Below are 57,671 nucleotides of genomic sequence, written 5' to 3'. Positions count from 1 at the left end.
ATTAGGTGAGGTATAAAACATGATCTTATCCTTAGCCGCTAACGACATAACCCATTGGTTCGATTCTTCATGCCAAAATACTTTAGGATCGCGCCAATCTTGTAAAGGAGGGTCTGGCATTACGGGATTCCCTTTATACTTTTCCCAAGTTCTTCCTTTATCTAAGCTATACGCTATACTTTGGACTTGCTTATCCCCAGAATGCGTAAAGATGGCAACCATTGCTTCTTTTCCAAAGCCAGCTGTATTGTTCCAATCGATAACGGCACTCCCCGAGAAAATCTGGCCGTTTTCATCCGGCGATAAAGCAATCGGCAAATGCTCCCAATTAACAAGATCTTTACTGACAGCATGCCCCCAATGCATCGGTCCCCATGTCGTTCCATACGGATGATATTGATAAAACAAATGATATTCACCTTTATAAAAAACCATACCATTCGGATCATTCATCCAGTTAGCTTCAGGAGAAAAATGAAATTGATTACGGTATGGTTCATTATAATACCCAGGGTCTTCTGCATATGCACTATTAAATGGTAAACAAGTGACAGTTGAACATATTAGTAGAGTACTAATAATCCTCTTCACCTTTATTTCACATCCCTTTTTTTAAAATCTAAAATGACATGTGATCGTTATGCTGGACTATTTCCGCGCAATCGATCTAATAGGACGGCTGCTACAATGACTCCACCTTTTACAACTAACTGCCAATAATAGTTGACATCCATTAGAGTTAACCCATTACTGATTACCCCCATAATTAAAACCCCAATAATTGTTCCTATTATTTTCCCTTTTCCACCTGTTAAACTTGTTCCTCCTAGAATAACAGCAGCAATTGCGTCTAATTCATACATTTGACCAGCAGTTGGCTGTCCAGAAAACAACCTTCCCGCTAAAACGACTCCTCCTAAACCAGCTAGTAAACCACTAATCGAATACACATTGATTAAAGACTTTTCAACCTTAATTCCAGTTAACCGAGCTGCCTCTTCATTGCCACCAATCGCATAAATATGACGACCGAACATCGTATATTTAAGAACAAAAAACATCACAACATATACTAAAGACATGATATAAATAGGAGTGGGGATTCCGAAAATACTTCCACCACCGATGAATTTAAATGTTTCGTTTTGTAAAACAATTGGATAACCGCCACTAATGACATAAGCGAGTCCACGAACATATGTGAAGCTGCCTAGTGTAACAATAAATGCTGGTAACTTTGCTTTGGCTGTAAGAAACCCATTAATCAGTCCTACTGCATACCCTACTAGTACGCCTGATAACATCGCAATAATAGGATTAACTCCTGCAGAAGAGACCATGACTGAGATAACGCCAGATAGAGCAACTGTTGCACCAACTGATAAATCAATACCACCAGTTAAAATAACGATTGTCATCCCAGCAGCTAAAATAGCAATAATGGAAACTTGTTTTAATACATTCAATAAATTGGCTGTATCTAAAAAATTTGGTGCTGTAAATGAAAGTACTACACACAATAATAATAAAATCATGATCATGCCAAGCCTATTCCATAAAGAATAAAGGACATTTCCTATATTTAGGCGTTGTGAATGTGTAATAGTTTGCGTATTCCCTCTCATTTCTCTCTCCCCCCTTTGGTAGCTAAACGCATAATTGTTTCCTGTGTAGCTTCTTCCTTCGAAAGCTCGCCTGTTAACCTTCCTTCACTCATGACAAGTATTCGATCACTTACCCCCAATACTTCAGGAAGTTCGGATGATATCATTAAAACGGCCAACCCTTCGTCTGCAAGCTTTGAAACAATCTTGTGGATTTCAGTCTTGGCACCTATATCAACCCCTCGTGTTGGCTCATCAAGTAGTAATACCTTTGGTGCAATTGATAGCCACCTAGCGATCACTACCTTTTGTTGATTCCCACCACTTAAGTTTGATACTTGCTGTTCTGGGGAAGCTATTTTTATATTTAAGTCTTCAATATATTGGTTAGCGCTTTCATTTACTTGCTTCCAACTAACAATTCCTGCTTTAGCGTGTTTTTTCAATTCAGCCATTATGATGTTCTCTTTTACGGACATTGATAAAAATAACCCTTGTTCTTTCCTGCTTTCAGGTACATGTGCAATCCTATTAGCAATAGCATCTATTGATGATTTGATTCTAACAGATTGACCATCAACCAATATTTCGCCACTTTTCAACTCGGACAAACCGAAAATGGCCCTAACCAATTCTGTTCTGCCAGCACCAACAAGCCCCGCTAAACCAACAATTTCACCTGGGTAAATTTTTAAAGATACATTCTTTACAATTGTGTTATCAGAAACATTTTTCAATTCAAGTACAGGTGAAACTTCCTTTGGATTTTTTGTGCCAAAGGCTTTTGACCGATTAAACAAGTCCTTTAAATCCCGTCCTACCATCAGCTTTACGAGATGATCAGGATTTGTCTCTTCAATCGGCCCACTTGCAATCCATTCACCGTCACGTAATACAGTGAACCTATTAGAAATTTTAAAGATTTCTTCCATTCTGTGAGAGATATATACAATGGCAACTCCCTGCTTTTTCAAATCATCAATAATTTCAAACAGCTTTTTTATTTCTTTATCTGTTAAAGAGGCGGTTGGTTCATCCATTATGAGTACCTCTGCATTAAAGGATAATGCTCGGGCGATCTCGACCATTTGTTGTTGAGCAACACTTAAGGTCGAAACCAATTGGCGTGGATTTAGATTCGACCCCATTGAATCTAACACCTCTTGGGCACGTTCATGGACCTTATCCCATTTCACCATTCCTAAACCATTTCTAGGAAAGGTGGAACCCATTAAGATATTTTCACTTATTGTTAAATTAGGAGAAAGGTTTAACTCCTGATGAATAACACTAATTCCTTTGTTCCTTGCATCAGTAGGGTCCTTCCATAAAATTGGTTGACCTTTCAAGTAGATTTTCCCACCATTGTCATCAGGTGTATGAATGCCTGCGAGGATTTTCATGAAAGTTGACTTTCCAGCGCCATTCTCTCCCATTAATGCATGTACTTCACCTGGATAAAGTTCAATTCTCACATTGTTCAATACGGTTACACTCGAGAATGTCTTACCAATCCCTTCCATATTCAACACTGGCTTTTTTAGACTTTGTTGGCCTTTAAGGGACATTTCATTCACAGCCATACCTTTATCTCACCCCTTATATTGATTTGAATAGGCTGATTAAAGGAGGAATCCTTATCAGCCTATTTATTGAAAGATTCTTACCAACCTTGGTAAGAATCTAATGTATCTTGAGTCACAATCTCAACTGGAACTTTAATAAGCTCCTCAACTTTTTCATCATTTTTCACTTTCATTCCGATTTCAACAGCTTTTTTGATCATGTTACTAGGTGACTGAGCTGAAGTAGCAGCAATTGTACTTCCTTCCTTTGCCATTGCTTCTGTGGCTTCAGGAGCACCGTCCACTCCGACAATGAAAAATTCATCTTTACGATTCGCTTGCTCTTGAGCAATTTCAACACCAATTGCTTCTGGATCATTAATCGCAAATACAGCGTCAATAGAGCCTGATGAATTAGCTTGTAAAATACTTTCCATCACCGTTAATGCCTTTTCGCGATTCCCTTCTCCATTTTGCTTCGCGATAACTTTAATTTCGGAATCCTTTATTGCATCTTCAAATCCTTGAATACGATCAGATACAGCCGAAACAGGAGGTCCATCAATAATAACTATTTTTCCTTTTCCATCTAATTGTTCAATCACATATTCTCCGGCCAGTTTACCAGCTTGATAGTTGTCTGAAGTAACAGTGGCATCGACACCACCTTCAGCATTGGTATCTACAGCAACTACTGGAATATCAGCCGCTTTAGCCTGTTGAACAGCTGCCGCAATTCCTTTTGTATCAACAGCATTTAAAAGAATGATATCTACCTTTTTCGTAATAAAGTTTTCAATTTGAGCTGCTTGTTTGGCTAAATCATATTCAGCGCTTTCAACTAGAACTTCAGCACCTAATTCTTTTCCTGCTTCTTCAGCACCTTTAGCCATGGAGACGAAGAAAGGGTTTGCTAAACTACCCACCGCTACACCGATCGTTAATTGTTTGTTACCTTTTTGTCCTTCGTTACCGTCTGTTGATCCATTTGATGATTCACTAGCCCCACTACATGCCGTCATCGTGGCAATTACAAACGCCAAAACTAGCATTCCTATTACTTTTACATAATTCACCATATTAGTCCCCCCTAGTTTTTGAAGATGAAAATAATTAGCTACAGAACGAGAAATTGTTACCGCTCTCAATCTCTTAAACTAGATCACCTCCTTAAATGAATATTTTTGATTGAAACAATGGAAGTATGGTTGATTTTGATAGTTTTTTACATTGACTATTTATTGATAACGCTTTCATCTCTTGTAAAACAATAAGATTCCCCTTTACACATTAGAATTATAATTGATTGATTTTGATTGTTTTTGATTGATTTTGATTATATTAGAGCTGTTTGTAATTGTCAACAGTTCCAATTATTACAAAAAATATATTGATAACATAAAATATTAAACGTTCAAATGGAATGTTTAATACATGGAGCAGATTTTCCCTCTTTGTTAATTGGCCACATTACAATAAATCAAGCATTCTTTATTATAGTGATAAAACAAAGAGGAAAATTTCCAATAAAATAATTTCAGAATCTTCAAAAAAAGCTGGTATTCAAACTGTCTGAATCAGACAGTTTGAATACCAGCTTTCCTTCAACGATAGCAAATTTAGTTTTTAGTCCCTCACAATAATTATCTCTGTTTTCTCCTTATATTTTCCTAACGTTATTGTACCTTCTTCATTCGTAATAACTTTCGTCTGGTTTAAATCTGCAAACTTAGAAAATGATACTTCTCCAAATTTTGTATGATCTGCTAATACAAAGGCCTCACGTGACAAAAAGATGGCTCTTTCTTTTATTTGCGCCTCTTCTGGATCTGGGGTAGTCAATCCAAAATTATAATGAATAGCGTTCGTACCCATGAAACACTTATCAAATCTGTATTTTTTTATACTTTCGTATGCATAACGTCCAACTGTTGCTTTGGTAATCTTTTTAACAAACCCACCAATGAAATATGTACATATTTCATTTTCAAGTAATGCATCTAAATGATCAATTCCGTTTGTAATGACAACGATATCTTTTTGTCTTAAATGTTTGATCATCTGATACGTTGTTGTTCCAGCATCAAGATAAACACAGTCGCCGTCCAAAATTAGTTCTGCCGCATATTTTGCTATCTTAGCTTTTTCCTCAAGGTTCTGCGTTATTTTCTCAAACACACTTGGTTCGTCTCGTTTACTATGTAAAAGTGAAGCTCCACCATGTACACGTTTTAAGTAGTTCTGCTTTTCTAATTGATCTAGATCACGACGCAAAGTAGATTCTGAAGTATTTGTTAATTCTACTAGCTCATGAATTTTAACATTCTCCTTTTCTTTTAATAGCTTTAAAATTAATTGATGCCGTTCCGTAATAAGCATGATATGATCCTCCTTCGTATTACACTTCTATTTAAAGGTTCTTCGTGTATTCTAGTTTAATTAATTTTAGTATATAGAATTTTGCAGTGACATGTGAGAACTATAGGGTATCCCCATAAGAAAAAGGAGCTGTTGATCAGCTCCTGGTAATGAAGTACGCACCTGTTTGTTGAATAAACAATTTAAAATCCATTACCCTGGAATATTATTCTCATTAATTCAACAGCCATAAAGTAAACTAAACCAACAAATATATTAAGACCTAAAGCTAATTTTCTCCAAAGTCCTTTCTCACTAAGAAAAAGATATAATGATTCCACATATCATCACTACACGAAAAGTTGTTATTCCAGGGTCAATCACTTGTGCCATATTTCCAGAAAAGAAACAAATAACCAAGATAATTAAAGCACCCTTCTCCTCTAATTAATTTTACCAAATCTCGTTATATATGTATTTTTTTATTATCGGATTATCTTCCCACTTTACATGCATAAAGAAAAAGCTGCCTTAAAAACAGCTCCGATCTTCAGCTAACGCACCCGTTGGTTCTATAAGAATTATTTCAGAGTTGACACAAACTGTGAAATTAGGATTTTTCTAAAATAAACTAAGAAAACAAATAACAGAATAATCCCTTTATCCTTTTTTCTAGTTACAAATTTAGCAAAGATAAAAATAAGGATTATTCCATAGACAGCGAAAAAGACTATGATTGCAATTAATATACCAGTTAAGATTATGTGAATTGAAGAAAATAAAGTATCCAGTGTAGCACTCCTTTTACTACAGGTATTCTTATTGTGGGTATTTGAAAAGAAATTAATGCATAGTATGAATACACTACGCTTCTTAAACTAATCTATCCTTTTCCATATGAAAGGAGCTCCGGAAGCAACCCCTGTCCGTTAGTTGATACCGCACGCTCTAAAAAGAAAACGTTGCGAGAATGGACATATTTTCGAATAAAAAATGTCTATTCTTTTGGTAATATAGAGGCAGCTACTTATCATGAGGCATTTATAACATACGGAGATGATGAAAAAATGACAGGACCCGTTTTGATTTTGACCATTATTATGACGATATTTAAACTAGTTGTTACCTGCCTTCCAACCGATGTCGTCAATTGGCTTTTGAATAAATTTAAGATGCATCCAACACTTAGTGACGGGAATACCGTGATCACGATGGACGGAAAACGATTGGAAGGGGAAGAGAAGAACCAAGTAATTCAGGATGTTAACCATGCGATGGTTTTGAAGAAAAATCATATATTCCCCGGAAACGATTCCTTATTTTTACACCCAAAGAGTGGTGTGAAGCCATTGGTCATTGATACGAAAAAAGGCAAAAGGGATATTCAGTTATTGGTGTTCGTGTACGGCGACCATGTGGATGTTGTAAAACAGGACAAGAAGAAGCTCGTGGCATATAGCATGCGTTCCGAAAGTCTCCAAGAGCGTTCGATGATGAAGGAAATGGATGTAAAAGAAGCATAAAAGGAAGAAAATGAAAAACCACACCATGATGTGTGGTTTTTTGATAGGGAATTATTTATTTTCTGACACGACTTCTTCTTCTCTTATGAGGATGCCTTCATTTTTTGCTCGCTCATATAGATCGCGTTATTGATAATCAGTGACCATTTTCCAGTACGAAGCACACTTTAGCTGAATTAAAAAGCTCAACTCTCTTTATCCATATATATTAGGCAAATGATTGGTCCCGACTTTCTTGTTTAACTATCCTGCCCCTTTAGTTCCATAAGAAAAAGAGCTGCTGATCAGCTCTTGATAATGAAATAAAGCACCCGTTGGTTCAACAAGGGTTGGAAAGGGAAAACACTATTCCCATTCATAATCAGTCACCAGCTCAACCTTTTCCGGCATTATTTTTTGAAGAGAGTCTATTGTTGAAAAGTTTTCATCATTTGAGAATGCGGCTATATAATCGCCATCATGCCCTACCCAAAACATAGTGGAACTCTCATTTAACGTTGCTATCAGGGTATTGGCTATCCATTTTAGTTTAATAAGTCTTGTTCGGTTATTTTTAGTCCTTTTTACGGGATAAGGTGACTCATGTTCCCTTTCCTCCAGTCTGAAGACATCCTGTTTTAAGGACCATAATGATAGGTTCAACATGCTCCCATTCCCGTGTAAATAAGGATAATATTGTTTAAATTGCTGTGGGCTGCGGATATTTACCTTTACATAGAACGAGTCTTTACTACTCCCCTTCATATAATTGAACTCTATATTTTGCTTCTTAAACAGCTCTTCGTACTCTTCTAGTTGAAAATCATAGATTTCCGCAAGTGAATAAATAGGGTAATAATTTGGGCTCTCCAGCCAATTGCAAAAGAATTCTTCATGGGCTTCTGCATAATCCCCATCAATATAACAAGAAAACTCTACGATATATTTGAACTCACCGGTTATCTCAAAAGGATAAGTGGCTTCTGGGCCAGGCTTAGTTATTATTTCTTCTGGAGGGAAGTGGCTTATTTCTACCTTCATGTTATTCGCCTCTCTTAAAAGGTTCGGATAGTTACATTTTTATTATATACCACGTGAAAAAGTTGTTTTCACTGGCTTATTAAAGTATCAGTTGTTGAACTAACTTGCCCCTTTTGTTGCATAAAGAAAAAGCGCCCTTAATGACAGCTCCGATCTTCAGCTAACGCACCCTTTAGTTTAATTGCATTTATTCACAATCACTAAGACTTAATAAGGGCTTATAACTTTTCAAATTCTATGGACTTGCAGGAAGGACATTGAAAAGTAGACATATCGGTGTCATTATGAACCCATTTATCAGAACAAAGAGAGCAGTGTAAAACAGTATGCTTTTCTTTAAATTCCATTGATTCTTTTCGGTATCGTTCATAATCGTCGGGGAACATATCCGCTAATGTGCGATACACAAAATTGCCCGTACATTCCTTTCCGTTCCAGTATTCCTTTCCATTTAAGTATTCAATCATATTTTATCTCCCCTAACAATTTATAATTAATATATCATTTCAATCATTTACCTTACTGATGACATATAGCGATTATATAGGTTAGAACATTCCTTCATACAATCCAAGTATATATTTCTTATTTCCTCATTCGGAGATAATTTCAGATAACTTTCACTTTTCAATAAGGAAATAAGAGGTTTCATTTCGTAATAGTATTCGTAATTTTCCTTCTGTGTTAAAAGTTTTTTATAACCTTCTAATATTTTAAAATAATAGCTATCCATCAAACGATATTTACACTTCGATAACTCCAAATAATAAAACCTGTTTATTTCCCCTGACATATATTTAGCAAGATACATTTCGTTATCTCCTAAATAGGCAGGACTGGCTTGTGAGTAGTAACGATACTCACCATCACTATACAGTTTTTTGGAAATGAGAAATTTATGCCAGTTCATTACTTCCTCGTAACGAAATCCTAATGCGCAAGAGATACTTGAAACCATAACAGGTTTACGTTTCAATATGTAATCGATAATCGTAACAATCAAATCACTTTCATCAAGAATGGCAATCGAAGTCCAACAAATATAATTGTTGTCTAAACTGCCTATGATACACACTTCTTTATCAGGGCTAACATAAATATCAAAATATATTTCTTTATCATCTATTTTATAATTAGGTTTTTTACAATTATTTTGATTAACCAAATTATATTTTTCAATTTCCAATACAAAAACCTTCCTTCTATTGAATCAAATATCAATAATTATAAAGAATAACTTTTACTTATTATTATTCACCTTTAGCTCCATAAGAAAAAAGAGCTGCCAAAGCAAATTCCGCCTATACCATGTGGTTAGAAATCCTGCGAATAAGCAATTTTCCGAGCATTGCCCATTAAACTAGGGAAGTTCTATAAGAGGTATTTATAACGTTAAGGAAAATTCCGATATTAAAAAGCCAATTTCTCAGCATTAAAATTGAGAAATTGGCTTTTTTCGTTACTCTTAACGGAATAATTCTATTCGTCATTCAACAGTTTATAATCAACCTTCGTTGTAAACGGCTTGGTTTAACTTGAATGGCACCTTCTCAGCTCTTTGGAACTCCCTCACTGGGCTCCTGCTGATATCTCGACGGTCAAATAAATGCTATAACAATAAAGATTACTTACTTACTTTTAAAAGAAACTGATCGATACGTTCTTTTTGCCGAAAGTGGTGACGGAAGTGCATTTCGATTAGCTGAAAATATTCCTTTGCATTTAAATATCCCATTCTCCGGTGCTGAACTTTCTGGCTGGCCGGAATGTCAGAGAGCTTTCTCTCGATCTCTTGCATTTTCTCAACGATTTGAAGTAGTCCTTCCTTTACTTCTTCTTTTCCTGCAGGATTTGGCGGTGTGAAATCCGGTGTATCCGGACCTTTTAACCTGACTGGAGGAAACGTCCCTTCTTTGAAAATCGACTCGCCTATTTCTGTTTTTTCACCGCCATCGGAAGTAGTGCCATTAACACATTGCTCAATGGCTTTCAAATGGAGACTAAGGGTACTCTTTATTAAATGATTGTACATTTGTCCTAATGACCATTCATCCTCAGAAGGCTTCCTCGTAAACTCATCCAGCGAATATTTACTTAACTCTTCAATATAGTATGCAGACACCTGTTCGAATCGCTTCAATACCTCTTTTGTATCCAATAGATCTCCCACTTTCTTTATAATTTTTCTTTCTCCTTAATGTTATTAACTTCGACTAACTTACAAATAATCCCTTCTCGCCTATTCAAGAAAGTAGTGATTTCGGTTCATCATGTTTATAAACGATTAGACTTTATTTAGGTACTCTTCTTAAAACATATGAAGTTCACCTGACAAAATTGTTAGCATATCTCACAATATTGTTAGGTGAACTTTATTAACTTCCACATTATAATTTTTATAGATAATATTTACAAATACTTAAAGAGAGGAAATGTTATGAGAGCCCAAAAAGACAATCATCCCATAATTATGTTTGATGGTATTTGTAACTTGTGTAATCATTGGATCCAATTTGTGATAAAAAGGGATCCAAATGGCATATTTAAATTTTTGTCTCTTCAATCAGAGTTAGCACGCTCAATTATGGAAAGCCACAATCTAACTAATAAAGAGTTGGATTCTATTATCTTGATTGATAACGATCAAATATTCACTGAATCTACGGCTATCTTATACATTTTAAATAAACTTAAAGGACCTATAAAATGCCTCATTCCATTATGGATGATACCTAAATTGATTCGGGATAAAGGTTACCGTTTCATTGCAAAAAACCGTTATACCTGGTTTGGTAAAAAAAGTGCTTGTATGATACCGACACAAGATATAAAAAACAGATTTATTGAATAACTAAAATGGAAAGTAGGATAGATAAATAATGAATAAGAAAAGTTCCCTTAAGAAACTTAAAATGAGTACGATTACTGCGTTGAGATGGTATTTAGCTTTAACCTTTTTCATTTATGGGATGGCCAAGATATATCCAGGACAATTTTCCACCGGGGATTTTATATTTGATTCCACCAAGGACTCCGCTATGCAATTAGCTTGGCACTTCTTTGGTTACTCCCATACTTATAATTTATTTATAGCATTCGGAGAGTTAACAGCAGCCTTGTTATTATTAATTCCAAGAACAGCAACATTAGGGAATATTATTTACCTGCCTATCACAGTAAATATCACTATCCTTAATTACTGTTTTGGCATACCAGCGCTCGGCATTAGTTCTGTATTGACACTTATGAGTATTTCCCTTCTATTATTTGAATATAAAAAGCTTAGAATGATCTTTTTAGCAAATCCAGTTATCGGTAAAGAGTCGATACAACCTAAAAAAATTAAGAAACAGGTGAATATAAATTGACTATAGTAAATTTTCTTCTTTTACTTTTAATCTTTTCAATATCTTGTTTTTATTATTTTGTTGTAAAAAAAGATTCTTGATCCATAATATTGTTGGCATAATCACTCTTTAAAAAACCATCAAAAATAAAACCCCTTGGCGGCCAATGGGTTTTATTCGCCTATGCTGTAGGTTTGAAACCAAAAACCCACCCTTACATCCAATCCTTTCCATGTTCTCGAATGAAGTTAATATCGTTTTGATAATGTTCAAGATGCCCTTCCTCTATCATCTTTTGAAAAGTAATCTCCCCTTCACTGGCTTTTCTTGTAATTGTTTTACATAACCCTTCTAATCGCAGCAATACCATTTCCAAATAGTCTGCTTCTATTCCCTCACCGTAAGATTCAAGAAACAATCTGATTCTTTGTTTTATACGGGTACCATGCTGTAATGAATGGTAATAAACTTTCTCACCTGCTTCAGAAAGATGAAATCTGCTTAAGGGAACGCAAGTATAAAGTGTGTAAGCTATGTCCCAAAGTCTTGGACCGGGTCCAGCAACATCAAAATCAATAATACCCATTGGTTTTTTATGATTAAAAATAATGTTGTACATCGCAAAATCATTATGGCACAGCACCTCAGGTTGATGTGGGGTGTTATCAATCGGTTGCCAGCTATCATCAAATGAAAAATCACTGACAGAATCATGATAAAGACGGAGCATTTTCGCTATTTCCATTAAGACATCATCTGACCACATGTATGCCTTTAAAGGATAATTACCAGCTTCTCCTTCAATAAATGATAATATTTCTCTTCTTTTTTCATCAATACCTAAAAACTTTGGTGCATAACTGAAACCTTTATTCTCCAAATGCTTTAATAGCTTATGAATTTTGGGACTATCAGGCTTTAATTCCCGTCGAACAGTATCTCCTGAACGATAAACATCAGAAACATTCCCCCCTGTTAGCATTTCTTCATTATCAAGGTTTGACATCCATGGATCCCTCCCTAAGATGACTTTCTATAACACGTATAACAATTCCTGTTTGTTCAACTAAACTGTCTTAAAGTAAGTTCCGACCTTCAGCTTATGCACCCGTTTTTAAGGACATTCTTAACTCTTTACGACTTACGAAACATTACTTAGAAATATTCATGGACGGATACGATAAAGGCAGGGATTTTAGTAAATTTGTACAAGCATGTTTTGTTTTATCTCATATATATAGTAGAAAAAGGAGTGATATTTATGAATTTAAGTAATGATTTTTTATGCCGTCATAATCCATTCTGCGGTCATAGTTCATCCAGCCATGATAAATCATCCTGCTGTGATAAGTCATCCAGCCATGATAAATCATCCTGCTGTGATAAAACATCCTGCTGTGATAAAGCAAAGGACAAAGGGCATAAACAAAAAAGATTTTCGCCAATCGGACAAGCATGTCAGACCCGACAACAAATAAGTGAGTTTTTAAGAAATTCTACCATAGGTTCAATCATTGGATTCACTACAACCGCTGAACCATTTAAACCTATATTTGTAGAGTTACGCAGTTTTGATGCTGTTACTGGACAAGTAGTAGTTACTGACAGAGCAATGGGTAATTTCACTATTAGCCTTTCATCTATTTGTTCCGTTAAAACGATTTGCCCCGTTACAACGCAACCGATGTTTAATGCTTAAGACTTTATAGAGGATTGGGAAAATTAAAAACTCCCCTATGGGAGATGGGGGTCAGGAAGTTCTGAATGACTCCTTCATATTCTTCTCTATTCCAAGCAAGGTGAAAAAAGGCAATTAATTTATTAATTGTCTTTTTGCTGTTTTGTTAGTGTCATAAACGCACGCCCCCTACTTAGCCTGCTCCAGGGAATAAATAAGAAACATGATATGCAAAAAGAGAACATCAGGGGGATTGTAAATCTCCTTGATGTAAAGCTTGCCTCGGATGGTATGACTACACTTTTAATACTCTAATTACGTCTCTTGCTTTTTTAGCAAAATCTAGTGGTGATTCAAGGGATTTTTAGAATAATTAGATACATAGAATGCAGATGGAAATTTATAAAATAATTTTCAGCAAATAAAAGCACCCTGTAAATGATGCTAATATTTTACAAATCAACTCCCGAATTTTTCATTTTTTATAAAGAAGAACTCCTGTCGCTTTATTTCCCCAAACCGCAACTCCGCTTCCTCCTATTCCACAACACCCGATTCTAAAATTTCAACTTTAGCATTCACATTTATCGGGATAGAAGTATAAATTTCATCCCATTTTTTCTTATCCCAGCTTCTAGTCCTCGTTCGTACTTGTTCGCCAATCCCTAGGGGATCAACATGTAGTTTTTGAAAATTCCTCACTAAATTTTCCGAGCGTTCCTTCACATCTTTGGACATTTTATCTTCTATAATTTTAATCATTTTAGGAGTTACTTCATCACCGGTATATTCTCGCAATAGTGCCTTTATCTCGAGATCGATCGTTATAGGAGTATCTGTCATCGGCTTTGAAATCTTATAAGACCTTTTTGTTTTTATATTGTTGACGGAAGCAAATTCTCTCCCTTCAATTTTTGTAGAGAACCCTTCCTTGCTTGTTGTATTTTCATATAACATTTTGAAAATAACATTTTCTCGGCTCTTAGTCTGATACACGTATTCCCCTTTACTATTAAACATGGCATTTCCTTTAATATAAACTTTCCCATCCAATGCTTTTACGATAGGTAAGAATGGGTCCATTCCTTCAGAGTAATGAGCATACAAAAAAAGATGGAGGTTAGTTTTAGGCAACATACCCATTTTTATATTTTGTTCAATTGTATTAGATAAATAAATTCCTTTATCTATGTTGCCAAACTGCGGGCTTAACACACCCTTTGAACTCCCTTCGACAATGCCGAGTTTTAAAGTAGTTCCAATTGAAGGGTCTCTGATTAATGTATCAATTAGATAGAATATTCCTTGTTTCGCAAGCCTTTTTTCGTATAAGACCACCTCTAATTTCCCACTAAATATGGGTCTTTCAGATTGCTGATTCATCTCATCTCGCACGTCTTTACTAAGTGATGATTTCGAACTAAAGGTAATATTTTTAATGGTTTTATCAGGATAATAAAGAGGTGTTACAGCGATAGCTTCGAAATGAGTCTTATCGACATAATCATATCCGATGGCTGTTGCCAAATTTATTTCATCGAGAACTTTGCTTTCCACCCCCATGCAGCCTGAGAGAACACTAATTAAAAGAAGTATCAGGGCCAATTTCGCGAATAAAATTCTCATTTTTTATCTTCCTTTTTATTTGACATGACAGTAGATAAACAAACCAGAAATAAGACATAAGGAATTTCCAAAATCAATCCTAAATTTGAAATGTAATCCACAAATTGATTAATCATTCCCCTGCCTTTAATTAGATTTGTCATCACAACCAATAAAATTAATAGTAGAGCATAAATTGTTTTCTGCTTCATTTTAAAGTATTGTGAAATCCCCCTTGCCGAAACCCACATATAAAGACATACACTAGGTACTAAAACTAAGACCCATGTAGCGATTCCTATGTACTCAAACCGTTCAACAAAAGGCATTTGTACAATTCCCCAAAAGGACAAAGTTGCCCAAATATATCTACTGATTTGGCCTTCACTGTAATACCCTATTGTCAGGATCGTTAGGCATAAATAAAGGAAAACAGAAGTAAGATTTCCTAGTTGCGCCCACTTTTGTGAACTATTACGATGCTTAACCAATGGATAATACATCATTAAAGTGGAAACGCCTAAATAGCTATATGACATTTGCTTAGATGCAAGGGCCATGTCTTTAAGAGAATGATCCCATATGGGCAATAGGTTGCGAAAATGTGTAAATTCCAGCGGGAAATAAAAAGTTAGAATTAAATAAGAAGGGATACTGATCCCTAAAAAACAAAAACCGGCGACCACTCTAAACCCACCTAAAACCACATAATAAATTAATAAAGCAAATATGGAGGTCACCAACCATGTGTTAATTTGGGGGAATACCCATGATTGAACGATTTCAAGATAGGATCTTAAAACAGAAATACCCACCATCAGCCAATACAGTATCCAGATGATATTTAGTAAACCGCCAAGCCACTTTCCAAAAAGTCGTTTCTGTATGCCTATTAAGTCCATATCGTGCCGATTTAATAGCTTGTACATACCCCAAATACCCAATGAAAAGACTACACCACTTATAATGACCGCCATCCAAGCATCATGGCCAGCAGATTGAATAATTATCCTTTGAAATCCCAGGACCCCTACACCCACTTGAATTTTAACGATTAAAAAAAAGACTAGAAATGGCGAGATTTGATCACTTTTATCGTTCATGTAAGAAACCTCCACTCTCACTTACTCTTTAGAATCCTCCTTGGGTTCTAACCGAACAGTGTCTTCCGTCTGAACCTCAATTGGACGTTTAGCCTGAAGAAAAAATGGTAAACGTATCAAGGCATCCCGCATATCATAAATCCTTGGCGGATATAACGGTTCAAGAAATGGCCTCCCTAAGGAAGTTATCCTCAGTAAATGCACAAGCAAAAAACAAAAACTGATAGCTATACCCAATAATCCTAAAAAATAAGCCATGAGTAGGAGAGGAAATCGAATTAAGCGAATGGTATTACCCATTTGATAAACAGGTGTAGTAAAAGAACCAAGAGCCGACAATGCAACAAGAATTAATAATACGTTACTCGTCAGCCCTGCTTCAACAGATGCCGTCCCAATTACAATACCACCTACGATACCTATTGTTTGACCTACTTTAGTCGGCAGTCTAGCTCCTGCCTCCCTGAGAAGTTCGATGGCTAATTCCAAGATTAATGCTTCTAAAATCGGTGGAAATGGAATACCGCTACGAGAAATCACAAGCGTACTGACTAAATCCTTTGGGATCAACTCATAATGATAAGTGAGAACTGCGACATATATGGGGGTCATTAGGATGGAAAACAATACAGCAAAAAAACGAATAAGCCTAAAGAATGAGGCAATCGTCCAGTTGAGAAAATAATCTTCGAATGCCGCAAAGTATTCAAAGAATGTGGAGGGCCCAAGTAAGCCATGTGGAGCTCCATCCACCAAGATCACTACTTTGCCTTCTCCTAGTACCGCAGCCAATCGATCAGGTCGTTCCGTATCGATAAATTGAGGAAAAGGAGAATTTTTATTATCTTCAATCATTTGTGAAATATAGGAGCTATCAATTATTTGGTTGACCCTTAAATCAGATATGCGCTGTATGACGGTTTCTACATTCTCCTTATTTGCAATTCCTTCTATATGAAGCACAGCCACTCTTGTTTTGGATAACTTCCCAACAATAATTTCTTCAACAGCAAGTTCTGCAATTGGAAGCCGTTTTCGGATTAAATATAAATTCGTATCAAGTGATTCAACCAGTGCCTCTTTCGGACCGACAACACTGAACTCCACCTCTGGCAGTGTAACTTGCCTCGAAGTGTTATTTGCTGCTTTAACTAAAACTGCCTGATCAGATTTATTTAATGTTATGGCTATATAACCCATTAACAGCTGACTTTGTAGTTCAGCAGGATTTTTTGTGAAAACAAGCCCCTCTATTGGCAAGTTGTGTACAAGCTCCTCCAGAGTTGAAGAATTTGTATGTAAATAAGGAAGGAGGTCTCTATGCATTATATCTTTATCAATTAATGTATCGAAAAAAGATACACAGTATATTTCATTTTCAAAATTGAGAGTAAAGCTTGTGAAGTCCTTGGACTTTTGCAGATGTTCGAGTACATCAGTGAAGTCTGTAGATTTATGATTTTCTTGCTTTTTAAAGAATGAATATCTTTTCAACAGACTCCACTCCTTTGATTGTAAGATATGGATATTATTAACGAATGGTAGGATTTTATACGCACGAATACTTAGTTGAAATTACTGATTAAAATTAGCGGCCAACTGTAATTTTCAATAAATTTATTAGTGAGTTTTAATCGGTAAATGAAAAGGAATCATTAAAGGGAGTTGTATTGTCTACTACTCCCTCGTCCATTGAATATTTGTTCAGCCTATAACGAATAAAGATGAATCCACCCCAATACTCTAGCCATTCCCATAGATTTCTAGCATTCTTAAAAAACTTCATAATTAGGCTTGCAACAGAATGGATTCCCTGTTATATTACAATCAATTAAATATTTTCTTACTTCAAATTTTTTTGAAGTGAGGATAGAGGAGCAAAGACCATTAGTACACATTTTGAGGAGAATGAGATCCTATGACTATTGTGGAAAGGGGAATTTGCCGAAGCGGAAAGAATCTCATGTTCTTGAAGCTGGTTCTGCTATTGAATAAATACAGGACTGTCATATAGGAAACTATATGGAGGGCTATCTTATGCGCGGAAACATTTTTTGGTAAATATTGTTTCTAATGCAGCAGCGAATCCTCGTTGTTGCTTTTTTGCGTTTACTCCTGAATGGCCCTAACCACCTCTGAATATTTTTAAAAATTATACAAAAGGGTGTGAAGTTATGAATTTTGGCCAAGTTTTAACCGCAATGGTTACCCCATTCAATCATAATGAAGAGGTTGATTTTAATGCTACGAGAACTTTAGTAAACCATTTGATTGCTAATGGTTCTGATGGATTGGTAATAGCCGGTACAACTGGAGAGTCCCCTACATTAACTCAAGAAGAGAAAATAGATTTATTCAAATTTGTTGTAGAAGTTGTTGATGGAAGAGTTCCAGTCATAGCTGGAACCGGCTCAAATAACACGAGAGCTTCCATCAGCTTAACAAAGCAAGCAGAGGCAGCAGGAGTCGACGGAATCATGCTCGTCACCCCATACTATAACAAGCCGTCTCAAGAAGGATTATTTCAGCACTTTAGCGCTATAGCCCATTCAACATCATTACCGGTAATGCTTTATAATATTCCAGGACGAAGTGTTGTAAACATGTCAGTGGAGACGATTGTCAGCCTCTCAAAAATCAACAATATCGTGGCAGTAAAAGAAGCAAGCGGTGACTTAGATGCCATGGCACAAATCATAAGCAAAACAACTAGTGATTTTACTTTGTACAGCGGCGATGATGGGTTGACATTACCAGTTTTAGCCATCGGTGGAACAGGCGTCGTTTCGGTTTCTTCACACATAATTGGTAATGAAATGCAAGAAATGATCAATAGCTTTAAAAATGGTGATGTCCTTGGCGCTGCCGCTGCACATCGTACCCTTCTTCCAATCATGAAAGCATTATTTGCCGCACCAAGCCCGGGACCAGTAAAATCAGCATTAAATATGCGGGGGTTACATGTTGGAGGTGTCCGCTTACCATTGATCCCGTTAAACGATGAAGAAGAAACAGCACTGCAAATAGTTCTACAGCCTAGTAACGCAGAAGCCATTTTATTAAATAAATAAAACGAATGATTCTGGAGAAATTTTAACAAGCAGTGCATACTCGAAAGAAATGCACTGTTTTTTTATCCATGTACGACTCAGGTGGAAGAATTTATACTATATATAAAGAATCAATAAGGAGAGAGCCAATGGGGGGTACACACAAACCAAACATTCTTGTATTTAGTCCTATTCAGACAGAGGTCGATGCTTATGCTGAGCGTATCCGCAATAGTGGGTTCCTATCGGTAAAGACAGCGAAAACTTTGGAGGAAGCAGAAAAATATTTACCCGGCACTGAAGTTATTTTGGGATGGAATTTCCCAACGCAATTACTATGTAAACCAGTTGCCTCATCTGTTCGCTGGTTTCAATCAATGGGAGCCGGGGTCAATGATTTGATTGCAGACAAATCAATACCTCAAAACATTACAATAACTCGAATTATTGACCAATTTGGTGCTTACATCTCTGAATATGTATTTTCGTTTCTCTTGGACATAGTGAAAGACGGTCCTCGGATGAGACAATCGCAATTGGAGCGGAGATGGGATCCTTTCATTTCTGAAACTCTAAAGGGGAAAACAATCGGGGTGGCTGGACTTGGATCGATTGGCGCTGAACTTGTACGTAAAGCCCGGGCATTTGATATGAATGTTCATGGGTTAAGCTTTAGTGGAAAACAAGCAACACTCGTGGATCTCCACTTTACTCCAGATCAATGGGGTGAATTTGTAAAAGATCTGGATTATTTGGTCCTGACCCTTCCTTTAACGGATTCCACTTATCATATCATTAACCAGGACCTTATTTTAGCTATGAAACCCAACGCTTACCTTATCAACGTTGGCCGCGGAGCATTGATAGATGAAGGGGATTTACTATCTGTCATGCGAGCAGGACATCTACAGGAAGCAGTCCTCGATGTATTTGAGACAGAACCGCTGCCAAAAGAACATGCCTTCTGGTCCATGCCGAATGTATTTGTCACTTCTCACCTGTCAGGACCAAGTACGATTAACGAAGTGAGCAGCTTTTTCATAGAAAATTTAAGTCGATTTTCAAGTGAACAACCATTAAGTGGAATAGTAGATCGGAACCGAGGGTATTAAACCCGATTTGAATTGTTGTTATTTGCTTGCAATTAAATATTTATTGAAAAGGCCGCATTCTTCAACGGAGGAATGCGGCCTACATTTATTTAGCTTCATATTCCTTTTACAAATCAAAAAGCCCCTCACAAGAGATAGGCTTTTTTTTCGATGGAGATAACGCAAGGCTACCATCCATTTAATATTATCTCCTCATGTATCGTTCCATAAGAAAAAGCTGCCATAAATGACAGCTCCGATCAGTAAACGAGTCTATAAATTGTATAAACAAACTAGTGATGCGAGTAGTGGAAACTGGACATGCTTTGGATGCCGGCAGCGCGAATCACGCTTTTCTGTTCGAATCCAGAACCTCCAAATAGTGCTGATTGTACATAATGCCTAGGATATTCCCAAAGGGATCAACCACGGATGCAGTAATGAACCCCTGACCGCGAACTGTGGGTGCCTCGTGTTCTTTCGCTCCCATGGACAGCAGCTTCTCGAAAGTAGCTGTCACATCGTCGACGTGCCAGTACACGACGGCACCCCCGGCCGCTCCGGTCGACGAACCACCGGGTGCGTAGCGGCTATCGATTAGGCCCAGCTCGTGCTGGTAGTCCCCGAGACGAAACTCGGCATATCCCGGGCGTTCGAAGTATGGGTCGGTACCCAGCAGCTCTGCGTACCACTTCTTTGCCGCCTCTAGATCGTCCGCCCAAAAACTGACGGTGGTGAGTCCTCTTAATGTCTTTGTTTCGCTCATAATCGATTTCCTCCTCAATGTTGAGTAAGTAACTATACTTCAATATTTAGGGTCACCGGGTGATTTCCTAGTTGCTGTTCCGATAGCTATTGTAAACGTCTATGCTGACTACAGTATGTCAGTGCAGGTGAATATTTATCAAAAGTGGTTGAACGTTTATTCCTTTGATTAACTTCGATTTACTTACGAATAAACCCTTCTCTTTTTCAAGAAAATGTCCCAATTGTTGAACAAAGTTTAAACGGCATTGTTGACTAACCTTCCTCTAGCAATAAGAAAAAGCTGCCTTAATGACAGCTCCGTTTCTTCACTAGCACACCCTTTCTTTCAACAAGAGTTGGTTTAGTTCTCATTATATGTAATCGATCTCGAAATGAGTGGATAGTAAATCCATGCTTTGTAAATCCCATTCAAAGGTAAGTATGGCTGATTGTTTTGATTTATGAGCCAGGAGGGGTACACCATTTTTTATGATCATGCTTTCTGCATCCCAAAAACGGACCGTTTCGTCTTCGCCAGTACGATTACAGACTATTACGGGCAGCCCTGTTTCTAGTGACCTTTGTTCCCATTCTCCCTCCGGACCATGTAATCCGGGACCCCAAGAAGACGGTGCAAGTAATATTTCTGCTCCTTTTTCAGATAAGGTGCAAGCAATATCTTTGTTATATGCGTCTGCACAAATCATAATACCAACCTCAACATTGTCTGTTTTTATTGGCTCCAATACTTCCCCTGAAGCTGACCAATCATCAATAACACTGATTTTTCTCTGTTTACCTATTAAATGACCTTTTTTATCTATGACAAACACAGAATTATACAACTCTCCATCACTGCCTTTTTCAGGGCAGCCCAAAAATACAGTGCTTTTCAAATTCTTTAGTTTACGGCCCAAATTATTCATCCAATCATCAGGTTGCTTGTTAATCCACCCAGTCCCAACCTTATGATTGAATTGAAGTCCGCTGACACATAGTTCGGGTGTTATAATCCATTCGGCATTATTATTTGATGCAATATGAATGGCTTGTTCAATTAGTTTTTGGTTATGCTCCACATCACCAGCGATGGGCAATAGGTGGAGTAAAGCTATTTTTATTTTTCCCATAGTGGTCTCCCAAACATCAACTTATATTAATGGCCATGCTTGTAATGATTGTAGCATGGACATGGATTGGCTTGTTCAAGTAATCTATCCCGAAAAAGAAAAAGCTGTTTCCTCCCCTATCTCTAAACAAGCCTTTGCTCTAATGAGCAAAGGCCGTTTTTACGAGTTTCTTCTATATATACACCAAATTTGCCAAAAGTGCCCCCATTCGTATACCTATACTTTTACGAACGAATAATTTGTTCTTTGGATATCTGCTTTGAAGCATCGGGAATCTTTCGTATTTTATAATTAATCATATCTGAAGAGTAAACCATGATACTCACCATTCCTCCTTTGATTGTGGCCCGGATCAGGATCGGTTGATTGTACTTGTTTTTAAAACTAAAATCAGGCCCATACCAGCTTACTGTAGCATCGCGGCCAGATGGAACATACGCAACGCTCCTTGTATGGGAATAGCGTTGAACCGTTTGCAACCCTGCATTGTCGATAGCATTAAACAAGGTGGATGAAACCTGGCAAATCCCTCCGCCAATCCCTTCAGAAAACTCTCCTTTAACGATAACCCGAGCGAGCAAATATCCTTTTTCCACTGACCTCTTGCCAACAACTTGGTTAAAAGAAAAGACCTCTCCTGGAAACACGACATAATTATTAATGGCTTCTGTAGCAAGTGTGATATTATTTGAACGATTTTTATTGTTCACATTAAAATAGGTTCTATATTCACCTATCTTTTTTTCACGAATTTCCGCAAGTATTTCGCTGTCAACCTTTGGATGAATAGCAAGCAAAGGTACTTCTAGTTTGTATGATCTACTACTGTACAAAAAGGAATGAAATTGCTCTTTGAAGGCTTGATGGTATAGCTTGTAACCTACCCGCCCAGGTAGAATATTACCTTGTCTGTCCATTGTGGCATTTACAGGTTTTTGGTAAACTTGCCGGTCTATTTTTTCGACAAATTGATTGTATTTATCCACGTCCAACATAGGAACATCCAGGTAGGGCATCGTAATATCAGCATGGTTGACACTTGCAATCGTTTGTCCTTGGTGGGTTACCAATAAGCTTTCTGTAATATTCACTGGTTGAACGAATAGCAAAAGTCCGGCAATCCATGTTAATCTCATTGAATGCACCTCCTGGGTTGGTTTCCTTGAACATTAACATTTTTCACCTCAAATCTTCATAAATTGCATCTTGATCAATAAACCAGCGATCAGGCAAACTCTCCTTACGGATCATAAAATGCATAACCTTTTTTTCTTTGCCATCTTTCTTCTTTTGTATAGCTACTTGAACGGGTACATCCACGAGAAATAGACCATTTAGCTGTTCAGGCGGTTGTCTTAAAGGGTCAACTACTCCAAAATATGTAATATCTTTAACAAGTTTATTGACACGGGTAAGGTGACTCGGATTTGATAAGGTCATTGCTAATAATTCCTGATTTCCTTGATTAATGGCAATGGTGAAAATACGTATAAGTTCATAAGGATTTACGGTTTGTATATAATCATCAAGCTTACCAGCGGCTTTCAATATCATTAATTTATGAGAAAGATCTTCGTTTTTCAAACGATGCGTAATACTTCCAGAGAAATGAACACAAAAATGACCTGAAAAACCATTTGGAAGAGCACCAGCACCATGTGGCATTCCGTGCATGGATGCAGCAATCATTTGATTATTGATTAATACAATAATGGCTCTTCTATTCCAACTCCATTTATTATTATAAATTTTCTTCATGATTTGAGTATCTTCTTTGGTTAATGGCTGTACATCGGCATGATGGCTGCCTGCCCTTCGTTGTACCTTAAATGATAAACCAGTTTCAATATCGATTATGGTAAAATTTGTTTTATCAGGAATAATGTTATTTACAATCTCCCAAGGTAACATCTCAATTTTAAAGCTTATGGGTCCTTCTTCATCTTCCCATTCCATTGCATAGACCGACTGATCGACCATTAAGACAAATATAAAAATAGCGATAATTACTTGATATAATTTATTGTTTTCCATTTGGCCTCTCCTGCATTTTTTCTTATTATTTCAGGACATAATAAATTGAATACCTTTGAAAATTTGGAAATTCTTCAAATTAAGCTAAAAAGGCTCAGACACGCTAGTGTTGATGGTCCAATATGTACTTTTGATATCCCTTATCCGGTAACTTAGAAACTACACAAGATGCCATGCGGCCTGCTCCGAGGAAAAATAAAAGACATGATATACAAAAAAGAAAACATCAGTGGGATTGATAATCTCACTGATGTAAGGCATGCCTCTTATAGTCTGACTACACTTTTAATACTCTAAATGCATCTCTAACTTTTTTAGCAAAATCTAGCGGTGGTTCAATCGATTCAAAGTGCATATACATTGCCCGAGGTTCTTCAAATAACCAGTGATTATGAATAGAAGTAACTAAAAGGTCCCTTTTTCTAAGTTCAGTTAATAACGGGTTAACTTCTTCTTGTAAAAGAACTGTTTCCCCTAAATTTAACGCATTCCCCCTACTATCAACATTTTCAAACGTAAAAAATTGCGGATTGACTAGTGGAGATTGCGTTCTGCGATCAAGTATTGTGAATCTAATATTACGAAACTTTTGCACCAAGCACACTCCTTCTGGAGTAATCATTCCGTCTCCGCCTAAAATTCTTGCATATTCCTGACACAATCTTCTTCGTTTTTCCGAACTCATGAAAAATCCCCTTTCAAAAAAAATTTTCCACATGCTAAAATTCACGATTATTATATTCATCCATTGATGGGGATATTAGTTTATTATCCTCAACTTCTAATAATCTAGGTTATATGAACATGAAAATCCCTTCAGATTATGTTCTGAAGGGATTTTTGTAGAGTATTATGATACATGTACTAAAGATGCTTACATTGATATGGGAACAATGAAAGGCTCTCACCTTCAACAAGAAATAAAAGAAGGCAAGGGCTTTTTAACTTTTATTGAATTAAACCACTGATCATTCTTAAGTGGGATTGGATATGAAAAGAAGAGTTTATTTAAAAAGGAAATAGTCCCTCGATAGATTTTGCCATTCGCTGATGTAGGAAATATCATTGCAGGGGCTGTTTTTCATCAAGAAATTGAAGTGGAAGGAGCTGAGGTGACGGATTTCAGGAGTTTACACGTATACTTATTTCTATTTCAGGTGTTTCTAGCGTTGTTATGTTAATTAGTAAGTGAAAACATAAAAAGGGCACTTCCTCGAATAAGGAAGCGCTTCCATATTATATTAAGCTATTGGACTTTCATTATAGCATGATCACTATTCAAATAAAAGGAATTAATGTTTAATTTTAGAAAAATATTTTGACATTAGAAAGAGGTCTGGATAAGTCACTATGAAAACTACTAATTTAACTCAGTATCAACAAAAGACCGTCCAGCTTTTGAAAATCGGACGGCCTTAGGATAATGGAATGTACTTTTACTTTCCTTCGTAAGGGAAAATGTTTATTTAGCTGCACCAGCTTTATTTATCACTGCCTTCGCTACCTGCAATGCGGATTCATAATCTGCGTGATCCGTGACTTCCGGTACATATTCCACATACTCAATGGTTCCTTCTTGATTTATTACAAATACTGCCCTGCATTCCAATCGTTGTTCTTTCATATACGTTCCATATGCAGTACCAAATGACAAATCAAAATGGTCGGAGAGAATGGTTATAGCTTCGACATTACTTTCATTACACCATCTTGCTTGAGCAAAGGGAAGGTCTGCGCTGATAGCCAACACCGCTACATCATCACCCATTTTGCTTGCTTCTTCATTTAAGACCCTTGTTTGTAAATCACATACACCAGTATCAAGCGAAGGAACAGTCGTGATGATGCATGTCTTATTTTTATAGTCTGTTAAATGTGCTTTACGGCGGTCATTTGTTAATAGTGCGAAGTCAGGTGCCTTATCCCCTACTCTTAGTTCGGGACCAATCAAGGTCACTGGATTACCGCCTAAAGTCACTGCACCAGTACGTTCATGTGCCAAATTGAACCCTCCAACTCTCTTACTGATTTACTAGCTTCCTCGATAGGTGCTATATCCTCCCGGAGCAACAAGCAGAGGAACATGATAATGTTCTTCATTACTTCTTATTCCAAAACGAAGTGGGACCTTATTTAAAAATGGCCTTATATTGGGATCATTCGCTCCATCATTGAAATATTCCCCGACATAAAAGACAAGCTCATACTCACCTGGTTTGAGATCATCCCCTTGAAGAAGAGGATCATCCACTCGCCCATCTTTGTTTGTACAGACCTCTTTTATGAAAGAATGGTCCCCCTGTTCTGCTATGGCCCAAAGTTCTATCTTCATCCCTTTTGCCGGCAGGCCTTTAGAGAGGTCCAAAACATGTGTGGTCAGCTTACTGTCCATTACCGGGAAGCCCCTACAGTTGAATCAGCTGCCTTTTTTTGTTTAACGTCTTCTTGTGTAACGACAAAGCCTTGGAAGCCATACGGAGGACGTGGTTCCTGATAAACACTTCCTTCTGAATTCGGAATGGTTTCCACAACGGTTTCCCAGGTACGATTATTGGTTTTAAATTGAACATTCGCCAGCTGAGGGAAACGTTCCAGAATCCTAATGCCAATATGATAAATGAGCTGCTGTATCGAACGGTTATTCAGTTCATGGAACACTGTGTTTGCAATATCACAAATTTGTTCTGCTGCTACATATTTTTCTGGATCCGCTCCAGTGCCATCCTCCCAGCGGCTATATTCCCAATCGAAATCCAAGTAGATAAATAGTGGACGATCCTGAGCTTCTGGCAGTGTGGTGTATTCATCTTGAATAAATCCATAAAAAGAGCTTCCTTTAACCTTGATTAAATGGACATCAACTATTCCACTTGAATGCTTAACGATTTTGCTTCCGGTAGGTGTCCTTTTGACTTCGATTGTAGTGGTAGCCCTTTCATTTCTGGAACATCGATAGACAACATCACTATTTTCATGTCCTTTCCCTTTTGGAACGAGTACATGATCGAAGGGAACTTCAGTTGCTGTCAGTTCCACTGCATCTATGTGGCTATACTTATCAAGGAAAACTTCACATATGAACTTTAAAAATCCTTCCGCCGTATTTCCTTGATAATTGGCCGCCTGACGATGAATGATGTTTTTCATGGAATCCGTTGCAACCACCAAGCTATTATCTCCTTCCGTAAATGAAGATAAAAAAGCTTCCCCTTTTAGAGAAATTTGGCAATTGAATCCAAAAATAGTATTATCTCTTTCTGTGAAACTTGATTCCGGTATTTTCCTCAAACCTGTAAGAGGCTGCACAAAAGTCCTGTATACAAATACATCCCCTTTACCGTAATACATCGTTCTGTTTTCATTTTGAGCTGTCATATTATTCCTCCTCCTAGTTTATAAAATCAGATAACCTGTGGCTGGCAATTAAGTGGATTTGCTTGATGGCTTCCTTAAGTTCATTTGCCTGATCCAAACCAATCCTTCTTTTCATCTCTGCCTTTATCACCGTTTTATCGCTGCCACGGACAGCAAATATGAACGGAAATCCAAACTTTTCTTTATACTGATTATTTAACGCATGAAATTCTTCATATTCATCCTGAGAAAGCGAATTCAAACCGGCTGCGGATTGTTCTTTAACTGATGCTTCAGCCATATCAATCCGGGCTGCTAGGTCCGGGTGAGACTTGATTAATTGGAGCTGTTCCGATAATGAGGCATTTTGCACAACTATTTCCATTTTCTGTTTTAGGTCCTCTAAGGAAATGAATGGCTTGTACTCCCATGAACGCTCTGCTATCCATGGAGAATGTTCATATACCCAACCTAACTTTTGGATGAATTCCGCCTTGTTCAACTCATTAATGCTATTAAGGTCAGATATCAATACGGGCCCTCCCTTCTTTTGATTATTTTTATAATTCAAAACATTCTTAACTTAATTGAATTATATACATGCGTTCATTTATAGGTCATTAGCTGAAAAAGCTAATATTTTTCCACCCCCATTGTGCTTACCGCACTCACCTTTTAAAGAACAGGCCATCCTATTAGCTTAGATTCTGTTGCCAATATTCAAAAAATTAGTTAAATTAGAGAAAAAAGGCACAGCGAAGGGGACCTATCATGCATTTAACGATGACTGATGCATTAAAATTACCACAGATCAAACAATGCCAAGTGGCAGCTGGCATGCAGGGACTTAATAGAGAAATAGAATCCATCAATAGCTTTGATGCTCCTGATGTGCTTTCCTGGTTAAAGCCAAATGAATTGATTCTAACAACCGGATACTTATTTCAAGATAATCCGCAACAATTAGACCAATTCGTAATCGAATTGGCAAAAATGAATTGTTCAGGATTGTTCATCAAACTGGAAGAAATTCCGCAAACCACCATCAGCATTGCCAATATGGCCAATTTGCCTATTCTCAAAATCCCCCCTGAGTTTTCGCTATCAGATATCATGTCTCCCCTGCTTCGTGAAATAGTGACGAGACAGAATGAACAAAAAGGGCAAAGTTATAGCATGGAGGATATTTCCGGAGTTGGTGCCGAAAATTTAATTTACGGGATTTTAGGAATGACTGAGGACAAATCCAGCTTCCAACAAATTACTGGGGGCTTCATATGTACGGTTTTACCTTTAACGCTGCAATGGAATCAAAGGAATGATTCTATTACTTATAAACAGCTTATCAAGACAATTGAAACATTAACCGAGCAATATAAAATCGATAAGCTCATAAGGAATATCAAGGACAGTCTAGTTATCATTTATCTGGATACCATCCCCCTAGGGAACACCCGCTTTTATTCACAAGTCAACCAGATAAGCCAACAAATTATCTCTACTTTATCTACACACCTGCCAATGGAACTTACACTGGGAGTCGGTAACTATCATACAGGTATTAATAACCTGGCCAATAGCTTACAGGAAGCTTTACAATCTATTGATTTGGGAAAACGATTGAACCCAGGTAAGGATATTTACGGCTACAAAGAATTAATAACATTTAAAATTTTGCAGTATGCTCCAAAAAATGTGCTCATGGATATTGTTACAGGTAATTTAGCACCGCTTAAGGACCATGACGATGAAACCCAGTCTGATCTGATCAAAACCTTGGAGGCATATTTGCAGTGCAATCTTCGACCTGCTGAAACGGCCAGAAAAATGGGGGTACACCGAAACACTATCCATTTTCGAATTAAAAGCATAAAAAAATTATTAGGAATGGAATTAAGCAATGATGATCTGTTCACTTTAAAACTTGCCCTATATGCCAAACGTCTGCTGGATAATTGATAAGAAATGGCCCATACAAATGAAAAACTGCCAGGGATCCTTCATTCCCTGGCAGTTTTTCATGTGCAGTAACACTTGATTCCCGATTCCTTCAAATCATGCTCCCTTTACCTAGTCATGTAATAATAACTTCGCAGCTTTTATACTAAACTGCAATTTAAAAGCAATATCCCTCGATTTTAAATCAACTCCTAATAAGTCTTCAATTCTAGACAAACGGAACTTTACAGTATTTCGATGCACAAACAAAGCCCGTGCCGCATCTTCTATTCTCCCTCTTGAAAATAGATAGGTTTCCAGCGTTTTTAACAACTCCCCCTCATTTTCCCTATCATATACAATAATCGGCTGAATCATGGATAGCACGTATTGAGTTATGGCATCCTTAGGGATTTGGTTTATTAGATCTTCAACTTCAACGCTTGCGTAATCATTGATATTAGTCGGGTTAAGCCTCGAGCCAAGTTGAATGGCCTTTTTAGCTTCAATGAACCCTTCTTTCATATTGTAGAATTCCTTTTTCACCTTGCTTAACCCCATCGATAGTGAAGTGCCAGGATTATCTTTGGATATAAGACCTTCCAAAAGGATGGCAATTCTTTGAGCCTGCATAAGCAGTTGTTCATCAGTCACCATCCCTTTTCCTTGCAGGATAATCAATTGACCATCCAACTCGATATTCCAATACTTGAAATCTTCCCTTTCCGTTTGGCTTAATTTCTCCAACATTCTGCCAATTGGAAAGAATGAATCCCCTTCTTCTTTCGTTCCGTCTATTAAGAGCAGAATATATGGCCTATCGGGATTAAAGCCAAATTCCTGTAATTGGGGGATAAAAGATGAACCCCTATTTTCCCCATTCAAAAGAGAATGAAAAACTTCAACACTTCCTTTTCCATTGTTTTTCACTTTCTCCTTATTAACAAGTTCATATGTAAAGCTGAATAATAAGTCGGATAAAGGCATTTCATAAGGAATCTCCAGCAATGGGAAATTGTACTTGTTCGCTTCTTCCACCATTCTAGGAGGAATCGTAGAAAGAAACCGCTTAATCTTGATAGCTAATCCAGCACTTCCTCTTTTCGACAATTCCCTAACAAGATTGATTTGAGCATTCAGGTCATCCTTAAACACATAACCGGTTGTCAGCAGGAGTTCCCCTCGTTTAATCCATGATATATCCGGATGATCCATTATACTTACTGAATTAATTACCCGAGTTAACCCTTGACTTCCTCCAATAACTTCCACTTGGTTTAGGGCAGGAAGTTGCAAAGCTTTTTCGATCGTTAAATACATATTTCTCCCCCTATTCTTCTTAATTATATACAGAATGAACTTGAATGAATATTCATATTTTTCCAAAAAATAGTCTTGATTTAGCATTATGGCGGTGATAATATAAAAATACACCGATTTTGTAAATAGCGTTTCTTAATAAGCAACAGCAAACCCATCCATAAGGAAGTATTTACAAAATCACAAGGAGGCGATTTCGTTACATTCATATAATTGGAAAGTCGTGACTAATTAAAAGGGGGCAAACATGGAAAAATTGAGCAAACTAAACACATTATTGTTAGGTTTACAGCATGTTTGTGTAATGTATGGAGGAGCGGTAGCTGTTCCACTAATCGTCGGTCCTGCAATCGGCTTGACACAAGAACAGATCATATACCTGATCTCGTTTGATTTACTCGCCTGCGGGATAGTCACCTTGCTTCAAGTTATTGGCGGTAAAGGATTTGGTATAAGATTACCTGCTTTAATGGCTGTTTCTTTTATCGTGGTCGAGCCAGTAATAGCCATAGGATCGGTCCATAGTATAACCGGGGTTTTAGGCGCAGTTATGGTATCCGGAATAATTGTTGCCATTTTATCAGGAGTAATCGGTAAATTGATTCCCTATTTCCCACCAATTGTTGCAGGGTCCGTCATATTAATCATAGGCGTGTCATTAATGCCAGTTGCCATGAAAAATGCAGCGGGCGGAGTCGGTTCCCCCACCTTTGGAGATCCTATGAATCTAATGCTAGCTTGTTTTACACTAGTAAGTTTCCTTTTATTGAATACACTTACCAAAGGTTTCTTGAAAGCGGTTTCAGTTCTTTTCGCCATGATTCTTGGCACTATATTGGCTGGTTTTCTAGGTATGGTCGATACCTCCGGCTTTATAGAGGCCAGCTGGTTTACAATGGTGACTCCTTTTTATTTTGGGGTACCTACCTTCGACCTTTCATCTATTATCACCATGACAATCATATCTTTAATCATAGCTGTGGAAAGTATAGGCGTCTTTTTGACACTCGGGGAAGTATGCGGGAAGGAAATAACCGAAAAAGATGTGGAAAAGGGCCTCCGTGCAGAAGGAATAGGGAGCTTCATAAGCGGTATCTTCAACTCTTTCAACCATTCTACCTTCTCACAAAATGTTGGCTTGGTCTTGCTGACAAAGGTAACTCAGCGCTCGGTAGTAGTCACGGCAGGTTGTATCCTAATCTTTCTAGCTTTTGTGCCTAAGGTTGCCGGTCTTACGACAATGATCCCTTTACCCGTTCTGGGCGGGGCCATGATACCAATGTTCGGCATGCTTCTTTCTGCAGCTTTGGGGATGATAGCCAAAGCGGATTTAAGCAAACCTTCCAATCAATTGACGATTGCACTTGGAATAGGAGTCGGTCTGGCAGTCAAGGGGGTCCCGGAAGCATTCGATAAATTCCCGGAAACAGTCCAATTAATATGTGGAAACGGAGTCGTGATGGGTACAATAACACTGGTTGTGTTAAATGCCATCCTGAATGGAAAAACAAATCCATCCATTACACATCATCATTCCATACCCGAAATTCAACCAAGCATGAGCCAGAATATTAATATCCACCCTTAGAAAGTAGCGGACAAGGCAATTCTCTAAGGGTGTCTAGTTGGCTAGGTTCTCCAACACTTTTAATTATAACCTTATTCAGGGAATTTTCAAACAAATAATACAAGCACCTTGCAACTGCCTATTTAATAGGTAAGCAAGGTGCTTTTTTTTACTCAATTATGGCTCTTCAACTTGTTTCATTTGAAAAGAGAGCGATATAACCCTTCAGAAATTTGGATTCACTCCCGAAATTCCCGACCTTTTTCGAGTCTACATTCAAGGGGTCCCTTAAATTGTATTTTTTCACAAAGTCTGATTCCGCGGGGTGTCATTGACAAATTTTTTACATAATAAAATTGAAATTCGGGGTGGTTCTGGAGAACTTTAAGCTTAACCTTCTTAGCTTATTAGGGGGTAATGGAGGTAGATCCTGCAAATGCATCATCGCCAATCATTTTGTCTTTCGTACCCTTTAGGAATGGTTCAAATGAATGTCATCCGTAACCCCTTCAGTACCAGTGACAAGTATATTAGTAAGCGCGATTCACATCCGCTTTTGATTGGTTATACAGTTATTTTTTCCAAACTTCAAGTATTTCAGATCCTACTCGATCCCATTCATATAAGCTAAGGGCAAGTTCTCTGCCTCGTTCGCCCATTTTTTTCATTAGTGACCTGTTTGATAGAATTTCTGTAATCTTCTCTGTAAAACATCCAGGATCTTCTGGATTCTCTACTACAAGCCCATTCTCTCTTATACGAATGACCTCTGGATTTCCGCCTCTTGCAGTTGTTACGATTGGAAGCCCTGAAGCCATCGCTTCATAATGGACGCGCGCAAGCGGTTCTTGCCATATTGATGTACACACGAATAAATCGGCAGCAGCAAACCAATTTTGTATTTCACTAGGTGCGACAAAACCTGTTGAAACAACTGGGATAGGCAGCTTTTTTGCCAATGCTCTTACATAAGCTACATAATCGGTAACATCATTTTGGCTGAACCATTTACTTCCGACAATAACTAAAGCCAAATCCTTAAATTTACTTGAAAGCTCAGGCAGTGCCCGAATTAACCTATCTACACCTTTGTTACTTGAAAGTCTTCCTGCAAATAATATGACCGTTTTATTTTCAAGACCGTTCGCTTTACGTAATTCATTACGAATTTTTTGCATTTTCGGGTGACTGCCGGGCAGGAATCGATTGGTGTCAACACCAGAATAGATGGTGCGGATCTTTGATGAAGCTTGCGGATATAAACTTTTTATGACATTGCCTATATAATCACTGACCGTTACAATATTCGTAACTTCGTCTATGGCTGCTTTTGCTTCCTCCGGATTGATTTTCTCTGGATTAAACATATCATTATGCATGCTAAGGGTAATTTTTGAATGAGGGGCTGCTTTTCGGACAGGAAGGACTAGCCGAGGCCGATTGAAGATATGAATTAGATCGAAATGATTTGCTTCAAGATAGCTGACAACCTCTTCTCGATATACTTCGAATATTTTTCCAGGTACACGTACATAACGGTTTCCATCAATCGTCTCTTGATCAGGGAGTGATGGATCATTAATACCTAAAACCGTAATATCATGGGCCTTACTTAAATGCGGCAGGATGCCTGAGATATAGGTTTGAATGGCCCCGCCCAGTACCGGAGGAACAGGAAGCTTTTCGGTACAAATCATTAAAATTTTCATGCTTGTTCCATTCCCTTCCAATCATCTTTAATCTCTTCTAACACTGGCCATTTTGTTTGATCGGTATCAACGATTGTTTGGATCATCGTTGTAGTTTGATCAGTTAGAAATAATTCAGGTTCATATACTACTTCTTTAACATTCTTGTAAAATTCATTTGGTGCAGATAAATCGATCATTAAGAGATCATATAGTTGCGATGAAATTGGATTTGCTTCGTGATAGGACTTGATCATTTCCCTTACCCAAGTTGCATCCCATCTATATAAATCCGCCATGGTGCCGGTAATCAGTTTTCTTAAATCGCGAATAGGAAGGTCATAAGCAACACCGTCAAGGTCAATAATCCACATTCCATTAGAGCCCATTTGACCATTTGACCAGCCATAATCTTGATGCACTAATCCCCAATATTCATTACCTTGTTGCGCTAGCTCTAGATAGCTTGATTCATTTAATCTTTCTAAGCTTCTTTTTGCTTGTTCTTCAAATTCATTTAAAACACTCAGCAAATAAGAGCTTGCAGGCATTTCTTCATATGCATTAGCAATGTTTCGAAACCAATCCATTTTATTGATGACTTTTTCATAAGTCGCTGGCCATTTATATAACCGGGATGCAACTTCAGCTTGTTTAGGCGGAACATACCCTTTGCTTAAAAGGTGGAATTCGCCGAGAGCATTACAAAGATGTTTGGCTCCTTCCAAATCTTTTGATACAGGTGCCAATGATTCGATCCACTCAGCGACGAACCATAACTTCCCTCCAGCCTCAACATAATCCTTTCCATCTTTGGTTTTCACGATGGGCGGTACTCTTGCTTCCTTAACATTAACTAAATATTCTTGAGCTCCTAAGCTAAACATGCTTCTTGTAGGTCTTCTGTGTAAAAGTTTTAAACTCTTTGGCCCTGAACTTGTTTCCATTTTCCATATAGAGCCGCCTTTATCTGGTTTTGTTGTAACAACTTGAATGTCCTGAACGGAGAAACCGTAATGTTCAAGAACTTCCAGTGCCATTTTTTCAATATATTCAGGAACAAAAAACTCATGAGTGAGTTCATCTTCTTCCCAAGGCACAATTATTGCTTTCTCCATGAAAACCCCTCCTGTGAAATATATAAAAGTATTTTCCGCCAAAATAAGGGCAAGGTCACGACAGATTCATTATGTTCTAATATCAGGCTGTATCCTTATACAAGCATAATTTTCTAATGTTGAATATTGTTCTTTATTAAATACCCGTGATTAATCAACACCGCTGGAGTAACCATACTTTTTAATAAACTATGTGGAAAAAAAACTTTTGTATCAGACAATTAACCCAAATTGTTAGGTAATTGGGTTCCGCTGCAAATATGACCAATTAGAAACATAGAATCTTAAATAACCTTTTCATCTATGAATTAAAATCTCTCCTTGGACAGACTTCACCCCATGTGCAAAAACTTTTTCGCAGGATTTCAATTATTTATAACGAATGACTAGAAGAATTTCATACAAAAAGGAGGAGGCATATAGTGGGGATAAAAATGGACGAATACGAACTTCTTGACAAAGATTCAGGCCCATATGGAATAACTGCCGGAAAAGATGGTGCGCTATGGTTTACACAACATAAAGCAAATCAAATTGGGCGAATGACCGTTAACGGTGAAGTTACTCCATTCATCGTTCCTACACCCAACGCCGGTGTGCTATCTATAATCTCCACAACTCAGGGGGATGTATGGTTTACGGAAAATAGGGCGAATAAAATTGGGAAACTGACAGGTACAGGTGAAATCATCGAATATACTCTCCCAAGTCCGAACTCAGCACCTTTTGGAATAACGGAAGGACACAATGGAGACATTTGGTTTACCGAGATGAATGGAAATAGGATAGGGCGAATTTTATCATCAGGTGAAATGATTCAGTATGATTTACCGAGTCCCGGCTGTTACCCCTCTTACATTGTTGCTGGAACTGACGGTGCCATTTGGTTTACTGAGAATCAGAGTAATCAAATTGGGCGCATTACCATGCAAGGTGAAGTGACTAATTACACTTTGCCAACAAAACATGCTGGTCCTGTAGGGATTACAAGCGGACCGGACGGTGCACTCTGGTTTGCGGAAATTAACGGAAACAAAATCGGGCGCATCACTACTTCTGGAACAATAAGTGAATATACCATCCCCACTTCAGATGCCCGCCCACACGCAATAGTGACGGGTCCTGACCGCGCTTTATGGTTCACTGAATGGGGAAGTAATCAAATTGGGCGCATTACCATGCAAGGAGAAATTACGGAATTTCCAATTTCCACACAAAATGCGGAGCCGCATGGAATTGCAGCAGGTCCTGATGGTGCCATCTGGTTCGCTGAGGAATGCAATAAGATCGGCCGGCTAAGTTTATTATAAAAACCCTGAAAGGCAGTGGATATCCATGGAATCAAATAAGCAACATGGGCCAAATCCTCAAGATAAATATCCGATTAAAGGAAATCACATCGTGCAATTCATTAAAAATACAATCACTAGACCAAACATTATTGCGGGTGAATATTCATATTACGATGCAAGAAATGGGGAGTCTTTTGAAGATCAAGTGTTATATCACTACGAATTCTTCGGTGACCGGCTTGTCATCGGGAAATTTTGCGCCATGGCACCTGGTGTAACGTTTATTATGAATGGAGCCAACCATAGAATGGATGGTTTTTCAACCTACCCCTTCAACATTTTCGGACACGGATGGGAGAAGTATACGCCAGCGTTAGATCAGTTGCCGTTTAAAGGCGATACCATTATTGGAAATGATGTTTGGATAGGAATGGATACTGTCATCATGCCTGGAATAAAAATCGGGGATGGTGCAATTGTAGCCGCTAAATCGGTTGTTACCAAAGATGTGGAACCTTACACCATCGTTGGGGGGAATCCCGAAAAGAAACTCAAAACCCGCTTCTCAAAAGAAATCATTAACGAACTGCTGGAGATTAAATGGTGGGATTTAGATATTGATATCATCTCTGCTCATATTGATGTGATAGTAAATGGCGATATGGAAAGTCTAAGAACCTTAAAAAATAAAAGATGACAATGCATCAACTACAGAGAATCCGATTCTTGTACCACAAATTAATGGAGGGAAAATCACTTTTTATAATAGAGTGATTCCATTGAATATATTAAGATCGCTTTTTAACCATGGCTTTGTTAAAGATTAATGTTGATTTTTGAACAAATAAAAGAGACCACCTATAGTGGTCTTCTTGTGCATCCTAGTGAAGTAAAGCACCCGTTAGTTCATTAAACGATAAATATATATAATAGCCCATATTATAATTAAGACCCAAATCATTACTATTAGTGAGCCGACTATCCAATTCTTCGGCTTACCATTTTTCATCATTTCTTCTGCCTTAACTTCACAGTCGGTTAATACACTCTTTGGTATCATCTTTAATGCGATCATTATCCCTATTGGAACGAGAATTACATCGTCTAAGTAGCCAAGAATGGGTATAAAATCAGGTATTATGTCTATCGGACTGAATGCATAAGCCACAACACAAGCCGTAAATGCCTTTGCATGCCAAGGCACCCGTTCATCTTTACAAGCAAAGTAAAGGATAAAGATTTGCCGTTTTAGACTCCTCGCCCAAGTCTTAATTTTATCAAACATTTTTATCTCCTATAATTAAGCTTTTATTTCCATTATAACAATATAAGGTTTACAAAGGATTGGTATTTCACTAACCTCCCCGTTCCATAAGAAATAGCTGCCTTCAATCCTAAGCTAAAGCAACCGTTAGTTTAAGCACTATTATTTCACAAACTTCAATTACTGCGTTAAGTATTAGTTTTGGAACTCTTCAATTCTATCCAACCATTCATTTAATAGAGTGCTAAAAAGTTGTGGTTGTTCAATTTGCAAATTGTGACCTGCCATATCCAATACAGCAAATGTTCCTCGCGGATACTTGTTTGCTATGTCAAGAGCATCTTTATATCCAACCGAAGAGTCTTGTCTTCCTAACAGGAATACACTGGGTTTAATAAAATCAGACTGGTCGATCTTAAAAGAAAACCCATATTTATTCTTAACCTTATTTAGAAACTTTTCATCTCCAATTTTACAACCACTTAGAATTTCTTTGTTGTACCTTAACCATGTGTACTCATCAAGTACAATGTTGTTATTTCTAAAATCTTCTAACTCACCCTTTGATAAATTTTCAATGAACTTCTCATCCGTTCTCATTATTTCATGTATCTCAACTGTTCTATTTTCTGGAAGAGGAATAATAAGAGGACAAATAAATGCTGCACCAAGTATTTGTTCTTGATGCTTTTCAATAATGCCCCTAGCTATATAGCCACCGTAAGATTCCCCAGCAATTACGTACTCTTGGTTAGGAATTACAGCTTGAATAAACTCTAAAACAGCATCCAGCATTTCATCAGAACTACTTATTTCGTTATATTCTTTTGTCAATCCCATCCCGGGCAGGTCGATATAAATACGTCGCCACCCCTCCCTCTTAGTAAATATTGGTTCCATACAACCACTCATTAATCGATGGTCCGGAGAATAACCGTGTATCATTAAAATTGGTTTTCCTTCCCCCAAATCTTCATAATAAATTTCTGCTTGGCGAACTTTGCAATATGCCATATTAATCCTTCTTTCTATAAAAATCATTTTAACTGACAGTACCTATTCTCTTTTTGATTCTTCAATTCCTTCTTCAACTATTCTGCCCCTTTAATTCCGTAAGAAAAAGCTGCCTTAAAGACAGCTTTATTCAGCTAACGCACCCGTTACTTTAAATACAATTCTTCACAAACTGATTTTGCTTAACAAAACTGACCAGCAGCAGAACATCGAAAAGGCGATCTCTAATTGAAGGATTTCACTCAATATATATAGAAACCGACTAAATTAATATCTATTTGAATTATTTATATGGAATGAGAGGAAAGACCCCGACCTATAAGGTTTGCAGAAACAGGCTTTTTCCCTAATTCCCTTGCCCAAATTGATAATTGCCCTATATGGTGAATTTCGTGAGCAATAGTATGTCGCATTATTTCACCCCAAGTATCCGTCACAATTCTTCTATCCTGTAAGGTATCATAAAATAATTGATTTTCCATACTAGCATCCCAGTTGTTCACAAAGTTTTCCACTTCTAAATGAAATTCAGCGTCCAACTTCCGAACTTTGTTCAAGCTTTTATAACTATCGAAACTCTCCTGAAAGTCAGTTTTACCTTGTAAGAGACGTATCCAGCTCCATTCGACATCAACAATATGGAAAAGTGTATGCAATATACTTCCCATTCCACCCGTTCGATTCCGCAGAATTTCTTCTTCACTTAACTCTTCACACCAACGATACCAGTCTTCTCTTACCATCCAGTTATATCTAAAAAAAGTTTGCAAAAATGCCCCTCCCCATTTAGAAAATAATTTAACTGTTAAAATACTATTAGAGCCATGCCTAAACATTGTTAAATATTACCATTTAGACAAACATAGGTTGAATTCCTTTTTCAACAATCCTGCCCCTTTAGTTCTTAAGAAAAAGCTGCCCTAAGGCAGCTCCTAAAGCACCTAAAATTAATCATTTGGATTTATTATGGCTAAAACCTGCTTTATGGTCCCGAAAGCCCATAGGCCAAAGCTAGTGCAAAAGTAAAAAAAGATAAAGCAATAAAAAATAGGCCATTTGATAAAACGCTGATTACTCTTATACCAAATTGCTTTGCCTTGGTTCCCAAAATCAAAGCCACTAAAAATCCAATATCAAAATAAAAAATCGATATCCTTAAATCTATATTCGGTATCGATCTGCCGATATAAAAACCAGTATTGCAGCTATAACTAAACAACAGTCAATATCAAAGGTATTGCTTCTTGTTTGTTCAATTATCCTGTATTTTCCAAAACCTCACCCCTCCCCTCACAATATCAAAATTCACCTAAATGAAAAAGAACAATTTTTATACTTGGAATAATAAAAATAAAAAGCCCTTCTCACACGAGAGGGGCTTTTTTGTTATTAATATTCACTAACAGAATAGCTTTTGTATGTTAACTTGTTGTTTTCAAAAACCGTATAAAAATCTGTGTCATTAGTGTCACTGTAACGGCTCCAGGTATAATCTTTTTGGGTAATGCCGCCATATGTATATGTTGAATCTAATTTCATATATTCACCTGTGATAGATACCGTTTGATTATAAGTCATTCCTTTTTTTACATTCGTATATTCATTGTAAGTTATACCATTTTTAATAGGAGTAAAGAAATATCCTTTGGCTGTTTTTGTATACTTGACCCACTTTGTTCCTACTTTATCATAATCTACAAATGTTACTGTAGCATATGAAAAGTTTTTATTTGTTGCATATGGAGTTAACGTTACAGCTTTAGTTGTTTTTGCATTAATTGTATTACCTTTATAATCTTGAACCTTATAGGTAGTACCTACTAAGGCGCTCTTATAGAAAGTTGAACCGATCGGCTTTGTTACTGTTGCTGCTTCTCCTTTATTTGCTCCAACTCCTGCCAGTAATCCTAGAGCTAATACTCCTACGGTTAATGCCTTTGCTAGTTTTTTCATCATAATTTCTCCCCCAACCCGTTAGTTCTTATGAATTTATAGTACATTTGTAGTATTCCTATTATTATTATAATCTACAGATTGCTCAACAATCAATGCTACAATAATTATGAGGTGGTAAACTTTGTTTATTTCTCCAATGCTATTGCACAAAACAGAGCAACCCTTCGAGGATGGAGAGGATTTTTTGTATGGCAAAAAAGGGGCAAACGTTTCAAGCGTTCCAAAATGACCTTCTTAAATGGATCAGACTAATTCTACTATATTCCTTTTTTTAAGTTTATTCCTAATTCTTCTTTTCATAGGTTTTCTCCTTAACCATTATTAATGTAGCCTCTAGGGTGTTTGCATTTTTAACTATCATGCCCCGATAGTTGCATAAAGAAAAAGCTGCCTTATAAAGACAGCTCCGATTTCCAGCTAAGCACCCGTAAGTTCATTAAGTGATTCAGTTTTATAGTCCTTTTAAATATGTTTTATGATATTTTTTTTGAACCCCCAAACAATAATTAGAACCCCAAACACTACAAAGAACAAAATCGGTAGCTGAAAAATATCCATGTAAGCTCCTAATGCCCATGAAGGGGTATCGCCAAACTGCGGTATTTTGTATGATAAGCAAATCGCAGCAAAAAAGCCGCTTCCTGTACGATAGGAAATGACTTTTTTTACTTATTATATGGCTTCTTTTTATTTTTTACTTCCCCTAGACCAGATAACCACTGGAATCAATAATAAAGATAATAACCCTCCGATAAATGATAATGCTGTATAACTTGAGCCGGCCACAATCATTCCAGATAAGGCTCCACCAGAGGCTCCTGATAATGCAATTAAAACATCCACCGTACCTTGGGTTTTAGCCCGATTTGAAGTGTCAGTTGAATCAACAATAAGAGCCGTCCCACTTATTAAACCGAAATTCCATCCTAATCCAAGTAAAGAAAGGGCAATAACTAGGAGAATCATAGAATCGCCTGGTGCAATCGCCGATATTAAACCGGCCAGAAGCAGCGTAGCTCCAGAAGCAATTGCCATGGCAGTACGGCCAAACTTATCAACAAGGACACCTGTAACCAGTGAAGGAAGATACATGGCAGCTATATGAAATCCAATAACGAGTCCTATTTCACCCAAGTCATGTCCATGATGTCTCATATGAACTGGCGTCATGGTCATAATGGCCACCATTACAATTTGAGTAAGAACCATAATTGCCGCACCAACAATGATTCCTCTTTTGTTTACCATTTGTTCAGTATCAGCCGAATACCCTAAACGATTACTTTCTTGTTTGGACGCTTCTATTGTTCTTGCTATAACTAATGGGTCTGGGCGAAGCAAAACGAAAAGGACAAGACCTGCTAAGATAAATGCTGCCGCTGATAAAATGAAAGGACCAGCGAGTGAAGGAACGCCAATAGAAAGAGCAAAATCCCCCATTACATTCACTAAATTCGGACCAGCAACTGCACCAAATGTTGTAAACACCATGGTAATACTGATGGCAGTGGCTCGCTGTTTATTGTTAGCTAAGTCCGTACCAGCGTAACGAGCTTGTAAATTTGTCGCTGTTCCTGCACCATAGATGAGCAGGGAAGCAAATAAAAGGAAAACGCTATTTATGATGGCTGCCGTTATGACTCCTATCGCTCCAAGTCCACCTATCATAAAACCAGCTGTTAGACCTGTACGGCGACCGTAACGTTGAGAAAGTCTCCCTACGATTAAAGCAGCCCCGGCAGATCCTAAAGTAAATAAACCCGATGGAACTCCAGCAAATGCATCTGTGCCAAGCATTTGTTGTGCAAGAAGTGCCCCCACCGTAACTCCAGCTGCTAACCCGGCACCGCCAAAAATTTGTGAAATACTTATAATAATCAATGTACGTTTGTATAACATTTTTTGTTTTTCTTGAGAATCTGCATAACTCTGGTTCATTTGATATGTTTTACTGGACATTTGTTAAGACCTCATTCATCATTCTGTAATTTCTCCCCACCATGAACACCTTCCTCTAGTTGATTTTCTAATATTTTTATAACCTTTACTTTTTTAGTTTAAAAACTATAAAATCAGCACATCTGAAATCTTCTTCAAATGAAGGATATTTTTCTAATATCTCTTTTGATGGCTTAGGTTCTATTATACTTTCTAAAATAAAACCTGTTTTGATTAAAGTGTTTATATAACTTGTTAATGTTCTATGAAAGAATAGCATTTTTTCTTTATCACCTAAACGTTGTTCATACACCCCTTCATAAAAATATTTATCTACGTTCCAATGCAACTTTTTACCGCCCTTTGTTTTTTCCCAACCACTTTCTGGAGTAACAAAACAAGGATGTAAAATCGAAAATATAAAACAGCCTCCATCTACTAATAGACGATACATTTCCTGAAATGCTTTTTCGTAATCTGCAAGATCTTGAATGACCATATTGGATACTATCAAATCGAAACTTTTGTCCTCTAAAGAATTCAAGTCCTCACAATTACCCTGCCTATAATCAATTAACAAATCATTCGGGGTTCTTCCCTTAGCAATTTCTATCATCCGTGATGAATAATCCACAGCCGTTACAGTCGCTTCGGACCTCGCTAACATTCGACTTAAATACCCCTCGCCACACCCGGCATCTAAAACCTTTTTATTCCTTACTGTTTCCATAAGTGTTAATAAAGTTGGATTTAAAAAAACTTCTTTATGAAGATCTCCTTGCTCGGTATGAGTTGCAGAATATTTATCCGCGAAACTATCCCACCTTTTAATCGCTTCTTCTGTACCAATATTCTGATTCATGTTAACTTCTCCCTGTTCTTTTGCTTTAAATTCATTCCCCTGCCCTGATAGTTGCATTAATAAAAAGCTGCCTTAAGGACAGCTCCGATCTTTTGCTAATGCATGACTACCACATCTGTTCGTCCTTGTTACTTAGCTTATATATAAATGGCATCAAAATAATCACTAATGCATACGCAACTATTTCAAAAGCTAAGACATAACCTTTAGGTACACCATATGATATTAACGGTACAATTAATAAAGATATAAATATAAATAGGCTTAATAGCATTCTTGTTTTCTTGGAAACGTATTGGGATGAATCACAGGATGAACATCTTAACTTCTTTTTAAAGGTAAACATTTTAAAAAAGGCCTCTATCCAACCCCATTTATAGCCACATTGCTGACAGGTTGGCATATGCAGCAAACTCCTTTCAATTAAATCAATATTACAAATTATATCATTTATTCCTAAACTATCCTGACTAGTTTGTTGTATAAAGAAAAAGCTGCCTTAAAGACAGCTCCGATCTTTTGCTAACACACCCGTTAGTTTAAGTACAATCCTTCACAATATAACCTTGGAATAAGAAAAAGAGGTGCCGCAGTTACCCGCATTGTTCAACTCAGCTCCATAGTTTTATTACGTTTTTCTTCCTAATATATCCGCAAATACCCCGATTACAGCCGATTATCCTTGATTAAATGACCTGACTGGCATGTAAGCCCCAAATGATAACGCTTCCCTTCACTATCTCGGCCTTTTCCTTGTGAATGTCCTCTCTTCCCTTGAATCTAAATCTCAGCATGTTACGATAACAAGGTTAAAAAATACGAACGGAATTACGAACAATGAACTTTTAGGAGGGCATAATGTTGAGAGATAAAACTGTTGCATTTTTAGGAGCCGGTTCGATGGCAGAGTCGATGATTTCAGGAATTGTGCAGATTGGGTACATACCAGCAGAAAGAATTTATGTGACAAATCGCAGCAATCAATTACGACTCGAGGAAATGAATCACGTGTATGGAGTCCATGCGGTCCATCAGGATGCATTACCATATGAAGAAGTTGATTTCTTCATTTTGGCAATGAAGCCCCAGGGAGCAGCAGATGCTCTTGATGCACTCAAAGATAAAATAAGAGTGGATCAAGTTGTGATTTCTGTTTTAGCGGGCATTTCCACTAAATTCATGGAAAATCATCTACAGCTTGGACAGCAGGTTGTGCGGTTGATGCCGAATACGTCGAGCATGATCCGGGAGTCGGCAACTGCGTTATGTCCGGGAAGACATACAGCAATGGACAATGTGATGGCAGTGAAAGAACTGTTAGGCTGTATGGGAAAAGTGTTCTTAATTGAAGAAGAGCATATGGATATTTTTACAGGAATTGCAGGAAGCGGACCTGCTTACTTCTATTATTTAATGGAGCATATGGAACACGCTGGCGTTAAAAAGGGGATGGATGAAGCGATGGTCCGTGAGATTGTCGCCCAAACGATTTTAGGCGCAGCCAAGATGATTATGGTGAACGACGAGACACCGGCAAGCCTCAGGGAGAAAGTCACTTCACCAAATGGAACGACAGCATCCGGACTTGATGCGTTACGGAAAAATAATGGCGGCAGGGCCATTTCACAGGCGATTCATCATGCAGCGAAACGTTCGAAAGAGCTGAATGAAGAGATGGCAGTAGCGTACGGGAAATCGACTAATCCCCCGAGAGTACTGGGGAACTTCAGTACCATAAAAGGACGGTGTCTAAGTTAATCATCTCCATAAATACACCATGGAGCCTCCTTAGGAAATTATATGTATCAAAAGATGTGGTTATCAAATAACACTCCTATCAAATAGTTAAGAAAAAAATATAAACGTAAGAAAAACGGAGGACAACATGAAGAGAATCCTTAAGATCGCTAGCGCTTTTATCGGAATTCTAGTCGGAGCAGGGTTCGCCTCAGGACAAGAAACCATGCTTTATTTTGTAAGCTTCGGGAACTTGGGCACAATTGGAGCTATCATTTCAGTCGCTATTTTTGCATACCTTGGAATGATTCTGATGAAGCTTGGCAGTCGTACACAAACAGATTCGCATCAGGAAGTAATTTATAAGATTTGTGGTCGCTTTCTCGGCTGTATCATTGATTATGTTCTGAACGCCATCCTATTTGGTATAGGAATTGTCATGATTGCGGGGTCAGGCTCGATCTTTGATCAGCAATTCGGATTACCTTCCTTTATAGGAACCATTCTTATGACTGTTCTTGTTATGATAACAGTTATGCTGAAAGTCGACCGTGTGATTAAGGTAATTGCATCCGTCACACCATTTCTGATTCTTGTCGTACTTTTTCTATTCATTTATAGTATGTTTACAATGAATTCATCGTTTACGTCACTTGAACCACATGCGCTGGAACAAAATTCAGCTGCGGGACATTGGCTTATATCTACAATAAACTATATTTCAATAACCATTGCAATGGGGGCTTCCATGACACTTGTTATGGGTGGAAATGAACCCGATGAAAGGATATCATCCATTGGAGGGCTTACAGGAGGGATCGCTTTAGGTCTACTTCTTATAATTAGTCACCTTACTATTTTCTCAAATATTAATACTGTATCGGGCTTGGATATGCCCATGCTGGGAATCGCCAACAGTATTTCACCTCTCCTAGGTATTCTGTACTCTCTCGTTCTGTTCGCTATGATTTTCAATACGGCAGTCAGCATGTTCTACTCATTTGGAACACGCTTTTCAGATCCCCAGACCAAAAAATTTAAAGTAATCGTTATTTCATCACTGTTGATAGGATTTATAGCAAGCTTCTTTGGCTTCACTAAACTTGTTTCCTCGCTCTATCCAATCTTTGGCTATATGGGAATTGTCCTTATTATCGTTCTCATCATTACTCCATTCCGAATGAGTCGATTAACGAAAGAAAATTAAATTACGGATTGTTTAACCAACCTTTCTACTCATGTGTAGAAAGGTTTTTTTGAGGAAAGAAAAACTTTCCTTTCCCCTGTATACTTCGGACAAACTAACATACTAAGAGCTGTTGCCAGCATTAATTTAGGGTTTACAGTTAAAATATGAAGACAGTTTATTAAGATAATTCACAAGCAATATGAGGAACATATTCTTCGTCATAAAGTTGCATATGAAAATATGATACCGATCAAAATGGATTGGTATTGGATGGTTTGATAATCCACTCATAGTTGTATTATTTTCACGAAGCCCCCCAATGATATTGAGGGGGTTTCATGTGTCCTGGAAATAGTTTGAATAATACATCCGATTCTGTCATATAGTAATGTCGATCACTTTTCCATGGGAACTTCAAAGCCCTGAATCAAGCCGTAAGAAGCTGATATGGGGTATATTTTTGCCATGACATGACTTCAGCTAACGCACCCGTTAGTTGAAGTAGAATGTTTCACAATCAGTTTATGCGTCATAAAATATTCTGTTTATCTAAATGATTACTTAGTATACATCACAACGGTGTAGGAGTATTAATTTGTTCGTCAAAATTTAATTCTAAAAGTTGTCCAGCGTGAACCAATCCAGATCCAAATCCGTACATAAGAACTCGGTCTCCATTTTTGACTTTTCCCTTACGGATTCCAAGATCAAGAGCTAAAGGAATGGTTGCAGCAGAGGTATTTCCAAAGTTGACTAAGCTATAAAGCGTTTTTTCCATTGGGTATTCTAATTTTTCGCAAATTGGCTCTATCAACCTTAAGTTAGCACTATGAGGTATAAACCAATCAACTTGATCTAAACTCGTTTGCGATTTTTCTAATATCTGTCTTATACTCTCAGGAACATTCCTTACAACCCATCGAAAAACTTCTCTACCATTTTGTACAAGATATTGAGTATCTATTAACTCAATCCCATTGATCTTTTTTGATAGTCCAGGTCGATATACATGTTGTGCTCCTCTTCCATCACTTCCTAGGTGGAATCCAATGAAACTTTTTGATTGTTCATCTCTTTCAACTAATACCGCACCAGCACCATCACCAAATAAAACACATGTATTTCTATCCGTATAATCAGTAATTTTTGAGAGTGTGTCTGCTCCAATAACTAGTACCTTTTTGTGGAGCCCAGAAGAAATTAAACTGTGTGCTGTATGTACTGCATAAACAAATCCTGCGCACGCTGCACTTAAATCTATGGCACCTGTTTGGGATATATTTAATTGGTCCTGTATGATACTTGAGACAGATGGGAATGGCAAATCTGGTGTGCTTGTTGCCACAATAATCATATCTACATCTTTGACTTCTTTATTATATCTGTGCATTAAATCTTTTACTGCAGATACGCATAAATCACTGGTAAATTCATCAGGATGGGTTATTCTTCGTTCATGAATCCCGGTTCTTTGAATAATCCATTCATTATTTGTTTCGACCATTTGCTCAAGTTCAAAATTCGTTAATTTTTTTTCAGGTACATATGTCCCGATAGCTGTTATTCTCGCCCCTATCATACGCTCACCCCATATATTTTATTAGAAGTTAGTATTAATACCTGGTACTAATTATAACAATTTATATTGTTAATAATCAAATTTAAATTCCTTTTTTTTCTATAACAACAAAATATTTACTCATTATTGAAGTAAACTGCCCCGATAATTCCATAAGAAAAAGGCATAAATCCTTCCTGCTGAATCAATGCCTTCACTTTTTGAAATTAACTTTACTATTATTTTTTTTAGTTAACATATAACTTTGTTTTATCATTTCGTAAATGTCTTCCTTTGGAACAGTACCATCAAGAATTATCGAATTCCAATGGTCCTTATTAAGATGAAATGCCGGAACTACCGAATGGTAAATCTGACGCCAATAATCCAACAAACCGGGTTCACATTTCACATTAATCCAAACATGGCCATCTTTTTCAAATATCCACGCAAACACTTTCTTGTTATCTATATGTCGCATTAACGTCCAATTCTTATCACGAAATGGATAATCTTCATATGTATTACCCATTCCCAAACAGTAACCGATAGCTCCCTCTCTATTTTTCATTGTTAACCTCTTCTCTAACATAATAACTTGCCAGTTTTTTAATAAAGCAGCATCCTTAATTATAACCCCTGGACGCTTTATTGCACTAACCTGCCCCGATAGTTCCATAAGAAAAAGCTGCCTTAAAGACAGCTCTGATCTTCAGCTAACGCACTTGTTTGTTGAATAGACAATTTAAAATCCATTACCCTGGAATACTATTCTCATTAATTCGACGGCTATAAAGTAAACTAAACCAACGAATATACTAAGACCTAAAGCAAATTTTCTCCAAAGTCCTTTCTCACTAAGAATAGAAAAAGAGAAAGAGATAATGATTCCAAATATCATTAATATACGAAAAGTTGTTACTCCAGGATCAATTACTCGTGTTATATTCGCAGCAAAAAAACAAATAACCAAGATAATTAAAGTAAACGAAATAATCCCTAAGTATTTTTTCATGATTCCCCACCCTTCCCTCTAATCAATTTTACCAAAATATTGTAAATATGTATTTTTTTATTTGGGTATCTTATCCTTTAGATCCATATGAAAAGGGCTGCCGAAGCAACCCTTTGAAATCAGAAACCATCTTAAGGAATTTTTCTTTCTCTTCTAAATACGGTACGTGACTACTTTTTTCAAAAATATAAAGTTTGGAATTTTTTAAACCTGCATTTATTTCTTCAGAAAAAACAAGAGGACATTGGGCATCGTATCTTCCACAATAAACAATGGTCGGGATAGTAACCTGATACAGTTCATTTTGAATGTCGTAGTTTGGCAAGTCATTAAAGGAATAATAATCTAGCCTTTTTTGTACAACTTTTCCACTGCTAGGTTTCTTAAAATATTCATCCCATCTTTCTATGTTAAATAAAGACATATTAGTCCATTCTCTGTTAGCATTTCTTCGCTCTTCAGTGGTAGAGTCAGGAGATTTTAATACAGCAAAAATCTTTTTTAGTTTTTTATTTAGTGGACTACGAGGACTATAAATACTGCCTTCGTGTTCCATATATCTTTTATTAGCAGTTGCTCCTCCAACTAATAGTTTTGTCAGAGATTTTGGAAACATTGTTGCATAAATTAAACCAAGCATTCCTCCAGTTGAATGCCCTGCAAAGCACCATTTATTATAATTTAACGTTTCTCTAATAGCCTCTAAATCCTTAGAGGTTTCTTTCATGCTTAATTCCTCTTCTATACCTGCTTTGCAAGAGTTTCCTGCTTCTTTTAAGTTTATTAGATAAACTTTGAATTGACTTACAAAAGTGTCGGCGAAATAATAACCTAATTCATTAAACTCACTATATAAATGGGTAATACACACTGGTTCTCCTTTTCCTTGGGTAAAGATCTCAAACTTTCCACGAGATGTACTTATAAACATTCTCTCCCACATAACAATCCCCCTAAAAATGTATATTATTGTGGATTCGGCATTTTTTAGAGAAAATCCTTCCAAGTTACTGTTGAACTAATCTGCCCCGTTAGTTCCATAAGAAAAAGCTGCCTTAAAGACAGCTCCGATCTTCAGCTAACGCACCCGTTAGTTTAATAAGCAACACTTCGAAAATACTGGATTATCGTAGCATTCTCTCCAATTTGTCCTTCACTAGCACCCATTCTTGGTCGATTATACTGTAAAAAACAGAGTCTCTTAGATAACCGTCAGGCATAACCACATGATTCCGAAGCACGCCTTCTTTTACCGCACCCAGCCGTTCCATTGCCTGCTGAGACCGCACATTTCGACTATCTGTTTTCAATTGAACACGAATCGTCCCAAGTGTCTCAAAGCAGTGTTTCAAAAGAAGATACTTACATTCCGTATTTATTCTAGTTCGCCAAACAGTTGGAGACAGCCATGTCCAACCAATTTCCAAGTTACGGTTTGATATGGATATATTAAGAAAACGAGTGCTTCCCACAATTTTCCCCGAATCCTTATCGAAGATAACAAAAGGAAATTCGCTTCCTTGCTCTCTCGCTAGAAGTGCTCCATTCACAAGGTACTTCATATCTTCAATCGATTGAACCTTCATTGGCATGTATGCCCATATATCTTTATTGTTTCCCGCATCAAATAATTCCTGTACGTGATAATCCTCCATAGGTTGTATCTTTACTCTATCTCCTATTAATACTACTGGTGTTATCTCCATAATCCTTCTCTCCTTTTCTTCTTTGGTAGAACTATATAAACAAACTGCCTTGTATTCAAGTATCAGTTGTTTATTTTTTATAAGGACCAGGAGGTTAATCAACTCTTCTTGCACTAACCTGCCCCTATAGTTTAAGTAAAATATTTCACAAACTTCTAACTAATAAAAAAAGACGGTGACTTACATAAGTCATCGCCCCGATATTATTAATTATTCAATGTACTAGTAGAATCCCACTCGTCAACTATATGGTCCCTAAAATGAGCTACTTTAATTGTTTATTCATTCCCCACTGGAAGTACAACAGTAAATGGTTGTAATTCCTTAGCTGGGATAAAACTTGAAAAATCGAATTGCAAAATTGTATTTTCCAGTTTAAAGTTCATGATTTTTTCTTCTCCATTTAAATCGAATGTAGATTGGAAGTGCGCTGTCTTTTTATCGATAGTTTTCACTTTATTCATGCGAATGCTATGATTTTTAGGTGGCACTGGATTTTCAGGATCTATTTCCCCTATATATTCCTTATCTACCAACAATAATTCATATTTCAAATTATTTTCAAATATATCAAGCTGGTGTTTACTCAATTCCTTGGAGAGCCCTGTAAATTGATAATCGATTACTAGTTTACTACCCTTTTTAGTTATATCATTTACCTGAAGGCCTAAATTGAGCCGTTTGCTTTTTAACGTAAATGATTTTTTGTCCAATAGCTGTTGTACTTTTGGGTCTGCAACAGATAGCTGCGGATAAAAAGTAAGTGAAGTAGTATTTGAGTTCAGCTTGGTCATTTTTGTTCGAGCAGTACTATGATATCCATCCTCTAGTGCTGCCTCCTCTAGAGATGTTCCGTTTCCAAACCTATATACCTTTCCTTTATTATCAATTGCTTTTAGTATATAAATTTCATCATCTTTGTATTTTTCCACCGTCTCATAAATAAGCGAAGATGACGCCCTTGCGGTGAGGATCTCTTTAATACGGATTTTGACCTCATCATCCGGGTATCCTTGCTCCTGATCAATAACAAGTGTACTGTTTTTTTCTTGCTGAATTGGGATATCAAAATTCCATTCACCTTTTATCCCGTTAATATTATGAATAGTTATGGGGAGAGTAGAATTCTCCTTAAATGATTTATATGGATATTCCATTTTCCATTGGAAATCGTATCCCCCCTTGACCTTCCTAATGTCTGTCGACTTTCCATTCAACCAAGGGTCATTATCCCCTTTGTTGTGTTCAAAATTCATATCAAAGCTTACTTCCCCTTTTTCGTTATGCCCTTTTTCAACATCTTCATCTACAAATCCTGTAATTGATACCACATTGCCATCAAAATAAGCGCTGGTGAGTTTTACAGTCACTCCATTTTTAGTTAAGGATTGATTTAATTCTGTAACTGCATCTTGATTCGCAAGTTCAACGCCCATTGAATCATTGAATTCTTGAAAAATCCCGCCTATTAAAGGGGTATTAGCCAATACTTTATTCATTGTAGGATTAACAAATCCAGAAGCAATGGTAATTCCAAGAAGAGCAGCTGCAGCAGATGAACCTGCAAGAACTTTCTTTTTCTTTATTTTCCTACCTTGCCCTGACATTTTTAAGCCTTTATCAATAGCGCCAAACACTTTTTCTTTTGGTACAACTATTTTTTCAATAGCACTTTTTACTTCTTTATTATCCATTGCATTTGCCCTCCTCATCTTTATAGGACTTTTTTAATTCGGCTTTCCCCCTGCTTAAATAAGTTTTTACAGTCCCTTCGGGGATCTCCATGATTTCACTAATGGTTTTAATAGAATAATCATAGTAATAAAACAAAATAATGGCGGATCTATAATTCCCTTTTAAATGTCCGATCGCATTTAATAGATCTATTGCTTCGTCATGACCTGAATGATAGGTTACCGATAAATCAGACAATACTTCGTCTGTTAGTGGCACAATATTATTTCTTCTTTTGAGAATATGACCAGCACATCGGATAATGATCCTGGTAAGCCAAGTCATAAAGTAATCTGGATGCTTTAACGAGTGAATACTCTTATAAGCTTGATATGTCGTCTCTTGAACGACATCCAATGCATCCTCTTCGTTATGTACATAAAGATAAGCAGTCCGGTAGATTCGTTCATAGTGCTGCTTTATGAGTTGTTCAAAAGCTTTTTTATTGCCCCTGATTGCTTTTTTAACCCTCTTATCATTCTCAAACTCCATCTCTCTCAACTCCTTTCAACTATTAGTGGAATATATCTTTAGAAAAAGTTTCAAAAAGTTAAAGTATTTTTAGAAAAAGCATAACATGCAAATAAAAACCTAAGTTTAACAAAATAAACAGAAACCACTTTGCGGTTTCTGCTTATTTAAACTGTTGCTTTTTTTTTGATAGTTTTTGAATTTGTTGAGTGTATTCTGCAACTCAAAGGTGTTGTGATTCTACAAAATAGCTTATTGAACAAACCTGCCCCGTTAGTGCCATAAGAAAAAGGCTGCCTCACCCAACCTTCCTTTAGTAAAATAAGTGCAGCCAGATGTTTCTGGTTGAACCCATTAATTCACCGTCGGTCCACCATTTGACGAATAATTCAGCATATCTCCACCCAAAAACGGAACCGATTACAAATAAGCAGTATAATCTATAATCCTACTGAGTTAATAATTCCATAATATACTAGATCTTCAAATCGATTTTCTTTCCTCACATGGTCAATTAATATCCCTTCTTTTTTCAAGCACAATTTTTGCATCACTCTTCCTGAAGCTGGATTTGAATTAAAGTAACGAGCAAATACTTTATGGTATTGCTTTTCTTCAAATGCAAAATGTAATATAGCTTGCGCTGCCTCTGTAGCATATCCATTTCCCCAAAATTTTTCACCAATCCAATAGGCTATTTCACCATTATTAAACTTTTGGTTGTTAGATAACGCTATAGCTCCATATAATTCCCACTTTCCTTATCTGTTATAGCAAATTCATATGACTTATTAGCATTAAAATTATCAAGATGATGCTCAATCCATGATAAAGCATCATCTATAGAGTATGGATAAGGTAGGTACAATGTATTTTTATAAATATTATAATTATTACAAAGTTAGTAACAGCTACTGCATCAGATTTTTGAAACACTCTTAGTACTAGCCTTTTAGAGGTAATTGTTTTATTTAGATTATCATATATCATAAGAAATCCTCCCTAATTTTGGATACTTATTCTTGTATATATTTACTATAATTATCCAAAAGTTCTTATTCAACTATCCTGCCCCTTTAGTTCATTAAGAAAAAAGACGATTAGCTATTGTTAGTCATCTCTTTCACTTGAGCATAAATAGTGGAACGTGGGACTCCTGTCATTTTGGCTATATCATTAACGCTTAAACCGTTAGATTCCCTTTCATCATACAGCCTTAAAGCCTTCTTAACGTCCTTCTCATCCTCCCCTTTCCTACCCATATGTTTCCCCTGTGCCTTAGCACGTTCTCTGCCTTCTACCGTTCTATCTTTAATAAGATCACGTTCAAATTCAGCAATAGCCCCCAGCATAGTAAACATTAGCTTTCCAGATGGTGTACTAAAATCAATCTGTTCTTTGATGAATACTAAAGCTATTCCCCATTCTCTAGTTCCTTAGCAATCTTTTGTAAATCAAATGTACTCCTAGCTAGTCTGTCTATTTTGTAAACAACCAGCTTGTCTCCTTCCCTTAAAAAGTCTAACGCCTTAATCAGTTCCTCACGATCACTTTTAGCACCACTTTGTTTCTCCATGAATATCTTCTCACAGCCATATTCTTTTAACTTCTCTTCCTGTAAATCTAATGATTGATCAATGGTACTTACTCGTCCGTATTCATAATCACATCCGATGCGTGAAACAACTACCTTTTGGATTTATCTTTTATAGTTTTTGCTATTGCTAAAAAAATGATGATGTTAATATAGAAGTAGCTATTAGAAAAATAGAAAAAATTATAGGAGTGAAGGACAATGAGTGTACATAAAGCCCTTACGTTACATGCTCAAAAACAAAATCAACTTTTTACTGAATTTTCCCTATTAGACCAACAACGTGAAGATTATATTCAAGGAGCTATAGAATTATGTAAGGCTGAAAAGGATTTTACAACAGACCATATTAATCAAATCACTATGCAAATCAATGTTCTTGCAAACCAAAGGCTAATACCTACTCGTAAATTAGTTACCCCAGAAATGGTTCATTCATATGTGGAGTCATTAAAGTAAAATAATTCACTGATCTCTTAGTCGTAAGAAAAAGCACCGAATACCGGTGTTAACCCTCGACCTTCTGACACTCATTTTATAGATGAGTGTTTTTTTATGCTCAAATCTCCAAAAATAATCGTTAGTTCTACAAAAAGAAAAATATAGAAAGCTAGTTTACCTTTATCTTGCATATATTCAAATATGGACAAGATAAAGGGTGAATAATTGATGACTAAACAAACTTTTTTTAAAGGAACTATGATTTTAACAGTTGCCGCATTCATTACAAAGATATTGGGATTCGCTACCTTTCCTAAAAAGATGAAAAAAACACATATATATTTATTACACAGTACGAATACACTACGCTTAATGAACTAACCTGCCCCGTTATGTTGCATAAAGAAAAAGCTTCCTTAAAAACAGCTCCGATCTTAAGCTAACCACCCTTTACTTTAAGTGTAAATCTTTACAATCTTACCTTTAATAAGGAAAAGACGATGCCTATTTATAGCATCGCCTTCGTTCATTTTTATCAATTAACCGGACTCAATAGCATCTTAGTTTTTATATTTTATGCTCCAATAACACTAACACGCCGACGTACATAGTCATTTTCAATAATGTCTACAAAGGCTTCTGCAAAATCTAAATAACTGATATAGCTTTTACCTTCATCGTTGGTAAAAAACTCTTCACCACCAATGATGTAATTGCTTGTTGCTGGCCCTTCAAAATCAAGTTCATATGCGGGTGAAACATACGTCCATTGAAGATTTGAGAATGAACGTAATCTTTCCAGATTAGCACGTAATGTTTTTCCCAAAGCTTTTAATTCTTCGGGGAAATCTGGATTATCTATGAGTTGTAAGGAGTGCTCCTTATTAATATATAACGTTCCTGCTCCACCAACCATCAATAGTTTGGTATCGGTTCCCTCTAGCAGCTGAGCCAAGTGAGAAATACCGTCTGTATGAATATAAAAGGTATCTTCTGTCCATGCACTAACTGCATTGACAACGGCATCAAACCCTAGTAAATCTTCTTTGTTCAAATCCATTAAATCTTTTTCGATTATAGTTTTAAAGGTGTCATTATGTTTTTTTCGAACAATCGCTGTAACATCATGTCCTCGCTTAATTGCATTTTGTGCAATTAAATTCCCTGCTTTACCATGTGCTCCAATAACTGCTATTTTCATTATATTATCATTCCTTTTAATATATATTATAAAGTATCTTTCGTTCCTTTATATGTGTATCAATTTTGATTCCTTTTTCAAATGAGCAAATCGAAACTATCTAGATTTCCTTTCATATGTTCCAAAGTAGATGATTTCACTAAAACGACAGTACAGCTTTTAACTAAAAAGCGCGAAGTGCAACTTGTCCAGAGCTTTTATTGTATTTTCTCTAATTAAACCAAATATGCATACTATATCCTATAATTGGCATTTGACACTATTACTTCTTGTTACACATTCCACTATCTATCCCTCCTTTTATAAAGGTATTTTCTTCGTAATAAACGCTCTTTCACTACATGACTTTTTATCATCCTTGAACAATTATTAACATACAACCTTCGAGTAACACGAAGTCAACAATTTAAATTTTTTTTGTGAAACCTTCTTGATTGGTTGGCATTTTAAATAGCATTTATTTTAATATGCACTTCATTTGTGCTCCTAACAATTAAAGGAAAGATTGGACAACTTATAATGATTCCATTTCTGTCCTGAATTGACTACTCACTCTATCTCGTGTCGCCCGATAATCAGGTAACGTCTTGCAGACGGTTACGGCGAGTGATGGCCCAGATGATGAAGCCAATAAGTGTAATAGTCAGTGCAGCTACCATGATTGCGTTCCAGCCCCTGAAATCCCAAAGGGGACCTGCGATAACTGAACCGAACGCTCCTCCAAGAAAGTTGCTTACAACGATAGACGTGTTTAGTCGGCTGCGTGCAGAGCCAGGTAGAGCGAAGAGTCTAGTTTGCCCCAGCACAAGGTTGGTCTGGGTAGCAAGATCCAAGACGATGACAACGACAATTAAACCAATAATTGAATTACTCGCTACCCAAGCCGCAAGCAGTGACAGTGCAAGCAAAATTAGAGCTCCTCCTGTGGCTTGCACAGACCACCCACGGTCATGCAGGGCACCTGCGCGTCTTGCTCCCAAAGCACCTGCCAACCCTGCGAGACCCAGAAGCCCAATCTGACCTGCCGAGTAGGAGAACGGAGGTGCCGTCAGTAGGTAGGTTAGTGACGTCCAAAATAATGAGAACACAGCGAAGGTCGTGGCAGATATCATTAGTGTCGGGGCTACCGTGCGATGTTGTGCCACGGTAGTGAACACCGACCCCAAAAGACGCAGGTAGGGAACCGGATTGCGTGGTTCGAGACGAGGGATAATCGTTCGCATTACTCCAGCAAGAATGAGTGATGCAACGGCAGCAATTCCATATATCGCCCTCCATCCCAGGAAATCTGCAACAAAGCCACTAATGGTTCGCGATAGCAGGATGCCAATTAGGGCACCCGACGCGACCGTACCGACCACTCTTCCACGTCGCTCTGGCTCGGAAAGTTCGCTGGCCAAAGGAGTTAGTAGCTGTGCAGCAACAGTGGTCAATCCTAAACCACCCAGAGCCGCAAGGAGTACCGGGAACGTCGGTGCAAAGGCTGCGCTAATAAGCATTATGGCTGACAAACTCAAGATTAGTGGAATGAGTCGGCGTAAGTTAAGAACATCTCCCAATGGTACAAGAAGGAAAATTCCTAATGCGTATCCAAATTGGGTGACGGTCACCAGAGCCGCAGCGCTCGATGATGAAACTTCTAGAGACTTAGCTATGATTTCAAATAGTGGTTGAGACAAATAGAGATTTCCGACTGCCAGCCCGGCGGCAACTGCAAATATGACTGTTGTCGCTTGGGTCATCCGACGGTCGGGCTTGGTAGACATGTTGGACATGTAAGAACCTCCTTATAACTTTTAAGTTTCTACAAATGAAGTAATGACCATTTTCGGCGAATACTACTATTTCTTTGCTTGCTG

51 protein-coding genes, 4 pseudogenes and 1 riboswitch (1 of these 56 cut by a window edge) are annotated in these 57,671 nt (G+C 37.2%); of the genes and pseudogenes, 13 read left to right on the top strand and 42 right to left on the bottom strand.

The window, feature by feature from the left end:
• The 5 genes and pseudogenes from A6755_RS28210 to A6755_RS05515 form a co-directional block, all read right to left on the bottom strand.
• Positions 1–564: pseudogene (locus A6755_RS28210) on the bottom strand (glycoside hydrolase family 32 protein) (its annotated part extends 45 nt beyond the left edge of the window); the annotation flags it as partial.
• A gap of 74 nt (positions 565–638) precedes the next feature.
• Positions 639–1,541: an ABC transporter permease gene (locus A6755_RS05530; RefSeq protein ID WP_225988884.1), complete on the bottom strand. Its 903-nt coding sequence runs from the start codon at positions 1,539–1,541 to the stop codon at positions 639–641.
• Between the two features lie 80 nt (positions 1,542–1,621).
• On the bottom strand, positions 1,622–3,187 hold the full coding sequence (locus A6755_RS05525; RefSeq protein WP_063590007.1) for a sugar ABC transporter ATP-binding protein: 1,566 nt from the start codon (positions 3,185–3,187) through the stop codon (positions 1,622–1,624).
• An 80-nt stretch (positions 3,188–3,267) separates the two neighbouring features.
• Positions 3,268–4,248, bottom strand: a complete 981-nt coding sequence (locus tag A6755_RS05520) for a substrate-binding domain-containing protein (protein ID WP_063590006.1) — start codon at positions 4,246–4,248, stop codon at positions 3,268–3,270.
• A gap of 547 nt (positions 4,249–4,795) precedes the next feature.
• On the bottom strand, positions 4,796–5,548 hold the full coding sequence (locus A6755_RS05515) for a DeoR/GlpR family DNA-binding transcription regulator (protein ID WP_034304571.1): 753 nt from the start codon (positions 5,546–5,548) through the stop codon (positions 4,796–4,798).
• A 1,046-nt stretch (positions 5,549–6,594) separates the two neighbouring features.
• Between A6755_RS05515 and A6755_RS05510 the strand changes: the two genes are divergently transcribed.
• A complete protein-coding gene (locus A6755_RS05510) occupies positions 6,595–7,050 on the top strand; it encodes a YfmQ family protein (protein ID WP_063590005.1) in 456 nt (151 codons plus the stop codon).
• 345 nt (positions 7,051–7,395) lie between these two features.
• On the opposite strand, the gene A6755_RS05505 is transcribed toward A6755_RS05510, so the two are convergent.
• From A6755_RS05505 to A6755_RS05490, 3 genes are all read right to left on the bottom strand, one after another.
• Positions 7,396–8,070 carry a hypothetical protein gene (locus A6755_RS05505; RefSeq protein ID WP_063590004.1) on the bottom strand — a complete coding sequence of 225 codons (675 nt, stop codon included), beginning with the start codon at positions 8,068–8,070 and terminating at the stop codon, positions 7,396–7,398.
• Positions 8,071–8,584: 514 nt separating this feature from the next.
• On the bottom strand, positions 8,585–9,256 hold the full coding sequence (locus A6755_RS05495; protein WP_217349286.1) for a hypothetical protein: 672 nt from the start codon (positions 9,254–9,256) through the stop codon (positions 8,585–8,587).
• A gap of 438 nt (positions 9,257–9,694) precedes the next feature.
• Positions 9,695–10,228, bottom strand: coding sequence for a DinB family protein (locus A6755_RS05490; protein WP_063592449.1), 534 nt, complete (start codon positions 10,226–10,228; stop codon positions 9,695–9,697).
• 279 nt (positions 10,229–10,507) lie between these two features.
• On the opposite strand from A6755_RS05490, the gene A6755_RS05485 reads away from it, so the two are divergent.
• A complete protein-coding gene (locus A6755_RS05485; RefSeq protein ID WP_063590002.1) occupies positions 10,508–10,921 on the top strand; it encodes a thiol-disulfide oxidoreductase DCC family protein in 414 nt (137 codons plus the stop codon).
• A 28-nt stretch (positions 10,922–10,949) separates the two neighbouring features.
• Complete coding sequence (locus A6755_RS05480) at positions 10,950–11,438, top strand: hypothetical protein (RefSeq protein ID WP_063590001.1); 489 nt, start codon at positions 10,950–10,952, stop codon at positions 11,436–11,438.
• Positions 11,439–11,631: 193 nt separating this feature from the next.
• Here the strand turns inward: A6755_RS05480 and A6755_RS05475 are convergent, their stop codons facing one another.
• A complete protein-coding gene (locus A6755_RS05475) occupies positions 11,632–12,423 on the bottom strand; it encodes a phosphotransferase (RefSeq protein ID WP_063590000.1) in 792 nt (263 codons plus the stop codon).
• A 255-nt stretch (positions 12,424–12,678) separates the two neighbouring features.
• On the opposite strand from A6755_RS05475, the gene A6755_RS26540 reads away from it, so the two are divergent.
• Positions 12,679–13,116: a hypothetical protein gene (locus tag A6755_RS26540; protein ID WP_134402087.1), complete on the top strand. Its 438-nt coding sequence runs from the start codon at positions 12,679–12,681 to the stop codon at positions 13,114–13,116.
• Positions 13,117–13,632: 516 nt separating this feature from the next.
• Here A6755_RS26540 and A6755_RS05465 read toward each other — a convergent pair.
• From A6755_RS05465 to A6755_RS05455, 3 genes are read right to left on the bottom strand one after another with little or no spacing between them, the layout of a single operon-like run.
• On the bottom strand, positions 13,633–14,721 hold the full coding sequence (locus tag A6755_RS05465) for a Ger(x)C family spore germination protein (RefSeq protein WP_063589998.1): 1,089 nt from the start codon (positions 14,719–14,721) through the stop codon (positions 13,633–13,635).
• Positions 14,718–15,803 carry a GerAB/ArcD/ProY family transporter gene (locus tag A6755_RS05460; protein ID WP_063589997.1) on the bottom strand — a complete coding sequence of 362 codons (1,086 nt, stop codon included), beginning with the start codon at positions 15,801–15,803 and terminating at the stop codon, positions 14,718–14,720. Before A6755_RS05460 ends, A6755_RS05465 begins: the two co-directional genes overlap by 4 nt.
• Positions 15,804–15,824: 21 nt before the next feature.
• Entirely contained in the window at positions 15,825–17,297 is a 1,473-nt protein-coding gene (locus tag A6755_RS05455; protein ID WP_084737459.1) for a spore germination protein, read from the bottom strand.
• A 368-nt stretch (positions 17,298–17,665) separates the two neighbouring features.
• Positions 17,666–17,844: riboswitch (Lysine riboswitch) on the top strand.
• Positions 17,845–17,977: 133 nt separating this feature from the next.
• Between A6755_RS05455 and dapA the strand changes: the two genes are divergently transcribed.
• Together dapA and A6755_RS05445 are read left to right on the top strand one after the other, a co-directional pair.
• Entirely contained in the window at positions 17,978–18,874 is an 897-nt protein-coding gene (gene dapA, locus A6755_RS05450; RefSeq protein WP_063589995.1) for a 4-hydroxy-tetrahydrodipicolinate synthase, read from the top strand.
• 128 nt (positions 18,875–19,002) lie between these two features.
• A complete protein-coding gene (locus A6755_RS05445) occupies positions 19,003–19,965 on the top strand; it encodes a D-2-hydroxyacid dehydrogenase (RefSeq protein ID WP_063589994.1) in 963 nt (320 codons plus the stop codon).
• 325 nt (positions 19,966–20,290) lie between these two features.
• Here A6755_RS05445 and A6755_RS05440 read toward each other — a convergent pair whose 3' ends face one another.
• The 9 genes from A6755_RS05440 to uraD all read right to left on the bottom strand — a co-directional run bounded on the left by A6755_RS05440 (position 20,291) and on the right by uraD (position 27,741).
• Entirely contained in the window at positions 20,291–20,710 is a 420-nt protein-coding gene (locus A6755_RS05440; protein ID WP_063589993.1) for a VOC family protein, read from the bottom strand.
• Positions 20,711–21,062: 352 nt separating this feature from the next.
• Positions 21,063–21,821, bottom strand: coding sequence for a carbon-nitrogen hydrolase family protein (locus A6755_RS05435; RefSeq protein ID WP_063589992.1), 759 nt, complete (start codon positions 21,819–21,821; stop codon positions 21,063–21,065).
• A gap of 224 nt (positions 21,822–22,045) precedes the next feature.
• Positions 22,046–22,957: a VanW family protein gene (locus A6755_RS05430; RefSeq protein ID WP_063589991.1), complete on the bottom strand. Its 912-nt coding sequence runs from the start codon at positions 22,955–22,957 to the stop codon at positions 22,046–22,048.
• A gap of 43 nt (positions 22,958–23,000) precedes the next feature.
• Positions 23,001–23,855 (bottom strand): hypothetical protein, encoded by an 855-nt coding sequence (locus A6755_RS05425; RefSeq protein WP_063589990.1) that lies wholly within the window; start codon positions 23,853–23,855, stop codon positions 23,001–23,003.
• A 277-nt stretch (positions 23,856–24,132) separates the two neighbouring features.
• The gene (locus tag A6755_RS05420) at positions 24,133–24,540 is read right to left on the bottom strand and encodes a DUF1259 domain-containing protein (RefSeq protein ID WP_063589989.1); all 408 of its coding nucleotides are present in this window, start codon (positions 24,538–24,540) and stop codon (positions 24,133–24,135) included.
• A 777-nt stretch (positions 24,541–25,317) separates the two neighbouring features.
• Positions 25,318–25,857, bottom strand: a complete 540-nt coding sequence (tpx, locus tag A6755_RS05415; RefSeq protein ID WP_063589988.1) for a thiol peroxidase — start codon at positions 25,855–25,857, stop codon at positions 25,318–25,320.
• 30 nt (positions 25,858–25,887) lie between these two features.
• The gene (gene uraH / locus A6755_RS05410; protein WP_034304629.1) at positions 25,888–26,247 is read right to left on the bottom strand and encodes a hydroxyisourate hydrolase; all 360 of its coding nucleotides are present in this window, start codon (positions 26,245–26,247) and stop codon (positions 25,888–25,890) included.
• The gene (gene pucL / locus A6755_RS05405) at positions 26,247–27,230 is read right to left on the bottom strand and encodes a factor-independent urate hydroxylase (protein WP_034304631.1); all 984 of its coding nucleotides are present in this window, start codon (positions 27,228–27,230) and stop codon (positions 26,247–26,249) included. Before pucL ends, uraH begins: the two co-directional genes overlap by 1 nt.
• A 13-nt stretch (positions 27,231–27,243) precedes the next feature.
• Positions 27,244–27,741, bottom strand: a complete 498-nt coding sequence (gene uraD, locus A6755_RS05400; protein ID WP_134402086.1) for a 2-oxo-4-hydroxy-4-carboxy-5-ureidoimidazoline decarboxylase — start codon at positions 27,739–27,741, stop codon at positions 27,244–27,246.
• A gap of 239 nt (positions 27,742–27,980) precedes the next feature.
• Here uraD and A6755_RS05395 point away from each other — a divergent pair, with 239 nt between their 5' ends.
• On the top strand, positions 27,981–29,168 hold the full coding sequence (locus A6755_RS05395; RefSeq protein ID WP_063589987.1) for a PucR family transcriptional regulator: 1,188 nt from the start codon (positions 27,981–27,983) through the stop codon (positions 29,166–29,168).
• A 111-nt stretch (positions 29,169–29,279) separates the two neighbouring features.
• Here the strand turns inward: A6755_RS05395 and A6755_RS05390 are convergent, their stop codons facing one another.
• Complete coding sequence (locus A6755_RS05390) at positions 29,280–30,467, bottom strand: PucR family transcriptional regulator (protein WP_063589986.1); 1,188 nt, start codon at positions 30,465–30,467, stop codon at positions 29,280–29,282.
• A gap of 247 nt (positions 30,468–30,714) precedes the next feature.
• On the opposite strand from A6755_RS05390, the gene A6755_RS05385 reads away from it, so the two are divergent.
• On the top strand, positions 30,715–32,055 hold the full coding sequence (locus A6755_RS05385) for a nucleobase:cation symporter-2 family protein (protein ID WP_034304640.1): 1,341 nt from the start codon (positions 30,715–30,717) through the stop codon (positions 32,053–32,055).
• A 554-nt stretch (positions 32,056–32,609) separates the two neighbouring features.
• On the opposite strand, the pseudogene A6755_RS05380 reads toward A6755_RS05385, so the two are convergent.
• A pseudogene (locus A6755_RS05380) lies at positions 32,610–33,743 on the bottom strand (glycosyltransferase family 4 protein); the annotation flags it as partial.
• Positions 33,740–34,840: a CotS family spore coat protein gene (locus A6755_RS05375; protein WP_063589985.1), complete on the bottom strand. Its 1,101-nt coding sequence runs from the start codon at positions 34,838–34,840 to the stop codon at positions 33,740–33,742. The pseudogene A6755_RS05380 and the gene A6755_RS05375, both read right to left, overlap by 4 nt.
• Positions 34,841–35,262: 422 nt before the next feature.
• Between A6755_RS05375 and A6755_RS05370 the strand changes: the two genes are divergently transcribed.
• Together A6755_RS05370 and A6755_RS05365 are read left to right on the top strand one after the other, a co-directional pair.
• On the top strand, positions 35,263–36,150 hold the full coding sequence (locus tag A6755_RS05370; RefSeq protein ID WP_084737448.1) for a Vgb family protein: 888 nt from the start codon (positions 35,263–35,265) through the stop codon (positions 36,148–36,150).
• A 25-nt stretch (positions 36,151–36,175) separates the two neighbouring features.
• Positions 36,176–36,829 (top strand): Vat family streptogramin A O-acetyltransferase, encoded by a 654-nt coding sequence (locus A6755_RS05365; RefSeq protein WP_034304652.1) that lies wholly within the window; start codon positions 36,176–36,178, stop codon positions 36,827–36,829.
• A gap of 204 nt (positions 36,830–37,033) precedes the next feature.
• Here A6755_RS05365 and A6755_RS05360 read toward each other — a convergent pair whose 3' ends face one another.
• The 7 genes from A6755_RS05360 to A6755_RS28205 form a co-directional block, all read right to left on the bottom strand.
• Positions 37,034–37,417 carry a YkvA family protein gene (locus A6755_RS05360; protein ID WP_034304654.1) on the bottom strand — a complete coding sequence of 128 codons (384 nt, stop codon included), beginning with the start codon at positions 37,415–37,417 and terminating at the stop codon, positions 37,034–37,036.
• Positions 37,418–37,591: 174 nt separating this feature from the next.
• Positions 37,592–38,410: an alpha/beta fold hydrolase gene (locus A6755_RS05355; protein WP_034304657.1), complete on the bottom strand. Its 819-nt coding sequence runs from the start codon at positions 38,408–38,410 to the stop codon at positions 37,592–37,594.
• Positions 38,411–38,697: 287 nt separating this feature from the next.
• Positions 38,698–39,180 (bottom strand): DinB family protein, encoded by a 483-nt coding sequence (locus tag A6755_RS05350; RefSeq protein WP_063589984.1) that lies wholly within the window; start codon positions 39,178–39,180, stop codon positions 38,698–38,700.
• A gap of 619 nt (positions 39,181–39,799) precedes the next feature.
• Complete coding sequence (locus A6755_RS05345; protein WP_057277109.1) at positions 39,800–40,366, bottom strand: hypothetical protein; 567 nt, start codon at positions 40,364–40,366, stop codon at positions 39,800–39,802.
• Between the two features lie 687 nt (positions 40,367–41,053).
• Complete coding sequence (locus tag A6755_RS05340; protein ID WP_063589983.1) at positions 41,054–42,325, bottom strand: MFS transporter; 1,272 nt, start codon at positions 42,323–42,325, stop codon at positions 41,054–41,056.
• An 85-nt stretch (positions 42,326–42,410) separates the two neighbouring features.
• Complete coding sequence (locus A6755_RS05335) at positions 42,411–43,166, bottom strand: class I SAM-dependent methyltransferase (protein ID WP_063592445.1); 756 nt, start codon at positions 43,164–43,166, stop codon at positions 42,411–42,413.
• Between the two features lie 106 nt (positions 43,167–43,272).
• Positions 43,273–43,569 carry a TIGR04104 family putative zinc finger protein gene (locus A6755_RS28205; RefSeq protein WP_063589982.1) on the bottom strand — a complete coding sequence of 99 codons (297 nt, stop codon included), beginning with the start codon at positions 43,567–43,569 and terminating at the stop codon, positions 43,273–43,275.
• A gap of 455 nt (positions 43,570–44,024) precedes the next feature.
• Between A6755_RS28205 and proC the strand changes: the two genes are divergently transcribed.
• Both proC and A6755_RS05320 read left to right on the top strand, forming a co-directional pair.
• Entirely contained in the window at positions 44,025–44,924 is a 900-nt protein-coding gene (gene proC, locus A6755_RS05325; RefSeq protein ID WP_063589981.1) for a pyrroline-5-carboxylate reductase, read from the top strand.
• A gap of 127 nt (positions 44,925–45,051) precedes the next feature.
• A complete protein-coding gene (locus tag A6755_RS05320) occupies positions 45,052–46,110 on the top strand; it encodes a YkvI family membrane protein (RefSeq protein ID WP_063589980.1) in 1,059 nt (352 codons plus the stop codon).
• Between the two features lie 553 nt (positions 46,111–46,663).
• Here A6755_RS05320 and A6755_RS05315 read toward each other — a convergent pair.
• The 9 genes and pseudogenes from A6755_RS05315 to A6755_RS05275 all read right to left on the bottom strand — a co-directional run bounded on the left by A6755_RS05315 (position 46,664) and on the right by A6755_RS05275 (position 54,251).
• Positions 46,664–47,671 (bottom strand): ketoacyl-ACP synthase III, encoded by a 1,008-nt coding sequence (locus tag A6755_RS05315; RefSeq protein ID WP_063589979.1) that lies wholly within the window; start codon positions 47,669–47,671, stop codon positions 46,664–46,666.
• A gap of 193 nt (positions 47,672–47,864) precedes the next feature.
• Complete coding sequence (locus A6755_RS05310; RefSeq protein ID WP_063592444.1) at positions 47,865–48,221, bottom strand: MmcQ/YjbR family DNA-binding protein; 357 nt, start codon at positions 48,219–48,221, stop codon at positions 47,865–47,867.
• Positions 48,222–48,395: 174 nt separating this feature from the next.
• Complete coding sequence (locus A6755_RS05305; RefSeq protein WP_063589978.1) at positions 48,396–48,665, bottom strand: hypothetical protein; 270 nt, start codon at positions 48,663–48,665, stop codon at positions 48,396–48,398.
• Between the two features lie 70 nt (positions 48,666–48,735).
• Positions 48,736–49,608: an alpha/beta fold hydrolase gene (locus tag A6755_RS05300; protein ID WP_063589977.1), complete on the bottom strand. Its 873-nt coding sequence runs from the start codon at positions 49,606–49,608 to the stop codon at positions 48,736–48,738.
• Positions 49,609–49,789: 181 nt separating this feature from the next.
• Complete coding sequence (locus A6755_RS05295) at positions 49,790–50,371, bottom strand: GNAT family N-acetyltransferase (protein WP_063592443.1); 582 nt, start codon at positions 50,369–50,371, stop codon at positions 49,790–49,792.
• A 278-nt stretch (positions 50,372–50,649) separates the two neighbouring features.
• Positions 50,650–52,065, bottom strand: a complete 1,416-nt coding sequence (locus A6755_RS05290; protein ID WP_063589976.1) for a DUF4179 domain-containing protein — start codon at positions 52,063–52,065, stop codon at positions 50,650–50,652.
• Positions 52,058–52,597 (bottom strand): sigma-70 family RNA polymerase sigma factor, encoded by a 540-nt coding sequence (locus A6755_RS05285; protein WP_063589975.1) that lies wholly within the window; start codon positions 52,595–52,597, stop codon positions 52,058–52,060. Before A6755_RS05285 ends, A6755_RS05290 begins: the two co-directional genes overlap by 8 nt.
• Positions 52,598–53,016: 419 nt before the next feature.
• Positions 53,017–53,566, bottom strand: a pseudogene (locus A6755_RS05280) (GNAT family N-acetyltransferase).
• Between the two features lie 110 nt (positions 53,567–53,676).
• A pseudogene (locus A6755_RS05275) lies at positions 53,677–54,251 on the bottom strand (recombinase family protein).
• 120 nt (positions 54,252–54,371) lie between these two features.
• On the opposite strand from A6755_RS05275, the gene A6755_RS05270 reads away from it, so the two are divergent.
• The gene (locus A6755_RS05270; protein ID WP_061462797.1) at positions 54,372–54,629 is read left to right on the top strand and encodes a DUF2533 family protein; all 258 of its coding nucleotides are present in this window, start codon (positions 54,372–54,374) and stop codon (positions 54,627–54,629) included.
• 556 nt (positions 54,630–55,185) lie between these two features.
• Here the strand turns inward: A6755_RS05270 and A6755_RS05265 are convergent.
• Positions 55,186–55,812 (bottom strand): NAD(P)-dependent oxidoreductase, encoded by a 627-nt coding sequence (locus A6755_RS05265; protein ID WP_063589974.1) that lies wholly within the window; start codon positions 55,810–55,812, stop codon positions 55,186–55,188.
• 575 nt (positions 55,813–56,387) lie between these two features.
• Positions 56,388–57,554 (bottom strand): MFS transporter, encoded by a 1,167-nt coding sequence (locus tag A6755_RS05260; RefSeq protein ID WP_217349285.1) that lies wholly within the window; start codon positions 57,552–57,554, stop codon positions 56,388–56,390.
• Positions 57,555–57,671 lie beyond the last annotated feature (117 nt).

The organism is Peribacillus frigoritolerans (genome assembly GCF_001636405.1).
Taxonomy (GTDB): domain Bacteria; phylum Bacillota; class Bacilli; order Bacillales; family DSM-1321; genus Peribacillus; species Peribacillus frigoritolerans.
Note: the sequence above shows the minus strand (reverse complement) of the source record. Positions and strands in the feature narration are given on the sequence as shown.

Bases quoted from the DNA above. Each gene is read 5' to 3' on its own strand.
- A6755_RS05530 (WP_225988884.1), bottom strand. From the start codon at position 1,541: ATGATCATGATTTTATTATTATTGTGTGTAGTACTTTCATTTACAGCA.
- A6755_RS05525 (WP_063590007.1), bottom strand. From the start codon at position 3,187: ATGGCTGTGAATGAAATGTCCCTTAAAGGCCAACAAAGTCTAAAAAAG.
- A6755_RS05520 (WP_063590006.1), bottom strand. From the start codon at position 4,248: ATGGTGAATTATGTAAAAGTAATAGGAATGCTAGTTTTGGCGTTTGTA.
- A6755_RS05515 (WP_034304571.1), bottom strand. From the start codon at position 5,548: ATGCTTATTACGGAACGGCATCAATTAATTTTAAAGCTATTAAAAGAA.
- A6755_RS05510 (WP_063590005.1), top strand. From the start codon at position 6,595: ATGACAGGACCCGTTTTGATTTTGACCATTATTATGACGATATTTAAA.
- A6755_RS05505 (WP_063590004.1), bottom strand. From the start codon at position 8,070: ATGAAGGTAGAAATAAGCCACTTCCCTCCAGAAGAAATAATAACTAAG.
- A6755_RS05485 (WP_063590002.1), top strand. From the start codon at position 10,508: ATGAGAGCCCAAAAAGACAATCATCCCATAATTATGTTTGATGGTATT.
- A6755_RS05480 (WP_063590001.1), top strand. From the start codon at position 10,950: ATGAATAAGAAAAGTTCCCTTAAGAAACTTAAAATGAGTACGATTACT.
- A6755_RS05475 (WP_063590000.1), bottom strand. From the start codon at position 12,423: ATGTCAAACCTTGATAATGAAGAAATGCTAACAGGGGGGAATGTTTCT.
- A6755_RS26540 (WP_134402087.1), top strand. From the start codon at position 12,679: ATGAATTTAAGTAATGATTTTTTATGCCGTCATAATCCATTCTGCGGT.
- A6755_RS05465 (WP_063589998.1), bottom strand. From the start codon at position 14,721: ATGAGAATTTTATTCGCGAAATTGGCCCTGATACTTCTTTTAATTAGT.
- A6755_RS05460 (WP_063589997.1), bottom strand. From the start codon at position 15,803: ATGAACGATAAAAGTGATCAAATCTCGCCATTTCTAGTCTTTTTTTTA.
- dapA (WP_063589995.1), top strand. From the start codon at position 17,978: ATGAATTTTGGCCAAGTTTTAACCGCAATGGTTACCCCATTCAATCAT.
- A6755_RS05445 (WP_063589994.1), top strand. From the start codon at position 19,003: ATGGGGGGTACACACAAACCAAACATTCTTGTATTTAGTCCTATTCAG.
- A6755_RS05440 (WP_063589993.1), bottom strand. From the start codon at position 20,710: ATGAGCGAAACAAAGACATTAAGAGGACTCACCACCGTCAGTTTTTGG.
- A6755_RS05435 (WP_063589992.1), bottom strand. From the start codon at position 21,821: ATGGGAAAAATAAAAATAGCTTTACTCCACCTATTGCCCATCGCTGGT.
- A6755_RS05430 (WP_063589991.1), bottom strand. From the start codon at position 22,957: ATGAGATTAACATGGATTGCCGGACTTTTGCTATTCGTTCAACCAGTG.
- A6755_RS05425 (WP_063589990.1), bottom strand. From the start codon at position 23,855: ATGGAAAACAATAAATTATATCAAGTAATTATCGCTATTTTTATATTT.
- A6755_RS05420 (WP_063589989.1), bottom strand. From the start codon at position 24,540: ATGAGTTCGGAAAAACGAAGAAGATTGTGTCAGGAATATGCAAGAATT.
- uraH (WP_034304629.1), bottom strand. From the start codon at position 26,247: ATGGACAGTAAGCTGACCACACATGTTTTGGACCTCTCTAAAGGCCTG.
- pucL (WP_034304631.1), bottom strand. From the start codon at position 27,230: ATGACAGCTCAAAATGAAAACAGAACGATGTATTACGGTAAAGGGGAT.
- A6755_RS05395 (WP_063589987.1), top strand. From the start codon at position 27,981: ATGCATTTAACGATGACTGATGCATTAAAATTACCACAGATCAAACAA.
- A6755_RS05390 (WP_063589986.1), bottom strand. From the start codon at position 30,467: ATGTATTTAACGATCGAAAAAGCTTTGCAACTTCCTGCCCTAAACCAA.
- A6755_RS05385 (WP_034304640.1), top strand. From the start codon at position 30,715: ATGGAAAAATTGAGCAAACTAAACACATTATTGTTAGGTTTACAGCAT.
- A6755_RS05375 (WP_063589985.1), bottom strand. From the start codon at position 34,840: ATGGAGAAAGCAATAATTGTGCCTTGGGAAGAAGATGAACTCACTCAT.
- A6755_RS05365 (WP_034304652.1), top strand. From the start codon at position 36,176: ATGGAATCAAATAAGCAACATGGGCCAAATCCTCAAGATAAATATCCG.
- A6755_RS05360 (WP_034304654.1), bottom strand. From the start codon at position 37,417: ATGTTTGATAAAATTAAGACTTGGGCGAGGAGTCTAAAACGGCAAATC.
- A6755_RS05355 (WP_034304657.1), bottom strand. From the start codon at position 38,410: ATGGCATATTGCAAAGTTCGCCAAGCAGAAATTTATTATGAAGATTTG.
- A6755_RS05345 (WP_057277109.1), bottom strand. From the start codon at position 40,366: ATGATGAAAAAACTAGCAAAGGCATTAACCGTAGGAGTATTAGCTCTA.
- A6755_RS05340 (WP_063589983.1), bottom strand. From the start codon at position 42,325: ATGTCCAGTAAAACATATCAAATGAACCAGAGTTATGCAGATTCTCAA.
- A6755_RS05335 (WP_063592445.1), bottom strand. From the start codon at position 43,166: ATGAATCAGAATATTGGTACAGAAGAAGCGATTAAAAGGTGGGATAGT.
- A6755_RS28205 (WP_063589982.1), bottom strand. From the start codon at position 43,569: ATGCCAACCTGTCAGCAATGTGGCTATAAATGGGGTTGGATAGAGGCC.
- proC (WP_063589981.1), top strand. From the start codon at position 44,025: ATGTTGAGAGATAAAACTGTTGCATTTTTAGGAGCCGGTTCGATGGCA.
- A6755_RS05320 (WP_063589980.1), top strand. From the start codon at position 45,052: ATGAAGAGAATCCTTAAGATCGCTAGCGCTTTTATCGGAATTCTAGTC.
- A6755_RS05315 (WP_063589979.1), bottom strand. From the start codon at position 47,671: ATGATAGGGGCGAGAATAACAGCTATCGGGACATATGTACCTGAAAAA.
- A6755_RS05310 (WP_063592444.1), bottom strand. From the start codon at position 48,221: ATGAAAAATAGAGAGGGAGCTATCGGTTACTGTTTGGGAATGGGTAAT.
- A6755_RS05305 (WP_063589978.1), bottom strand. From the start codon at position 48,665: ATGAAAAAATACTTAGGGATTATTTCGTTTACTTTAATTATCTTGGTT.
- A6755_RS05300 (WP_063589977.1), bottom strand. From the start codon at position 49,608: ATGTGGGAGAGAATGTTTATAAGTACATCTCGTGGAAAGTTTGAGATC.
- A6755_RS05295 (WP_063592443.1), bottom strand. From the start codon at position 50,371: ATGGAGATAACACCAGTAGTATTAATAGGAGATAGAGTAAAGATACAA.
- A6755_RS05290 (WP_063589976.1), bottom strand. From the start codon at position 52,065: ATGGATAATAAAGAAGTAAAAAGTGCTATTGAAAAAATAGTTGTACCA.
- A6755_RS05285 (WP_063589975.1), bottom strand. From the start codon at position 52,597: ATGGAGTTTGAGAATGATAAGAGGGTTAAAAAAGCAATCAGGGGCAAT.
- A6755_RS05270 (WP_061462797.1), top strand. From the start codon at position 54,372: ATGAGTGTACATAAAGCCCTTACGTTACATGCTCAAAAACAAAATCAA.
- A6755_RS05265 (WP_063589974.1), bottom strand. From the start codon at position 55,812: ATGAAAATAGCAGTTATTGGAGCACATGGTAAAGCAGGGAATTTAATT.
- A6755_RS05260 (WP_217349285.1), bottom strand. From the start codon at position 57,554: ATGACCCAAGCGACAACAGTCATATTTGCAGTTGCCGCCGGGCTGGCA.